Origin of the sequence: Pseudomonas sp. BF-B-15, from assembly GCF_019946675.1 — a bacterium.
GTDB lineage: Bacteria > Pseudomonadota > Gammaproteobacteria > Pseudomonadales > Pseudomonadaceae > Aquipseudomonas > Aquipseudomonas migulae.
In genome coordinates, this window is sequence record NZ_JAGYFZ010000016.1 from 1 (window position 1) to 57,671 (window position 57,671).

The 57,671-nt window shown below is 60.9% G+C and carries 41 protein-coding genes (1 of these 41 running past the window's edge); 20 read left to right on the top strand and 21 right to left on the bottom strand.

The window, feature by feature from the left end:
• Positions 1-331 precede the first annotated feature (331 nt).
• From moaA to KGA97_RS07595, 8 genes are all read right to left on the bottom strand, one after another.
• On the bottom strand, positions 332-1,324 hold the full coding sequence (moaA, locus tag KGA97_RS07560) for a GTP 3',8-cyclase MoaA (protein WP_008031001.1): 993 nt from the start codon (positions 1,322-1,324) through the stop codon (positions 332-334).
• Positions 1,325-1,349: 25 nt separating this feature from the next.
• Positions 1,350-2,300 (bottom strand): peptidylprolyl isomerase, encoded by a 951-nt coding sequence (locus tag KGA97_RS07565; protein WP_223480515.1) that lies wholly within the window; start codon positions 2,298-2,300, stop codon positions 1,350-1,352.
• A 10-nt stretch (positions 2,301-2,310) separates the two neighbouring features.
• Positions 2,311-2,991, bottom strand: a complete 681-nt coding sequence (narI, locus tag KGA97_RS07570) for a respiratory nitrate reductase subunit gamma (protein ID WP_008030998.1) — start codon at positions 2,989-2,991, stop codon at positions 2,311-2,313.
• Positions 2,984-3,739 carry a nitrate reductase molybdenum cofactor assembly chaperone gene (gene narJ / locus KGA97_RS07575; RefSeq protein WP_223480516.1) on the bottom strand — a complete coding sequence of 252 codons (756 nt, stop codon included), beginning with the start codon at positions 3,737-3,739 and terminating at the stop codon, positions 2,984-2,986. Before narJ ends, narI begins: the two co-directional genes overlap by 8 nt.
• A gap of 2 nt (positions 3,740-3,741) precedes the next feature.
• Entirely contained in the window at positions 3,742-5,280 is a 1,539-nt protein-coding gene (gene narH, locus KGA97_RS07580) for a nitrate reductase subunit beta (RefSeq protein ID WP_008030993.1), read from the bottom strand.
• Between the two features lies 1 nt (position 5,281).
• A complete protein-coding gene (locus KGA97_RS07585; protein ID WP_223480517.1) occupies positions 5,282-9,055 on the bottom strand; it encodes a nitrate reductase subunit alpha in 3,774 nt (1,257 codons plus the stop codon).
• Positions 9,056-9,124: 69 nt separating this feature from the next.
• Entirely contained in the window at positions 9,125-10,522 is a 1,398-nt protein-coding gene (locus KGA97_RS07590; RefSeq protein WP_008043731.1) for a NarK family nitrate/nitrite MFS transporter, read from the bottom strand.
• Positions 10,500-11,804: an MFS transporter gene (locus tag KGA97_RS07595; RefSeq protein ID WP_008030986.1), complete on the bottom strand. Its 1,305-nt coding sequence runs from the start codon at positions 11,802-11,804 to the stop codon at positions 10,500-10,502. Before KGA97_RS07595 ends, KGA97_RS07590 begins: the two co-directional genes overlap by 23 nt.
• A gap of 406 nt (positions 11,805-12,210) precedes the next feature.
• Between KGA97_RS07595 and KGA97_RS07600 the strand changes: the two genes are divergently transcribed.
• The 4 genes from KGA97_RS07600 (at position 12,211) to KGA97_RS07615 (ending at position 15,879) form a co-directional block, all read left to right on the top strand.
• A complete protein-coding gene (locus KGA97_RS07600; RefSeq protein WP_223480518.1) occupies positions 12,211-14,013 on the top strand; it encodes a HAMP domain-containing protein in 1,803 nt (600 codons plus the stop codon).
• Positions 14,010-14,657: a two-component system response regulator NarL gene (narL, locus tag KGA97_RS07605; protein ID WP_008030980.1), complete on the top strand. Its 648-nt coding sequence runs from the start codon at positions 14,010-14,012 to the stop codon at positions 14,655-14,657. Before KGA97_RS07600 ends, narL begins: the two co-directional genes overlap by 4 nt.
• A gap of 86 nt (positions 14,658-14,743) precedes the next feature.
• The gene (locus KGA97_RS07610) at positions 14,744-15,418 is read left to right on the top strand and encodes a Crp/Fnr family transcriptional regulator (RefSeq protein ID WP_008030978.1); all 675 of its coding nucleotides are present in this window, start codon (positions 14,744-14,746) and stop codon (positions 15,416-15,418) included.
• Between the two features lie 74 nt (positions 15,419-15,492).
• On the top strand, positions 15,493-15,879 hold the full coding sequence (locus KGA97_RS07615; RefSeq protein WP_207286272.1) for a putative zinc-binding protein: 387 nt from the start codon (positions 15,493-15,495) through the stop codon (positions 15,877-15,879).
• Positions 15,880-17,092: 1,213 nt separating this feature from the next.
• Here the strand turns inward: KGA97_RS07615 and KGA97_RS07620 are convergent.
• The 6 genes from KGA97_RS07620 to KGA97_RS07645 form a co-directional block, all read right to left on the bottom strand.
• Positions 17,093-17,320 (bottom strand): MbtH family protein, encoded by a 228-nt coding sequence (locus tag KGA97_RS07620; protein ID WP_008033724.1) that lies wholly within the window; start codon positions 17,318-17,320, stop codon positions 17,093-17,095.
• A gap of 82 nt (positions 17,321-17,402) precedes the next feature.
• Positions 17,403-18,815, bottom strand: a complete 1,413-nt coding sequence (locus KGA97_RS07625) for an aspartate aminotransferase family protein (RefSeq protein WP_223480519.1) — start codon at positions 18,813-18,815, stop codon at positions 17,403-17,405.
• Between the two features lie 77 nt (positions 18,816-18,892).
• Positions 18,893-19,378 (bottom strand): GNAT family N-acetyltransferase, encoded by a 486-nt coding sequence (locus KGA97_RS07630; protein WP_192227841.1) that lies wholly within the window; start codon positions 19,376-19,378, stop codon positions 18,893-18,895.
• A 216-nt stretch (positions 19,379-19,594) separates the two neighbouring features.
• Positions 19,595-20,920 (bottom strand): ATP-binding protein, encoded by a 1,326-nt coding sequence (locus KGA97_RS07635; protein WP_032832872.1) that lies wholly within the window; start codon positions 20,918-20,920, stop codon positions 19,595-19,597.
• On the bottom strand, positions 20,917-21,600 hold the full coding sequence (locus KGA97_RS07640) for a response regulator (RefSeq protein WP_008033711.1): 684 nt from the start codon (positions 21,598-21,600) through the stop codon (positions 20,917-20,919). Before KGA97_RS07640 ends, KGA97_RS07635 begins: the two co-directional genes overlap by 4 nt.
• A complete protein-coding gene (locus KGA97_RS07645; protein ID WP_223480520.1) occupies positions 21,572-21,868 on the bottom strand; it encodes a hypothetical protein in 297 nt (98 codons plus the stop codon). The genes KGA97_RS07640 and KGA97_RS07645 overlap by 29 nt, the downstream gene beginning before the upstream one ends.
• A 255-nt stretch (positions 21,869-22,123) precedes the next feature.
• On the opposite strand from KGA97_RS07645, the gene KGA97_RS07650 reads away from it, so the two are divergent.
• The 4 genes from KGA97_RS07650 (at position 22,124) to dsbG (ending at position 26,278) form a co-directional block, all read left to right on the top strand.
• Entirely contained in the window at positions 22,124-22,831 is a 708-nt protein-coding gene (locus KGA97_RS07650) for a hypothetical protein (protein ID WP_008044452.1), read from the top strand.
• 98 nt (positions 22,832-22,929) lie between these two features.
• Positions 22,930-24,666, top strand: coding sequence for a protein-disulfide reductase DsbD (dsbD, locus tag KGA97_RS07655; protein ID WP_223480521.1), 1,737 nt, complete (start codon positions 22,930-22,932; stop codon positions 24,664-24,666).
• Complete coding sequence (locus tag KGA97_RS07660) at positions 24,666-25,532, top strand: TlpA disulfide reductase family protein (RefSeq protein WP_223480522.1); 867 nt, start codon at positions 24,666-24,668, stop codon at positions 25,530-25,532. Before dsbD ends, KGA97_RS07660 begins: the two co-directional genes overlap by 1 nt.
• Positions 25,508-26,278, top strand: coding sequence for a thiol:disulfide interchange protein DsbG (gene dsbG, locus KGA97_RS07665; RefSeq protein ID WP_223480523.1), 771 nt, complete (start codon positions 25,508-25,510; stop codon positions 26,276-26,278). Before KGA97_RS07660 ends, dsbG begins: the two co-directional genes overlap by 25 nt.
• Before the next feature lie 115 nt (positions 26,279-26,393).
• Here the strand turns inward: dsbG and KGA97_RS07670 are convergent, their stop codons facing one another.
• On the bottom strand, positions 26,394-27,206 hold the full coding sequence (locus KGA97_RS07670) for an alpha/beta fold hydrolase (protein ID WP_223480524.1): 813 nt from the start codon (positions 27,204-27,206) through the stop codon (positions 26,394-26,396).
• Positions 27,207-27,388: 182 nt separating this feature from the next.
• Entirely contained in the window at positions 27,389-40,387 is a 12,999-nt protein-coding gene (locus KGA97_RS07675; RefSeq protein ID WP_223480525.1) for a non-ribosomal peptide synthetase, read from the bottom strand.
• Positions 40,388-40,759: 372 nt separating this feature from the next.
• On the opposite strand from KGA97_RS07675, the gene KGA97_RS07680 reads away from it, so the two are divergent.
• Positions 40,760-41,308 carry an RNA polymerase factor sigma-70 gene (locus KGA97_RS07680; RefSeq protein WP_008030278.1) on the top strand — a complete coding sequence of 183 codons (549 nt, stop codon included), beginning with the start codon at positions 40,760-40,762 and terminating at the stop codon, positions 41,306-41,308.
• Between the two features lie 109 nt (positions 41,309-41,417).
• On the opposite strand, the gene KGA97_RS07685 is transcribed toward KGA97_RS07680, so the two are convergent.
• The 3 genes from KGA97_RS07685 to KGA97_RS07695 form a co-directional block, all read right to left on the bottom strand.
• Positions 41,418-42,422, bottom strand: a complete 1,005-nt coding sequence (locus tag KGA97_RS07685) for a GNAT family N-acetyltransferase (RefSeq protein WP_008044443.1) — start codon at positions 42,420-42,422, stop codon at positions 41,418-41,420.
• Positions 42,423-42,523: 101 nt separating this feature from the next.
• Entirely contained in the window at positions 42,524-43,318 is a 795-nt protein-coding gene (locus tag KGA97_RS07690; protein WP_223480526.1) for a substrate-binding periplasmic protein, read from the bottom strand.
• 93 nt (positions 43,319-43,411) lie between these two features.
• The gene (locus tag KGA97_RS07695) at positions 43,412-44,038 is read right to left on the bottom strand and encodes a TetR/AcrR family transcriptional regulator (RefSeq protein ID WP_008030281.1); all 627 of its coding nucleotides are present in this window, start codon (positions 44,036-44,038) and stop codon (positions 43,412-43,414) included.
• A gap of 175 nt (positions 44,039-44,213) precedes the next feature.
• On the opposite strand from KGA97_RS07695, the gene KGA97_RS07700 reads away from it, so the two are divergent.
• The 8 genes from KGA97_RS07700 (at position 44,214) to KGA97_RS07735 (ending at position 53,524) form a co-directional block, all read left to right on the top strand.
• The gene (locus KGA97_RS07700; RefSeq protein ID WP_223480527.1) at positions 44,214-46,004 is read left to right on the top strand and encodes an acyclic terpene utilization AtuA family protein; all 1,791 of its coding nucleotides are present in this window, start codon (positions 44,214-44,216) and stop codon (positions 46,002-46,004) included.
• 12 nt (positions 46,005-46,016) lie between these two features.
• Entirely contained in the window at positions 46,017-46,886 is an 870-nt protein-coding gene (locus tag KGA97_RS07705) for an SDR family oxidoreductase (RefSeq protein WP_008030284.1), read from the top strand.
• Positions 46,887-46,889: 3 nt separating this feature from the next.
• Positions 46,890-48,506: a geranyl-CoA carboxylase subunit beta gene (atuC, locus tag KGA97_RS07710; protein WP_223480528.1), complete on the top strand. Its 1,617-nt coding sequence runs from the start codon at positions 46,890-46,892 to the stop codon at positions 48,504-48,506.
• 24 nt (positions 48,507-48,530) lie between these two features.
• Positions 48,531-49,688: a citronellyl-CoA dehydrogenase gene (atuD, locus tag KGA97_RS07715; RefSeq protein WP_008044426.1), complete on the top strand. Its 1,158-nt coding sequence runs from the start codon at positions 48,531-48,533 to the stop codon at positions 49,686-49,688.
• Positions 49,685-50,482 carry an enoyl-CoA hydratase/isomerase family protein gene (locus tag KGA97_RS07720; RefSeq protein ID WP_223480529.1) on the top strand — a complete coding sequence of 266 codons (798 nt, stop codon included), beginning with the start codon at positions 49,685-49,687 and terminating at the stop codon, positions 50,480-50,482. Before atuD ends, KGA97_RS07720 begins: the two co-directional genes overlap by 4 nt.
• A gap of 112 nt (positions 50,483-50,594) precedes the next feature.
• Complete coding sequence (locus KGA97_RS07725) at positions 50,595-52,556, top strand: acetyl/propionyl/methylcrotonyl-CoA carboxylase subunit alpha (protein WP_223480530.1); 1,962 nt, start codon at positions 50,595-50,597, stop codon at positions 52,554-52,556.
• A 71-nt stretch (positions 52,557-52,627) separates the two neighbouring features.
• Entirely contained in the window at positions 52,628-53,170 is a 543-nt protein-coding gene (locus KGA97_RS07730; RefSeq protein WP_223480531.1) for an exonuclease domain-containing protein, read from the top strand.
• A gap of 69 nt (positions 53,171-53,239) precedes the next feature.
• On the top strand, positions 53,240-53,524 hold the full coding sequence (locus KGA97_RS07735) for a pyrimidine/purine nucleoside phosphorylase (protein WP_054614024.1): 285 nt from the start codon (positions 53,240-53,242) through the stop codon (positions 53,522-53,524).
• Between the two features lie 71 nt (positions 53,525-53,595).
• Here the strand turns inward: KGA97_RS07735 and KGA97_RS07740 are convergent, their stop codons facing one another.
• Both KGA97_RS07740 and KGA97_RS07745 read right to left on the bottom strand, forming a co-directional pair.
• On the bottom strand, positions 53,596-54,402 hold the full coding sequence (locus tag KGA97_RS07740; protein ID WP_223480532.1) for an MOSC domain-containing protein: 807 nt from the start codon (positions 54,400-54,402) through the stop codon (positions 53,596-53,598).
• 126 nt (positions 54,403-54,528) lie between these two features.
• Positions 54,529-55,464, bottom strand: a complete 936-nt coding sequence (locus KGA97_RS07745; RefSeq protein ID WP_008044401.1) for a chemotaxis protein CheV — start codon at positions 55,462-55,464, stop codon at positions 54,529-54,531.
• Between the two features lie 463 nt (positions 55,465-55,927).
• On the opposite strand from KGA97_RS07745, the gene KGA97_RS07750 reads away from it, so the two are divergent.
• From KGA97_RS07750 to KGA97_RS07760, 3 genes are all read left to right on the top strand, one after another.
• Positions 55,928-56,398 carry a hypothetical protein gene (locus tag KGA97_RS07750; protein WP_008030299.1) on the top strand — a complete coding sequence of 157 codons (471 nt, stop codon included), beginning with the start codon at positions 55,928-55,930 and terminating at the stop codon, positions 56,396-56,398.
• A 345-nt stretch (positions 56,399-56,743) separates the two neighbouring features.
• The gene (locus KGA97_RS07755) at positions 56,744-57,637 is read left to right on the top strand and encodes a sensor histidine kinase (protein ID WP_008030303.1); all 894 of its coding nucleotides are present in this window, start codon (positions 56,744-56,746) and stop codon (positions 57,635-57,637) included.
• On the top strand, positions 57,634-57,671 hold the 5' end (the start) of the coding sequence (locus tag KGA97_RS07760; protein ID WP_032828800.1) for a response regulator transcription factor. It continues 622 nt past the right edge of the window; 38 of the gene's 660 nt are visible here — the first part of the coding sequence; its start codon is at positions 57,634-57,636; the stop codon falls past the right edge of the window. Before KGA97_RS07755 ends, KGA97_RS07760 begins: the two co-directional genes overlap by 4 nt.

Consider the following 57,671-nt stretch of genomic DNA (forward strand, 5'->3'; position numbering starts at 1 on the left):
GAGCCAGGTCGGCTTTCAGGCCGCCTCGGCGGCTGTGGCGGTAGTCGCCCCCTCGAGAGGCCGAGTGGAGGTTCTGCGCAGTGGGCAACCCGGCATGGATGCCGGGTTAGCCGCGCACGGCCAAGGATGGCCGATCGCGGCGGGCCCACGGAGCAGGACCGGAGCGAGGGCATGCCGAGCATTAGCGAGGCACCGAACGACAGGGGCAAAAGCGCTTGGTTACTTGGCGCTTCTCCAAGTGACTCGCTGTAAAAGCGAAACCATTAGCGGCCGTTACCGCAGGAATGGATATGTACACCATCAGAAACTCGGCGCTTGGATTTGCGGCAAATCAACCACCACTCATATTCATGAACCGAACAATCTGCACATCCCCCTCCGGAGTGAAATCATGGCGCAGCGGTTTACCGCGCAAAGCCTTTTGCACCGCATTGATCACCGGCTGGTCATCCAGCGGATAACGCCGCAACAACCCTCTCAAATCCAGCGCATCGTCCTGCCCCAGACACAACAGCAGCTTGCCTTCCACGGTCATCCGCACCCGGTTGCAAGTACCGCAGAAGTTGTGACTGTTGGGCGAAATGAAACCGATCCGGGTCTCGGGATGGCGTTCCAGGCGCACATAACGCGCCGGCCCGCCGCTGTTTTCCGTGCTGTCGAGCAAGCGATGACGCTGAGCAATCAACGTGCGCACATCATCACTGGAACAAAACGATTCGCCCCGTGATCGCCCGACATCGCCCAGCGGCATTTCTTCGATAAAACTGATATCGATGCGCTGGTCGATGGCGTATTGCACCAACGCCGGGACCTCATCGAAGTTGCGCCCCTTCATCACCACGCAGTTGAGCTTGATACGCTCAAACCCCGCATCCCGCGCCGCTTCGATGCCGCCCAGCACCTGATCGAGATCGCCGTTGCGGGTGATCGCGCGAAATTTCTGCGCGTCCAGGCTGTCGAGGCTGATGTTCATCCGTTTAACACCCGCCTCCACCAACGGCCGCGCCAGGCGGCCCAGCTGCGAGCCGTTGCTGGTCATCACCAGTTCGCGCAAACCGGGCAACGCGGCGATGTTGCGACACAGATCGACAATGCCGGGACGGATCAACGGCTCGCCGCCGGTGAGGCGAATCTTGCGCACGCCCAATCCGACGAACAACGTTGCCAGGCGCTGCAATTCCTCCAGCGTGAGCACCTGCTGACGCGGCAGGAAGGTCATGTTTTTCGCCATGCAATACACACAACGAAAATCACACCGGTCCGTCACCGACATCCGCAGATAATCGATCTGCCGCCCAAAACCATCCTGCATCACAGCGTTCATCACATCTCCCGGTTAGCCTTGAGGCTCACTGCACCAGCGGTGAGTCAGCGCCCTGCAAATGAATACCGCGAACATCCGCCGCGCCAATCAGGGTTTGCAGGTATTGCACCAGGGCCTTTTGCCAGACGCCCTGCTGCAACTGCGTGCGGATTGCCGTCGACACCGCTTCATAGGGCAACGGCATGCCTTCGATCCGCTGATCGACACTGACCACATGCCAGCCATAACGACTTTCCAACGGTTTGCTGGCCAGCCCCGGTGCCAGCGTGAACAGCTGCCGCTCCAGTTCCGGCACGGTCTGGCCTTTGCTGATCTGCCCCAGAGAACCGCCTTGCGCCTTCGAAGGGCAGGCCGAATATTTCACCGCCAGCTCGGCGAAGCTGCCGGGGAAGTCTTCCAGCCGTTGCAGCAGGATTTCTGCCTGGGCATGCGCCAGCTCGCGAGCCTCGGCATCGTCCGGCGCGCATTCCAGCAGGATGTGCCGCACCGCCAGCAACGGCGCGCTGTGAAAGCGCCCGCGATTGTTTTCGTAGTAACGAAGGCTGGTTTGCTCGTCGCATTGCGGCACGATCACCTCGCGTTCGAGCAACAAGCGCGTGGCGGCTTCCTCTTCGTTCTCACCGGCACCGACCTCCAGCGACACGCCCAGTTCGGCAATGCGCTGCTGCAACAACTCGCGGATCACCAGCGCCTTGGCGGCCAGATACACCGCCTCTTCGCGGCTTTCGGCCGGGTGATATTGCAGCTCCTGGGCCATCGCTTCCGGGGTGATCACCACCTCGTTGACGCTGATGATCGGCCACTCCTGCTCGCTGCTGGCGATCAACTGCGCCGGCGCGTCATCGGCCGCCGCAGGTTCAACCGCGAGCTCTTCAAACGGCGCGGCATCGTCCGGCACCACAGCCTCTACTTGTTTGGAAGATCCGCAGCCACCGCTGCCGCCGTTACCACCGCCACATCCACATCCACCTGACATGATTGTCTCCTCAGAATTTCTGCCGAACGATTTGATAACGGCGTCCCAGGTACCAGACCGGTGCACTGATCACGTGTACGAGACGGGTGAAGGGGAACAGCACAAACAGGGTCAGGCCGAGAAACACGTGCAGCTTGTACGTCAGCCCGACCGGCGCGATCGAGGCCGCCGCTTCTGTCGGCCGCAACAGCACGGTGTTCTGCGCCCAGTCGGCGAGCATCACCATCACCGAACCGTCCATGTGCGCGGTGGACGCAACGATGGTCAGCAAGCCGAGCAGCAACTGCGCCAATAGCACCAACAGAATCAGGATGTCCGACGTACTGGACGTGGCGCGGACCCGAGGGTCGCTCAGGCGCCGGTTGACCAGCATCAGCAGGCCGATCAGGCACAACAGGCCGAAGAAGCCGCCGGACACCATCGCCAGCAACTGCTTGTTCTCAGTGCTGATGACATGGTGATAAACCGACGCGGGCGTCAGCAGGCCGACGAAATGCCCGGCCAGCACGAACAACACACCGATGTGGAAGAAGTTGCTCGCCACGCGCATGCCGCGCTGGTTGAGCATTTGGCTGGAGCCCGCCTTCCAGGTGTACTGCGACAGGTCGAAGCGGGCCCAACTGCCGATCAGGCAAATGGCCAAAGCGATATAGGGATAAATCCCGAACAACAACAGGTTCCATTTAGACATTGCCTACCTCCTGGACTGGCGCGGAGGCCAGTCCTTCATGCTGAAAATCCACCCAGTGCAACGGCACCGCGCTTTCTTCCCGGGCCTTGCCCGGCGCGCTTGGCAGCGAACCGCAACGGTCCTGCTGTTCGGCCTGGAGAAAGTCCACGGCCTCCTCTTCCCAGATTTTGTCGAGGGCTTCGAGCGAGTCGTCGCGCACTTCCGCCGCGACCTGCTCACGCAGGTCGGCCACGGCCTGATGCGGCTCGGCCCCGGCAATCTGCAGCAGCGCCCGGAAGCAACTGGCGTAGGCGCTTTCACGCTCCTCCAGACGCGCCGCGAGCAAGGCCAGCAGGTGCGAGACATCCGCCAGGCCCTCGCGGGCCTCGATGTCTTCGCGAGTGGACAGAAACTCCAGGTACAGCGGGATGTAGTCCGGCAGCTCTTTGACGCCGATGGCAAAACCGGCGTCCTCGTACTGCGCCATCATGTCGACCATGGCCTGGCCACGGTCGCGGGACTCACCGTGCACGTGCTCGAACAACAGCAACGAGAGCGCGCGCCCCCGACCGAACAGCGCACCGTAGTGCTCCTGCCCGTCCATCAGGTCATTGGCGCAGATCAGCTCCAGCAACTCGAACAACGCACCGCGCTGCTTCGGGCTGATTTCCCGCGATTGAATGATCGCCTGCTCCAGTTCGTCGCGGCTGCTGATCAGCGTTTCAGTCGGGTAATCGAGCAGCAGCGAAATCACTTTGAGAATTTGCATGCTCATTCCTCCCACAACTGCACGGTTTTCAGGACGTCGCGACGGTTGGCCTTTTTCGCGCCGAACATGTTGGTGTCGGAACTGCCGCTGCAACCGCTGCCGAAACTGAAACCGCAACCGGAGCGTTCGGCAAAGGCGTCGCTCATGGCGTCTTCGCGGTGGGCGGTCGGTACCACAAAGCGGTCCTCATAGTTGGCGATGGCCAGGTAGCGGTACATTTCCTCGACCTGGTCCACGCTCAAACCGACGTCCGCCAGCACTTGCAGGTCTTGCACGCCATCGACTTGCTCGGAACGCTTGTAGGCACGCATCGCCAGCAAGCGTTTCAACGCACGCTTGACCGGTTTTTCATCGCCGGCAGTCAGCAGGTTGGCCAGGTACTTCAGTGGAATACGCAGGCTGTCGACGTCCGGAATCACCCCGTTCATGCCGACGGTGCCAGCAGTTGCGGCGTTTTGAATCGGCGACAGTGGCGGTACGTACCAGACCATCGGCAAGGTGCGGTATTCCGGGTGCAGTGGCAGCGCGAGCTTCCAGTCCACGGCCATTTTGTAGACCGGCGAACGCTGGGCGGAATCGATCACCGACTGCGGCACACCGTCTGCCAGGGCCTGACGGATCACCGCCGGGTCATTCGGGTCGAGGAAGATCTCCAGTTGTTTCTCGTACAGATCCTGCTCATTGGCGGTGCTCGCCACTTCGCTGATGCGGTCGGCGTCGTACAGCAACACGCCGAGGTAACGGATACGACCGACGCACGTTTCGGCGCACACGGTCGGCATCCCGGCTTCGATACGCGGGTAGCAGAAAATGCACTTCTCGGACTTGCCGCTTTTCCAGTTGAAGTAGATTTTCTTGTACGGGCAGCCGCTGATGCACATGCGCCAGCCACGGCATTTTTCCTGGTCGATCAGGACGATGCCGTCTTCTTCACGCTTGTAGATCGCCCCGCTCGGGCACGATGCCGCACACGCCGGGTTGAGGCAGTGCTCGCACAGGCGCGGCAAATACATCATGAAGGTGTTTTCGTACTCGCCGTAAATGTCCGCCTGGATCTTGTCGAAGTTCTTGTCCTTGCGACGCTTGGCGAATTCAGTGCCAAGGATTTCTTCCCAGTTCGGGCCCCACTCGATTTTCTCCATGCGCTTGCCGGAGACCAGCGAGCGTGGGCGCGCCGTAGGCTGATGCTCGCCCAGCGGTGCGGTGTGCAGGTGCTGGTAATCGAAGTCGAACGGCTCGTAGTAGTCGTCGAGGCTCGGCAGGTCCGGGTTGGCAAAGATGTTGGCCAACACGCGGAACTTGCCGCCGATGCGTGGGTTGATCGAGCCGTTGGCATTGCGGATCCAGCCGCCCTTCCACTTGTCCTGGTTTTCCCATTCTTTCGGGTAGCCGATCCCGGGTTTGCTTTCGACGTTGTTGAACCAGGCGTATTCCATGCCTTCACGGCTGGTCCAGACGTTTTTGCAGGTGATCGAGCAAGTGTGGCAACCGATGCACTTGTCCAGGTTCAGCACCATGCCGATTTGTGAGCGAATCTTCATCTCAGTTCTCCTCGATATCGGTCGGCAGAGGACGCGGCAGGTCATCACCGGACGAACCATCGAGCCAGTCGACTTTGGACATTTTGCGCACCACGACGAACTCGTCGCGGTTGCAACCGACCGTGCCGTAATAGTTGAAACCGTAGGCCTGCTGGGCATAGCCACCGATCATGTGGGTCGGTTTGAGCACGACGCGGGTCACCGAGTTGTGGTGGCCGCCACGGGTCTTGGTGGTTTCCGATCCGGGCACGTTCACGATCCGTTCCTGGGCGTGGTACATCATCACCATGCCGTCCTTGACCCGCTGACTGACCACCGCACGGGCGGTCAGCGCACCGTTGGCGTTGAAGCACTCGATCCAGTCGTTGTCCTCGATGCCGGCGCTTTTCGCGTCGTTCTCCGACAGCCAGACAATCGGGCCGCCACGGCTTAAGGTCAGCATCAACAGGTTGTCGCTGTAGGTGCTGTGGATGCCCCACTTCTGGTGCGGCGTGATCCAGTTCAGGACGATTTCCTTGTGGCCGTTGCTGCGCTTGCCTTTCACCCCGGCGATGGTCCGGGTGTTGACCGGCGGCCGGTAACTCATCAGTTGCTCGCCGAACGCCTGCATCCACGGGTGATCCTGGTAGAACTGCTGGCGACCGGTGATGGTGCGCCATGGAATGGCTTCATGAACGTTGGTGTAACCGGCGTTGTAGCTGACGTGATCGTCTTCGAGCCCCGACCAGGTCGGGCTGGAAATGATCTTGCGTGGCTGCGCCTGGATGTCGCGGAAGCGAATCGCCTCATGCTCCTTGCCCACCGCCAGATGGCTGTGGTCGATACCGGTGAATTCCGACAGCGCGGCCCAGGCCTTGACCGCTACGTGACCGTTGGTTTCCGGTGCCAGCGACAGGATCACTTCCGCTGCATCGATGGCCGAGTCGATTTTCGGACGGCCGTGGCTGATACCGGCGTCCCGTTCGTGGTGGTTGAGCTCACCGAGGAACTTCACTTCGGCCTCGGTGTTCCAGTTGATGCCCTTGCCGCCGTTGCCGTGTTTCTCCAGCAATGGCCCGAGGGACGAGAACTGCTTGTAGATGTTCGGGTAGTCGCGCTCGACCACGTGCAGGTTCGGTGCGTTTTTACCCGGCACCGGTGCCACGCCTTCGCTTTTCCAGTCGGTGCCGCCAAATGGCTGGGCCAGTTCGCCGACGCTGTCGTGCATCAGCGGAATGGTCACCAGATCCTTTTCGACGCCCAGGTGCCCTTCGGCCATGCTGGAAAACGCCTTGGCGATGCCTTTGTAGATTTCCCAGTCGGAACGCGATTCCCACGCCGGGTCGATCGCGGCCGACAACGGGTGAATGAACGGGTGCATGTCCGAGGTGTTCATGTCGTCTTTTTCGTACCAGGTCGCGGTCGGCAAGACGATGTCGGAATAGACACAGGTCGAAGACATGCGGAAGTCCAGCGTAGTCACCAGATCGAGCTTGCCGATGGCGCCCTCGTCCACCCATTCGGCTTCTTCCGGTTTGCAGTCGCCGACCTGGCCGATGTCTTCGTTCATCACCCCGTTCTTGGTGCCGAGCAGGTACTTGAGCATGTACTCGTGGCCCTTGCCCGAGGAGCCCAGCAGGTTGGAGCGCCAGATGAACATGTTGCGCGGGAAGTTCACCGGGCTGTCCGGTTGCTCGCAAGAGAAGCGCAGCGAACCGTCCTGCAGCGACTTGACCACGTAGTCTTTCGGCTCCATGCCGGCAGCAGCGGCATCACGGCAAATGTGCAGCGGGTTGGTGTTGAGTTGCGGTGCGCTAGGCAACCAGCCCGCGCGTTCGGCGCGGATGTTGTAGTCCAGCGCATGCTCGGGGAATTGCGACTTGTCGGCCAATGGCGAGAGCACGTCGTGCATGCTCATCTTCTCGTGGCGCCACTGCGAGCTGTGGGCGTAGAAGAAGCTGGTGCCGTTCATTTGCCGTGGCGGACGGTTCCAGTCCAGGCCGAACGCCAGGGGCAGCCAGCCGCATTGCGGACGGAGTTTTTCCTGGCCGACGTAGTGCGCCCAACCGCCACCGGTCTGACCGACACACCCGCAGAGCATGAGCATGTTGATCAGCCCGCGGTAGTTCATGTCCATGTGGTACCAGTGATTCATCGCCGCGCCGACGATGATCATCGAGCGGCCCTTGGTCTTGTCGGCGTTATCGGCGAACTCACGGGCAATCTGAATCGCTTTCTCGCGGCTGACGCCGGTGATCTGCTCCTGCCAGGCCGGGGTGCCGGGCACCGAGGCGTCGTTGTAATCCTTGGCGACGTTTTCGCCACCCAGGCCACGGTCGATCGCCAGGTTAGCGGCCGACAGGTCGAACACGGTGGCGACTTTGGCCACGCTGCCGTCAGCCAGAACGATGCTGTGCACCGGCACACGACGGTATTGCACGGCATCGCCGGCCACGTGCTGGAAGTGCTCGTGGGACTCGCCGGCAAAATACGGGAACGCCACTTCGGCCACGTCATCGCCAATCAGGCTCAGTTTCAGATCGATCTCGCGACCTTCGCCACCCTCACGCGGGAGGATGTTCCACTTGCCCTTCTCGCCCCAGCGATAACCGATGGAGCCCTGAGGGGACACCAGTTCGCCGCTGGTATCCAGGGCGATGGTTTTCCATTCCGGGTTGTTTTCCTGGCCGAGGTTGTCGGTCAAGTCGCTGGCGCGCAGGAAACGGTCCGGCTGGTAACCGGCGCCCGGCGCCTTGTCGGCCATTTGCTTGAGCAGCACCAGCACCGGCAGATCGGTGAAGCGCTTGGCGTAGTCAGTGAAATAGGCGCTCGGTTTGTCCAGGTGGAATTCTTTGAAGATCACATGGTTGAAGGCCTGCGCCAGCGCCGCGTCGGTGCCCTGCTTGGGGTTCAGCCACAGGTCGGTGAGCTTGGCGACTTCCGAATAGTCCGGAGTGATCGCCACGGTCTTGGTGCCCTTGTAACGGACTTCGGTGAAGAAGTGCGCGTCGGGGGTACGGGTCTGCGGAACGTTGGAACCCCAGGCAATGATGTAGTTGGAGTTGTACCAGTCGGCCGATTCCGGCACGTCGGTCTGCTCACCCCAAACCATTGGCGAGGCCGGTGGCAAGTCGCAGTACCAGTCGTAGAAGCTCAGGCAGGCGCCGCCGATCAGCGACAGGTAACGCGAGCCTGCGGCGTAGCTGACCATCGACATGGCCGGGATCGGCGAGAACCCGACGATCCGGTCGGGGCCGTACTGTTTGATGGTGTAGACGTTGGACGCCGCGATGATCTCGTTGACTTCGTCCCAGCTGGAACGAATGAAGCCGCCCATGCCGCGCTTGCTTTTATAGGAGTCGGCCTTGGCCTTGTCCTCGACAATGCTGGCCCAGGCTTCGACCGGCGCCATGGTCTGGCGCGCATCGCGCCAGAGCTTGAGCAACGGCTTGCGGATTTTCGGGTACTTGAGCCGGTTGGCGCTGTAGATATACCAGCTGTAACTGGCGCCGCGCGGGCAGCCACGCGGCTCATGGTTGGGCAGGTCGTTGCGGGTACGCGGGTAGTCGGTCTGCTGGGTTTCCCAGGTGATCAGGCCGTTCTTCACGTAGATCTTCCACGAGCAAGACCCGGTGCAGTTCACCCCATGGGTGGAACGCACGATCTTGTCGTACTGCCAGCGCGAACGGTAGACGTTCTCCCAGTCGCGCGACTCTTTGCGGGTCTCTCCATGACCCTCGGAAAACTCGTTTTGCTTGCGATTGAAAAACCGCAATTGATCCAGTAAATGACTCACGGTGTAGTCCTCTCAGGCTTGCTGCGGGGTTCTGTGCCCCGCCCACGCAATGGTTGGATTCGGGTCGTCTCAGCAGGGTGTCGCGGCGCCTTTGCGCGCGTACCACCACCAGGTCACGACGATGCAGCTCAGGTAAAAACCGACGAACATGTAGAAGGCCATCTCCGGTCCGCCGGTCTGGGCCATCGAAGTGCCGAAGGATTTGGGAATGAAGAACGCACCGAAGGCGCCCATGGCCGAACTGAAGCCCAGGACGGCGGCGGACTCTTTGCCGGCATTCTTGAGTGCTTGTTCGCGTACGGCCGGGGATTTTCCGGCAGCGGCTTTTTCATGCTGGGTGCGGAAGATCACCGGGATCATGCGGAAGGTGGAGCCGTTGCCCACGCCGGTGGTGATGAACAGCAGCATGAACATGCCGAGGAAGCCGTAGAAGTTGCCGCCCGTACCGTTCTGCGGCAGGAAGTGCATGACACCGAAGACCATCACGATCATCGCGACGAAGTTCCACAAGGTCACTTTTGCGCCGCCGAGCTTGTCCGCCAGCCAGCCGCCCAATGGACGCACGAGCGCACCCACCAACGGGCCGAGGAAGGCGAATTTCAGTGCGATCACATCAGGGAACGAGGTTTTGATCAGCAATGGAAACGCAGCGGAAAAACCGATGAACGAACCGAAGGTCGCCAGGTACAACCAGCACATCAGCCAGTTGTGCTTGCGTTTGAAGATCACCGCTTGCTCGCTGAACGAGGCCCGCGCACTGGACAAATCGTTCATGCCGAACCAGGCCAGCACCGTCACCAGGACAATGAACGGCACCCAGATGAACCCGGCGTTCTGCAGCCACAATTGGCCACCGTCCGGCAGGGTTTGCGGATTGCCACCCATGACCCCGAACACGCCGAAGGTGATCACCAGCGGCACGCAGAACTGCATCACCGAGACGCCCAGGTTACCCAACCCGGCGTTGAGGCCCAGGGCCGTGCCTTGCTGGGACTTCGGGTAGAAGAAGCTGATGTTGGACATGCTCGAGGCGAAGTTGCCGCCGCCAAAACCGCAGAGCAAGGCAATCCATACGAACACGCTGTACGGGGTGCCCGGGTCCTGCACCGCGAAGCCCATCCAGATCGATGGCACCAGCAACGATGCGGTGCTCAGGGCGGTCCAGCGCCGGCCACCGAAGATCGGCACCATAAAGGAATAGAAGACGCGCAAGGTCGCGCCGGACAGCCCCGGCAACGCCGCCAGCCAGAACAACTGGTCGGTGGTGAAGGTGAAGCCGATGGCGTTCAGGCGCACGATCACCGTGCTCCAGACCATCCACACCGCGAAGGCCAACAGCAGCGCGGGAATGGAGATCCACAGGTTGCGCGTGGCGGTCTGTTTGCCGCTGCTTCCCCAGAACGCAGGGTCCTCGGGGCGCCAGTCATGAATGACCGGCCCTTTTTCAGGCTTTTGCAGAACGGACATGTTGTTCTCCTTGGGCAATGCTGGAAATCGGGGACGGGGTCAGCGTCGGCGCTTTACCAAGCACCGGGCTTTTGCGCATTTCGCTGAAGTACATCCAGGTGAGGGAGACCCAGACCACGCCGTACATCAACATGAAGCAGGACGAGCGCACGCCGGTGAGGTCCACCAGGGCGCCAAACATGATCGGCAACACGAAACCGCCCAGGCCACCGGCCAGACCGACGATGCCGGACACCGCGCCCATGTTTTTCGGGTAGTCATTGGCGATGTATTTGAAGACCGAGGCCTTGCCGAACGCGAAGGCAATGCCCATGACGAACAGCAGCACGGTGAACAGCGCGGGATTGAGGCCGATGTGGAAATCCACGGTGCCGTTGATGGTCTGCACTTGCAGTTGGGTCTGTGGGTACGAGAGCAGGAACAGGCAGATCCAGCTGACCCACAACACCCACCAGGTCACGCTTTGCGCGCCCCAGCGATCCGACATCCAGCCACCGACGGCACGCAGCACGCCACCGGGCAGGGAAAAACACGCCGCCAGCAGCGCCGCGCTTTGCAGGCTGAAACCGTATTCCTGCACGTAGTACTTGGTCATCCACAGCGCGAGGGCCACATAACCGCCGAAGACGATCGAGTAGTACTGGCAGTAGCGCCACACCGCAGGATCTTTCAGCGAACGCAGTTGCTCACGCAGCGTGGCGCCCGAGGCACTGCGGTGGTCCTTGTTTTCGGCACTGAGGAACCAGAACGACAGCGCAGTGATAAAGAGGATGGCGCTGAAGACTTTCGGCACCAGCTGCCAACTGCCGGCGGCGATCAGGGCCGGGGCGAGAAACTTGGTGACCGCAGCCCCGGCGTTACCGGCGCCGAAGATGCCCATGGCGAAGCCCTGGTTCTCTTTGTCGAACCACTTGGCGACGTAGGCAATCCCGACCGAGAACGAGCCGCCGGCCAAACCGACGAACAGGCCCAGCAGCAAAAACTGCCAATAGGCGGTGGCGTGGCTGATCAGGTACAGCGGTGCGACGCAGGACAGCATCAGCAGAAAGAACACGCTGCGCCCGCCAAAGCGGTCGGTCAGCAACCCCAGCGGCAAACGCACCAGCGAGCCGGTCAAGACCGGGGTCGCGGCCAGCAGGCCGAACTGGGTTTCGTTGAGCTGGAGCAGTTCCTTGATCGGCACACCGAGCACGGCAAACATCATCCAGACCATGAAACATACAGTGAAGGCCAGCGTGCTCATGCCCAGCACCAAGCCTTGTCGTACACGGGGTTGGGTCACAATGCTCTCCAGTCAGTTAGCCATGGCGGCAGACTAGAGAGAGCAACCCCGTAAAAACTTGATCCACGTCAACGAAGCCCAAGCGGGCCCAAGCCTATGCTTGCACTGCCTACCTCCAAGGAGGTAGACCGGAGAATGCTTAAAACCCCTTGTTTATCAGCGTTTTAACTTTTTCCACCCAGTGTTCTGTCGACAGGGAGCCGTCGACAACTCTTTAGAGGTAGCGCACCTCTGGATCGCCTTCGCGGGCAAGCCTCGCTCCTACAGGATTGAAGTCGTTCCCATTTTCGGCAGCCGGACCCAATCCTGTAGGAGCGAGGCTTGCCCGCGAAGAGGCCATAACAAACAACCTCACTCTGGAGCTGTACATGCTCTGCTTTCTGCTTTACCCCCGGGACCTGCGCCGATGATTCGCTGGTTGCGCAGCTCCCTGCCCGCCCGCGCCGGGCTCGCGGTGATCCTGATCGCCGTGCTCGCGCTCGCCAGCTCGTTGAGCGCCGGGTTGATCGCCTGGTTCAGCCAGGGTGATGCCGCCGCCATCAACACCGCGGGTTCGGTGCGCATGGAAACCTACCACCTGAGCTGGAAACTCGCCGCCGGTGCCACCGATGAAGAAATCATCGGCATCACCGACAGCCTGCAACGTCGCCTCAACAGCCAGTCACTCAAGGCCGTGCTGGAAGATGGCCCGACCACCGCGTTGCAAACCAGCTATAGGCAACTCCAGCAACAATGGAACGAAGCGTTGCGCCCGGCGCTGGAACGCGGCGATGCCGTGGCATTTCAAGCCCAGGCGCGGCCGTTCGTTGAGCAACTGAACCAGTTCGTCAGCCTGCTCCAGCGCCAGAGCGAGCAAAAGCAGGGCTGGCAACAAGTGATCCAGGGCATGGCGCTGTTCACCACCATGATTGTCCTGCTGATAGGTTTGTACGAGTTGCAGTACGGCGTCGTCACGCCCCTCAAGGAATTGGTGGACGCAACCCAGCGCTTTCGACGCGGTGATTTCAAGGTGCGGGTCAACCATCAGTCCCAGGACGAACTGGGCCAGTTGGCCACAAGCTTCAACGCCATGGCCGAAACGATAGAAGAGTCGCACCGCACGCTGGAAAGTCAGGTCCGGCAAAAAACCCTGAACCTGCAACAGGCCAACGCTGCGCTGGAGCTGCTGTATCAAAGCAGCCGCAGCCTGGCCACGCGCCTGGCCAATGCCGAAGGGCTGGACGAGTTGATCCGGCGCTTCCAGCAACGCCTGCCGGGCCTGCGCCTGTCGCTGTGCTTGCAAGGCCAGGCGCAGGCGCCTGCCCAGCAACTGATCGCCCTGCATGGCGCCAACATCCGCGACGTCTGCGCCAGCAGCGATTGCGCCACGTGCCAGAAACACCACGACGCGAGACCGCAATCCTTCAGCATCAGCAACCAGGGCAGCGAACTGGGTGAACTCAAGGCCTACTTTGTCGACGGCCACCCCACGCAAGCCTGGGAAACCCAACTGATCCAGGCCCTGGCCAACCTGATCGGCACTTCGCTCTCACTCAAACGCCAACGGGAACAGGATCATCGGCTGCTGTTGCTGGAAGAGCGCACGATCATCGCCCGCGAACTGCACGACTCACTGGCCCAGGCCCTGTCCTACATGAAGCTGCAAGTCAGCCGCATGCAGACCCTGATGCGCCGGGGCGAACCGGTGCAGACCCTGGAAAACGTCACCGCCGAACTGCGCGAAGGACTGAACAATGCCTACCGCCAATTGCGCGAACTGCTGACCACTTTCCGCCTGCAGATTCACGATGCCGGGCTGGTGCAGGAGCTCAAGGACACTGCCGCAGAATTCTCCCGTCGTGGCGAATTCCAGGTGCACCTGCACGTCGATGCGCTGGCCTTTCAGCTCTCGGCCAGCGAGCAGATCCACATTTTGCAGATCACCCGCGAGGCGCTCTCCAATTGCCTGCGCCACGCTCACGCGCAAAACGCCTGGCTGGAACTGCGTCAGGACGGCGAAACCGTGAGGCTGTCGGTCGAGGATGACGGGCGCGGCTTCAGCGGCGACGTCGACCAGCGCGAACATCACGGCCTGAACATCATGGATGAGCGGGCGCGGAGCTTGCGCGGCCACTTGCACATATTTTCCAGGGAGCCTCAAGGCACCCTCGTCCAGCTGGAATTCCACCCGGAATTTCTCGGACAGCACACAGAAGGTAGCGTCACATGAACCCGTCCCCACACCATAGAATCCTGCTGGTAGACGACCATCCCATGATGCGTCGCGGCATCCGCCAAATGCTCGAACTCGAAGATGACTTCCTGATCGTCGGCGAAGCCAACCATGGCGAGGAAGCGCTCAGCCTGATCGAACCGCTGCAACCGGACCTGGTGTTGCTCGACAACAACATGCCGCAAATGAACGGCATTGAAACCCTGCGTCGACTGCGCGCGATGCACTACACCGGCAAGGTGTTGCTGTTCACCGTGTCGGACGCCGAGGACGATATTCGCGACGCGTTGCGCCTGGATGCCGACGGTTATCTGCTCAAGGACATGGAGCCCGAACTGTTGATCCAGTACATCCGCGAAGCGTTGGACGGTGCATTGGTCATCAGCCCCGGCCTGACCCAGGTCATGGCCCAGGCATTGCGCTCGCCGCCACGCCAGGCGGTGGTCGAACTGACCGAGCGCGAACGCCAGGTGTTGAAAACCATCGCCAGCGGCTTCAGCAACAAGGTCATCGGGCACAAGCTGGGCATCACCGAAGGGACGGTCAAGGTTCACGTCAAGAACCTGCTGCACAAACTCGGTTTGCGCTCGCGGGTCGAGGCGGCGGTGTGGGCCATGGAGCATCTGCGCAGTGCGGGCTGACGGCCATGCCTCCTTGGAGGTAGGCCTGCAGAGGCATAGGTCAACCGGCCTGCGCTCTCTACTATGACCGTCAGCGGAGGTACGCCATGCTGACCCACCCTTCCATCGTTTTAACGTTGCGCCGTCATCATCTGTTCAGCCAATTGCCGGAGAAAGTCTTCGAGGAAGTCTGTGCCCTGGCCATGCTCAAGCGCCTGCCTTGTCACAGCACGCTCATGCATCAGGGCGATCCGGCCAAACGATTTTTTCTGCTGGTCAGCGGCCAGGTCAAGTTGTACCGGCTCACTGGCGAAGGCCAGGAAAACCTGGTGGAGATCATCCAGCCCGGGCAAACCTTTGCCGAAGCGCTGCTGTTCAGCCAGGCCCGTCTCTACCCGGTGAGCGCCACCGCGTTGAAGGACAGCGTGCTGGTCAGCATCGAGGGCACCCACTATCGCAATGCGCTGGAGGACCAGCCGAAAGTCTGCCTGGCGATTCTGGCGAGTATGAGTGTTCACCTGCACTTGCGGCTGCGGGACATCGACACCTTGACCATGGCGAGCGCGAGCCGTCGGGTGATCAATTTCCTGTTTCAGGAACGCAACCCGGTCACCGGCCAGATTGTCTTGCAGATGTCCAAACGCCTGGTGGCGTCGAAGCTGGGGATTCAGCCGGAAACCTTTTCGCGGATTTTGCATCGCCTGGTGGACAGCGGCCTGATCGCCATGGAGCGACGCCACATCAGCATCCTCGCGGAAGAGGACCTGGCGGCGTTCCAGTAACCGGAATTGACTGCCATCAATGCGCAATGCCCTGTGCCTTGCACACTCGAACACCCCATCAACGGAGAGCGTCAATGCCCCCTTCGACTTTGCCTCTGGTCTATGCCTGTTCCGGCTGTTCCAATGTTGCGCAACTGGCCAACACATTGGCTGTGCGCCTGGATCGCAGTGGCGTTGCTGAAATGTCCTGCATCGCCGGTGTCGGCGGGCATGTGGCCGCGCTGGTCAACAAGGCGCGGTCGGGGCGGCGGATTTTTGCGCTGGATGGTTGCCCGCTGCAATGTGTCGAGAACTGTCTGAAGCAGCATGGATTGCATGCGGATGTGCATTTGATTCTGAGTCATTACGGGGTGCGTAAGCGTTATGGCGAGGATTGCACCGAGGCGCAGAGTGATGAGTTGTTTGAGGGGATCAGGGGGTTGATTGTCAGTGATACCCGGCAGCATGAAAGCCGGGTTTGAGGGTAGCGAACATTCCCTGTAGGGGGCGGCTTGCTGGCGATGGCTGTGTTTCGGCTGACGAGTTTTTTGATGGGGTACATATCCATTGCTGCGGTAACGGTGGCTATTGGTTTCGCCCTTACGGCGAGTCACTTTGGAAAAGCCCCAAAGTAACCAAAAGGCTCTTGCCCCTTTCGTTCGGTGCCTCGCCTAGGCTCGGCATACCCTCGCTCCGGTCCTGCTCCGTGGGCCCGCCGCCATCGGCCATCCATGGCCGGGGGCGGCTAACCCGGCATCCATGCCGGGTTGCCCACTGCGCAGAACCTCCACTCGGCCTCTCGAGGGGGCGCTCAGATCAAAAGCTGAAGGCGAGCTAACGCTCGGCCTGATGAGTGGTGAAAATCAAAAGCGTATGGGATTCCCTGTAGGAGCCGGCTTGCCGGCGAAAAACGTCCGAACAACGCGTTTATTCAGACACCCCGCGTTATCGTTGACGTCCATCGCCAGCAAGCTGGCTCCTACAGGGAATGTGTACGCCTGACATCTCAGATCAACCACAAAGCCCCAGCAGCATCGTCATACGAATCCGATACGCGGGCATGACACCGATCAACTGTAGGAGCCGGCTTGCTGGCGATGGCGGTGGGTCAGTCGAGAAATAAGTTGACTGACCCACCGCCATCGCCAGCAAGCCGGCTCCTACAGGGGAATGCGTACGATCATAGAGACAGGTCGGCTGGCAGGCCGCCTCGTTTTTGCTTTGCCTTGGTTTTTGCTTTGCCTTGGTTTTTGCTTTGCCTTGGTTTTTGCTTTGCTTTGGCTTTTGATTTTGATCTGCCCCGTCGGGAGGCCGAGTGGAGGTTCTGCGCAGTGGGCACCGCGGCAAGGATGCCGCGGTAGCCGCCCCCGGCCAGGGATGGCCGATGGCGGCGGGCCCACGGAGCAGGACCGGAGCGAGGGTACCCTGAGCCTAGGCGAAGGGCCGTACGTCAGGGGCAAAGCCTTTTGGTTCCTTTTTGGCGTTTGAAAAAGGGACTCGCCGTAAGGGCGAAACCATTAGCGGCCGTTACCGCAGCAACGGATATGTACTCGAACCAAAAATACAGGTCGGCTACTAGGCCGCCATCGCCAGCAAGCTGGCTCCTACAGGTTCCGCGCTCGACGCCACAACATGCAGACGCAAAAAAGCCCGCTGACCTTCTCGGTCCAGCGGGCTTCTCTTTGCACGAAGACTTCAGTGAGCCACAGCCGCCTGCTCTTCCATCTTCTTGCGCAAACTCAGCGGACGCATATCGGTCCAGGTTTCTTCGATGTAAGCCAGGCATTCCTTTTTCAAGCCACTCTTGCCCACGGTGCGCCAGCCCTCCGGCACGGCCTTGTAGTCGGGCCAGATCGAGTACTGCTCTTCGTGGTTGACCACGACCTGAAAGAGGATGTCCTCGCGGTCGAATACTGACGTCATGGTGTCTCTCCATCGCTGTAAGGGTGGGCTGCACTGCGTGCGCAGCCGTTATGTAGAAAGAACGTTGCGGGGCCCGGAAAATTTAGAGGCTGGCAGTGGCCGCAGCCATCGCCCGACCAAAAATCTCCGCCACCCGATCGATTTCCGCAGCGCTAATCACCAGCGGCGGCAGGAAGCGCACCACGCCGCCATGCCGACCGCCCAGCTCAAGAATCAACCCACGCTTGAGGCATTCACGCTGCACCAGCGGCGCCAGCCGCGCGAAGATCGGTGGATGTCCCTGCACATCCGGCACGCCGGTCGGGTCAACCAGCTCGACGCCAAGCATCAAGCCACGACCGCGAATATCGCCTAGTTGCGGGAAGTCCCGCTGAAGAATGCGCAAGTGTTCGCTCAAGCGCTCGCCCATGGCCGCAGCGTGTTCGCAAACCTTGTGTTCAGCCAGATAACGCATCACCGCAGAGCCCGCCGCCATGGCCATTTGGTTACCACGGAAGGTCCCGGCATGCGCGCCCGGCAACCAGGTGTCGAGCCAGTCGCGATACACCACCACCGCCAGCGGCAAGCTGCCGCCGATGGCCTTGGACATCACCACCACGTCCGGAATGATCCCGGCGTGCTCGAAGGCAAACATCTTGCCGGTGCGGGCGAAACCGCTCTGGATTTCATCGACGATCAACGCCACACCCGCCTTTTCGGTGATGCGACGCAGACCGCGCAACCAATCGAGATCAGCCGGGATCACCCCGCCCTCGCCCTGAACAGCCTCGACAATCACAGCGGCCGGCAATTGCACACCCGCCTCGGGATCGTTCAGCAGGTTTTCCAGGTAGTTCAGGTTGACCTGCACGCCTTGCGCGCCGCCGAGGCCGAACGGGCAACGGTAATCGTAGGGATACGGCATGAACTGCACGCCACTGCTGAGCAATGCGCCCAACGGTTTTTTCGGCCCCAGGCTGCCCATCAGGCTCAGCGCGCCCTGGCTCATGCCGTGATAACCGCCCTGGAACGACAGCACGGTGCTGCGGCCGGTGGCGGTGCGCACCAGTTTCAGCGCGGCTTCCACGGCATCGGTGCCGGTCGGGCCGCAGAACTGGATTTTCGCTTGCGCAGCCAGGGCTGGCGGCAGCAGGCCGAACAGGTCCTGGACGAATTGATCCTTGACCGGGGTGGTCAGGTCGAGGGTGTGCAACGGCAGTTCATCGGTCAGCACTTGCTGGATCGCTTCGATCACCACCGGATGGTTATGCCCCAGGGCCAGCGTTCCGGCACCGGCAAGGCAGTCGATGAAGCTGCGGCCTTCGACGTCTTCGACATAAATGCCCTTTGCGCGCTTGAGTGCCAGGGGAATGCGTCGCGGGTAGCTGCGGGCATTCGACTCCTGCTGGCTCTGGCGCGCCAGCAATGGCGATTCGTTGAACTGATAAAGCGTTTCGGCCGGCGCCGGAGCGATCCGGGCCGACTGATCTTCCATAAGGCTGGTAGCGACTGACATCTCTCGACCCCTCAATAAGGTTTTCCTGTTCTGGAAACGCATCAGGGCGCCAAGGATTTAGACCCTTGCCCGGCTTTCTATGAAGGCGGGGTCAGGCCCTTGTGCATGGGGATGGCACGAAGCCCGGCTACGGTGAAGGTTTCAGCACAGGGCTGATAACCCAGATGCCGGTAAAAGGCTTCGCTGGTCCGGGTGCTGTTGAGTCGTACCTGAGCCAGCCCGTTATCGATCAGCCAGCCTTCAAGGTCGCGCACCAGCGCTTGCCCGACGCCACGACGAAACCATTCCGGCTGCACGTAACAGAAAGCAAGCTTGCCGCTGATCGCCGCCATCGCGACGCCGACCGGTTTGTCCTGCAACAGGGCGATGTTCAGGTACAACCGTTGGTCGGTCAGCCACGGTTGAATGTGTTCGACGGTTTTGTTGTGGGTCCAGGTGGCGACGGTTTGCGGGTCGTTGCGATGGTCGAGCGCGCAGCCGACGCGGATGGAACGCTCGACGATCCGGCTGATGATCCCGGCGTCGGCGGGGGTTGCCTTGCAGATGTGTAGGGGGTTTTCCATGGCGCTGTAACCTCAATCCATTGAGAAAAAGCTGCCGGGGACGATAGCGCTGGTGGCCGTCGGAACGCCAATGGCGAGACGTTACATTTGATGTGCAACACCCCCCCTGTAGGAGCAGAGCTTGCTCGCGAAGACGTCCGTACAGTTAACATCAACGTTGAATGTACGGATGCCTTCGCGAGCAAGCTCTGCTCCTACAAGGATGTATGTCGTTTGTTAGACCGTTTGCAACGGCATCGTCAGCTCGACCCGCAAGCCATCCGGCCGGCTGTCGAAATGCAGCGTGCAGCCACAACGCTGAACAATCGCCTGGACAATCGCCAACCCCAGACCGCAGCCGGTGCTCTGTCCGTTGCGCCAGAAGCGTTGGGTCAGGTGTTGCATATCGTCCTCGGCAATGCCCGGTCCATGGTCGCGCACGACGAACTGCACGCGGTTGCCGGTGGTTACCAGGCTCAGTTCTACCGCACCGTCGTTCGGGGTATGGCGCAGCGCGTTGTCCAGCAGGTTGCGCAACGCCGCGATCGACAGCACCGCCGGCATTTGCACCGGCGCGTGGGAGAGCTTCGGTGGCAGCTTGAATTTGATCCGCTGACGATCACCGCTGGCGGCATCCTGAATCGCCAGTTTCGCCACTTGCTCGGCGCTGCATTGCACACCGTCGTCGAACGACAGACTGCCCTCGACCCTTGCCAGCAACAACAATTGCTCAAGCGTGCGGTGCAGACGGTCGGCGCCCTCTTCGGCCCGCGCCAGGGACTGATCCCGTGCCGCGCCATCGGTCATGCGCGCCACTTGCAGGTGGGTTTTGATGGCCGTCAGCGGGCTGCGCAGTTCGTGGGCCGCGTCGCCGGTCAATCGGCGTTCGCGCTCGATGGTCTTGCCGATGCGCTGGAACAGCTGGTTCTGAGTGTCCAGCAACGGTTGCAACTCACTGGGCAGCGGCTGAATCTGCAAGGGTTCCAGCGAGTCGGCGCTGCGTCGCATCAAGGCATCGCGCATGCGGTTCAGCGGCGCCAGGCCCTGGCCGATCCCCAGCCACAGCAGGCACAGGCAACCGAGCAACGCCACACCCACCGGCACCGAAGCGGCCAGCAGGATCGACATGTTGAGCGCTTCACGTTCGATTTGCCGATCCGCCGTGGTGATGCGCAGATCGCCACGGGCCAGGGTGAAACTGCGCCACGGTGCGCCGTCGATCATCTGATCGTGGAAGCCCATTTTCTCGGCTTGCAGTGTTTGTTGTGGATCGGTGTGGCTGCGGGCGAGGATTTCGCCGCGCAGCGAGCTGACCTGACACGCCATCCCGCCCGGAATATTCAGTTGTTCCGCACTGAAATGGGTGCCCTCGCCCTTGGTCGGCAACGGCGGCAGTTGCTCCATCAGGCCCGCGACCATGCGCGCCGATGCCACCAGCCGCTGGTCGAGGGAAAACATCATCTGGTTGCGCAGGTCGCTGAGCATCCAGGCCGCTGCCAGGGCCCAGATCAGCGCAAATGCGGCGCCGAGCGTCAGGCTCAGGCGCAAACGCAGGCTCATCACTTTTTCACTTCCTCTCCATCATCGGCCGGCCCCAGGCGATAGCCCAGGCCACGCACGGTCTCGACAATGCCATTACCCAGTTTGCGCCGCAGGTGATGGATATGCACGTTGAGGGCGTTGCTTTCCAGTTCGTCGTTGAACCCATAGACGCTGTCTTTCAACTGCTCCGTGGACAGCACCCGGCCACGGTTGTGCAGCAAGGCTTGCAACAGTGACTGTTCGCGACGGGAAAGATCCACCGGCTGACCGCCAAGCATGGTTTCGCGGCTGCTCGGGTCGTACGTCAAGCGGCCGTGTTCGATCAGGTTGACGCTGCGCCCCGCCACCCGTCGCAACAACGTGTGCAGGCGTGCGGCGAGTTCGCGCAGGTCGAACGGCTTGAGCAGGTAATCGTCGGCCCCCGCTTGCAGGCCGTCGACGCGGTCGGTCACCGAATCCCGGGCGGTGAGGATCAGCACCGGAATCTCCAGGCCATGATGGCGCAACTGCTGCAATAGCTTGAGCCCGTCTTCATCCGGCAGACCGAGGTCGAGCACCATCACGTCGAACTCGGCGACCTTGAGCATGGCCCGGGCCTTCGAGGCAGTGTTGACGTGCTCCACCGTCAGGCCCTGGGCAGTGAGGCCGGCGACAATGCCGCTGGCGATCAGCTCATCGTCTTCGCAAACCAGTACGTGCATGGATAAGACCTTCGCAAAAATGGTCATTAAAAAGAGTATCGATTAACCCGGCATTATGCCGCTGCCGCTCATCATCATTGAGGGAAATCGCTGAATGACCTGCACCGCGAAAATTTCCCGTTCGGCCATCCACCAAAACGACCGGATCATTGAAACCTTTTGAACACAGACTTACAACTCTCAACAACAACAACAACAACAACAACAACAACAACAACAACAACAACAACAATACACATTCTTTAACGCCACAAGCATTGACCAACATACGAACACAGACAACACTTCGCACTATAACAACCTAAAGCAAACACTCTATTACAGAGCACAACCGCCACCATAAAAATAAAACTCCACAACCAACACCTGCGATACCACCTTATATTTCAGACATCACCAAAAGATTCAACCACAATTGTTACGCGCTTCAATCTTCACACTTATCACTACAGCACTACTTTTTATAACTTACCTTTATCGCGCTTCCGCGCCATTACAAACACTGATAAAAAGGATTTAAATCATGCCCGAACTAAAAAACTTCGTAGCCGTTGATTGGCGCTCAGGCAGAGATCGCTGCTATTTTTTCTTCAAAGATGACGATACCTATTCACGATACAACAACAGCGAAGGCAGTGTTGCTTCGAGCCACCCAACTGCGGTAACTCAAGATAACTGGGGAGAGTTTCATCCGCACGCACAAGATTTGTGCTTCGGATTCTCCACAGACCGGATAGTAGGCACCAACAGGCTCGAATTAGACGCTGATATTCTCTGGTTATTTTACTACGATGAAAAAACACCGATGGTGTGCGAATACGATCAAGATGCAGATACTCCTTTCAGTTTCACGCCAGTCAGCGAGTCGATATGGAGCATGCTACTGCCCTACTTCGACGATATTATTGCAGGTACCTTCTGGCAGCGACCGTTCAGATCCTCTGGCCAAACCATCTTCAAGTTTATTTTAAAAAACGGCAAATACCTGGAGCTTGACTGGCACAGTAAAAAGCTCGTCCTCGGCGATATAAAATACACAACCTGGCCAAGACTCGGCCCTTATGTCGATGACATTATCACTGCTGTGCAGATCCATGCCTCCGTTACTGACAGCTATCTGTACATCTTTTTGAGCGACAATAAATACTTGAAATACAATATCGATAAAAACATTCTGGAAGGGGAAGCAAGAGACGTAGACGAGGGCTGGCCAGGACTGACTCATAACTGAATTCATCACAGGTCATGGCAGAAGTGTGCGGCGGTTAATCATCGGTTAATCGCCGCCCGCCACTGTGCACCTCACCTGCACAGGGATAAGGCTTACCCATGCGTTCACTGCTTCTTTTTTTTGCTCTCTTGATCTCGGGTCTGGCCCAGGCAGGGACCAATCCGTTCGAAACCAAACCTGAATTCCTGCCAGTGGAAAAAGCGTTTGCCTTCACCTCCGAGCGTCTCGAATCAGGTGAAACACAGCTCTATTGGCAGATCACCGACGGTTACTACCTGTATCAGAAACGCATGAAGTTCGATGGGTTGCCCGCTGAGCAGCACCCTGCATTACCCGAAGGTGAGTCTCACAGTGATGAATTCTTCGGTGAACAGCCGGTTTATCGCCAGGGCCTGGAGCTGAAGATCCCGGCGGGCGCGACCGGCCAGATCAAGGTCGGCTTCCAGGGCTGCGCCGATGCCGGATTGTGTTATCCGCCGCAAACCCAGGTCATGGACCTGGGCGGCAGTGTTGTCGCTTCGGCGGCCGATGAAGCGCCGGATCAAGCCCTGGCCAGCAGTCTGCAACAACGGGCGTTGGGTTGGAGCTTGTTGGTGTTCTTCGGTTTGGGCCTGCTGCTGGCCTTCACCCCTTGCTCGTTGCCGATGCTGCCGATTCTGGCCGGAATGATCGTCGGCAGTGGCGCGACGCCCAAACGCGGATTTGCCTTGGCCACCAGTTATGTCGTGAGCATGGCGCTGGTGTATGCGGCGATGGGCGTTCTGGCGGCGTTGCTCGGTGCGAATTTGCAGGCACTGCTGCAAAACCCTTGGTTGCTGGGCAGTTTCGCCGCCGTGTTTGTGCTGCTCGCGTTGCCGATGTTTGGCTTCTTCGAGCTGCAACTACCGGTCGCCGTGCGCGATCGGCTGGAAAACGTCTCGCGCAATCAGCGCGGTGGCAGCCTGATCGGCGCGGGTGTGCTGGGCGCGCTGTCCGGTCTGCTGGTCGGTCCGTGCATGACCGCCCCGCTGGCCGGCGCACTGCTCTACATCGCGCAAAGCGGCAATGCGCTGCACGGCGGGTTGATTCTGTTTGCCATGGGCATCGGCATCGGTGTGCCGCTGTTGTTGCTGGTGACCGTCGGCAACCGCTTCCTGCCCAAACCCGGGGCCTGGATGAACCTGCTCAAAGGCGTGTTCGGCTTCCTGTTCCTCGCCACCGCGTTGTTGATGTTGCGCCCGGTACTGGATGAATCGCTGTGGATCGGTCTGTGCGGTGCGTTGTTGCTGATTGCCGCCTACAGCGCCTGGAAGCAGTCGCAAGGTTTCGGGCGCGTCGCGCATCTGTTCGGTGCCAGCTCATTGCTGCTCGGCCTGTGGGGCAGTCTGTTGATGATCGGTGCGGCGGGCGGCGGTGATGACCTGTTGAAACCGCTGCAAGTCTATAGCGCCGCCAATGCGGGCAATGTCGCCCGCCCGGTCGGCCACGAGGCGTTCACCACAATCAAGGACCCGGCCGCTCTGCAACGGGAACTCGATGCCGCACAAGCTCAGGGCCAATGGGTGCTGCTGGACTACTACGCCGACTGGTGTGTGTCGTGCAAGGTCATGGAAAAACAGGTGTTCGGCCAACCCCGCGTGCTCGACGCCTTGAGCGATGTGCGCTTGCTACGGCTGGACGTCACCGCCGACAATGCCGCCAGCCGCGAACTGCTTGGCCGTTATAAAGTGCCGGGGCCACCGAGTTTTCTGTGGATCGGCGCCGATGGCATCGAGCGTCGCAGCCAGCGCATCACCGGCGAGGTCGATGCCGACACCTTCCTGCAACGCTGGACCACCACCCGAGACGCCCGTTAATGCTGACTTTCACCCTCGGCACGTTTGCCATCGCGCTTAACCACCTGCTGCTGATCAGTGCCCTGGCGCTGGCGACGTTTGTCGGCTGGCGGGCGGCCAAGCGTGGCGGTGAAAATCCCGAGTCGGTGCTGTTCAGCCTGTTCCTGCTGGGCATGCTGGCGGCCCGAATCAGTTTCGTCGCGCTGTACTGGAAGCACTATCGCGACGATCCGTGGCAAGTCATCGACCTGCGCGACGGTGGTTTTCTCGCCTGGCCGGGTGTGATCGCGCTGCTGCTGGCCGCGATGTATCGAGGCTGGCGTCAACCGGGTTTACGTCGCCCACTGGGCTTTGGCGTGGCCAGTGGCCTGGCCTTCTGGCTGCTCGCGACATTCTCCCTGAGTATTTACGAACAAGGCACGCGCCTGCCGGACATCACCCTGCGCAATGCCGCCGGTGAAACGGTGCAACTGGCGGATTACAAGGGCGGGCCGCTGGTGATCAATCTCTGGGCCACCTGGTGCCCGCCGTGTCGCCGGGAAATGCCGGTGCTGGAAAACGCTCAGCAACACCGCCCGGACCTGACCTTCCTGTTCGTCAATCAGGCGGAAAGCATGCAAAGCGTCAGCACCTTTCTGGAAACCCAGGGCCTGAGCCTGTCCAACGTACTGTTCGACGGCAGCGGTCGATTGGGTCAGGCCGTCGGTTCGATGGCATTGCCGACTACGCTGTTCTATAGCCCTGACGGTCGCCTGCTGGGCAGTCACCTGGGCGAACTGTCGGACGCCAGCCTGGCCCGCGCCCTGGAAAACTTTGACACCCCGAATCCGGCCACACCGTCCACTTCTTCAAGGAAACTGCCATGCCCCGCCTCCGCCACCTGCTGACGCTGACCCTGGGCGCCGCCCTGCTGCACCTGCCGTCGGTACAGGCTGCCGAAGAGTTGCCCGAAGCAATCAAGAAGATCGAAGCCAAGGGCGCGAAAATCGTCGGCCAGTTCGATGCGCCCGATGGTTTGCGCGGTTATGCCGCGCAGTACCAGAACCGTGGCATGGCGCTGTACCTGACGCCGGATGGCAAACATGTGTTGCTGGGCAATTTGTACGACGCCGACGGCAAAGACCTGAGCAGCGCGCCGTTGCAGAAACTGGTGTACGCGCCGATGGCCAAGGAAATCTGGGGCAAGATGGAAGCGAGCAACTGGATCGGTGACGGCAACAAGGATGCGCCACGCGTGGTGTACCTGTTCAGCGATCCGAACTGCCCTTACTGCAACGTGTTCTGGGAACAGGCACGGCCGTGGGTGAAGGCCGGCAAGGTGCAGTTGCGGCACATCATGGTCGGGATCATTCGTGAAGACAGTCCGGGCAAATCCGCAGCATTGCTGGCCGCCAAGGATCCGCAAAAAGCCCTGCAAGACCACGAAGGGGCTGGCAAGGCCAGTACGCTCAAGGCGCTGAAAGAAGTACCGCCGGCGATTCAGGCGAAACTGGCGGCGAACATGCAGTTGATGGAAGACCTGGAATTGCAGGCCACTCCGGCGATTTTCTACATGGACGACAAGGGCGAGCTGCAACAGCAGCAAGGCGCGCCGTCGCCGGACAAGCTGGTAAAGATTCTCGGGCTGAAGTAGTTTTTTTCAGAGGTTTAGTGGCCTCACCGCCCCATCGCGAGCAGGCTCGCTCCCACAGGAGGATTGCATTCCAATGTGGGAGCGAGCCTGCTCGCGATGGGGGCGGTACAACCGACTAATTTCTCCGGGCTAGAAACTCCAGCAACACCTCAGTCACAATCCGCGGATTCTCCAGATTGGAGATATGCCCCGCCTCCGGCACCAGCACATACGGGCAACCGATCAACTCGGCCATTTCAATGGTTTCCGACGGTGGTCGCGGCTTGTCCTGATCACCACACATCACCAGCGTGGCCTCAGCCTCCAGCTCGCCCAGTCGCGGCAACACATCATCGCGCCCAAATGTGATCCGCCCCATCGGCACGATACTTTCGCGCAGACGCTCTGGCGGCAGCGCAGCCAGTTTTGCGCGGAAATCCTGATACAGCGCCGACTGCGGGTCGATGCCCGGACGGAAGAAAATCGGCACGACGATGTCGAGCAGTTGCGGTGCAATCACGCCGCTGTCTTCGATCTGTTTGAACAACGAAAAATAGTATTGGCGGGTGGGTTCAGGTTCGACACCGACGTAGGTGTCCATCAGCACCAGGCCGTTGATCCGCTGTGGAACCGACAGCGCCAGACGCACACCCCACATGCCACCGACGGAAAGACCGACCAGCGTGACACGGTCGATGTGCAGATGATCGAGCAAGGCCAGCGCCTGACGTGCAATGTCATCCAGCGATTGCGTGCCTTCGGGTAGCGAGCCTGACTCACCGTGGCCCCACAGGTCCAGGGCGATGACCCGGTATTGCTGCGACAGGGCGGCGATCTGCGGCGCCCACATGGTTTGGTCCCAGAGGTAGCTGCCGGCGAGCAATACGGCGGGGCCGGTGCCTTGATCGATGTAGTGAAGGGGTTGTCCGTCAATCGTAACGAAGGGCATTGACTGTTTCCTTTGTGAAAACCGGAGCAGGGAGACTGTGCTGCTGTGGTTCCACAGTCAACCTTGTGGTGCTTTAAGAGGCCCCATCGCCAGCAGGCTGGCTCCCACATTTTGTTCTGCGAACACAGTTCAAATGTGGGAGCCAGCCTGCTGGCGAAAAGGCCCTTACAGACGCTAGAGAATTACAGACCCTCCAACTCCGCCATCAAGTCATTCAACCGATCAACCTTGTCCTCGGTGATGTCACTCGCCGCCAACCCGTCGATGTACTCAGCCAATTCCTCCACCGTGCTGCACTCGAACATCGCCCGCAGCGGCACGTCCCGTTGCAGGGCTTTCTGCACCCGCGACGCAATCTGCGTCGCCAGCAGCGAATGCCCGCCCAACTCGAAGAAGTTGTCGCGCACACCGACCTTTTCGACCTTCAACACCTCGGCCCAGATACCCGCCAACGTCTGCTCCAGTTCATTGCGCGGCGCCTGATAATCCTGGCTCTGCAACTGACCGATCTCCAGCGCCGGCAGCGCCTTGCGGTCCAGTTTGCCGTTGGCATTGAGCGGCATCCGCTCCAGCCACAGCCAGTGCATCGGCACCATGTATTCCGGCAGCTCGGCGCGCAGGCGTTGCTTGATGCGCTCCAGGCGCTCAGTCGGATTAAGTGAAGAATCAGTCGCAACCAAATAACCGACCAGATGCTTGCCGTTCACGCCTTCCTGCACACCAACCGCCGCTTCGCGCACTTCCGGCTGCTCATGCAGACGCGCTTCGATTTCACCCAGCTCGATGCGGTAGCCGCGAATTTTCACCTGATGGTCGATGCGCCCAACGTACTCCAGCACACCGTCACTGCGACGACGGGCAAGGTCGCCGGTGCGATACAGACGATCGCCCGGCGCGCCAAACGGGTTCGGCACAAACACCTGCGCGGTACGCAACGGATCGCTGACATAACCGCGCCCGACACCAGTGCCGGCCACGCACAGTTCGCCCACCGCACCCAACGGCACCAGGTCCAGCGCGCCATCGAGCAGGTACAAACGGTTGTTGTCGGTCGGCGTGCCAATCGGCAAGTAACTGCCGCGAGTCGAGGCCATGTCGACACGGAAGAACGCCACGTCGTCCGAACATTCCGCCGGCCCGTAAGCATTCACCAGCCCGATGTCCGGGTAGCGCAGCAACCATTGGTGCGCGAGTTCCGGCGGCATCGCTTCACCGGTCGGCAGCATCCAGCGCAGGCCGTCGAGGCTCATGCGTTCCTGGGCGAGCATGCCCTGAATCAGCGACGGCACGCTTTCCAGCACGGTGATGCCCTGGGCCGATACATGCGCCAACAAGCCCTGCGGATCGTGGGCAATGGTGTTCGGCACGATGTCCACCCGCGCGCCGAACAACGGTGCGGCAAGGAACTGCCAGACCGATATGTCGAAGCTTTGCGAAGCGGTCTGCGCGATCACATCGGCAGCGCTGAGGTTCAGGTACGGCAGCTTGCTCAATTGGTTGTTGAGCATGCCGCGCTGCTCGACCATCACACCTTTGGGCAAGCCAGTCGAACCCGAGGTGTAGATCACGTAGGCAAGATTGTCCGGGCCGCTGTAGATGCCCGGATTCGCCACCGACACTTCGCTCGCCTGCACCTCTTCCCACACCAGCAACCGTGGCCGATTGGCGCAACCGAATTCCTCCAGCAACGCCACCGCCTGTTCGCGACAGGCCTGGGTGCAGACCAGTAACGGCGTGCGGCTCAGGTCGATGATCCGGCTCAGGCGCTGACTTGGCAGCCCCGGATCCAGCGGCAGATAACCCGCGCCGGCCTTGAAGCTGCCGATGATCATCCCGAGCAGATCAAGGTTGCGTTCGGCCAGCAACGCCACCGGCTGATCCAGCCCGACACCGGCCGCGATCAACGCATGGCCGAGACGGTTGCTGCGCTGGTTCAGTTCGGCGTAGCTGTGTTGCTGATCGAGGCAACTGGCGGCGATCCGTTGCGGATGCTGCGCAACCTGCGCTTCAAACAACGCAACGTAGCTCTGCTCCAACGGGTAATCGTGTTCGCTCTGGTTGCAGCCGTGGATCAGGAAATCCTGTTCCTCGGCACCCAGCAGCGGCAAGTCCGCCATGTCGCCATGGAAACCTTCGACCAGCGCCAGCAACAGGCGCTTGAACTCACCGAGCATCCGCTCAACGGTCGACTCATCGAAATAACGCTGGTCGTAAGACAGGTGCAAGCCCAGATCATCGCCCGGATAGCACACCGCCGTCAGCGGGAAGTTGGTGTGGGTGCGGCCCGAATCCGAGGTCGCGTTGAGGCTCTGTGCACGGTCCAGCACCGAGACTTCCACCGGTGCGTTTTCGAACACGAACAGGCTGTCGAACAGCGGTTGGCCCTTCGGCAATTCGCTGTTTTCCTGAATGCTCACCAGCGGCAGGTATTCGTACTCGCGCAGTTGCATGTTGCTGTCGAGCAAGCCGCTCAGCCACTGACGAACGCTGCAACGCTGGTCGTCTTCCGGCATCTTCACCCGCAGCGCGATGCTGTTGATGAACAGTCCGACGGTGCGTTGCATCTCCGGCATTTCCACCGGGCGCCCGGCCACAGTGACGCCGAACAGCACGTCGCGATCACCGCTCAAGCGCCGCAAGACCAGGGCCCACGCCGCTTGGGCGAAGGTGTTGATGGTCAGTTGATGGGCCTGCGCCAGTTCACGCAGTTGCGCACCGTCGCGGGCATCGAGTCGGGTGTAGCGGTCGCCGACGATCATGCCGCCGCTGTCGCCGGCATGTTCACGCAGGAACGGCCGGTCGCTCGGAATCGGCGTGGTCCGTTCGAAGCCTTGCAGGTTGGTTTTCCACCACTGCCGCGCCTCGGCCAGGCTCTGGCGTTGCAGCCAGCCGATGTAGTCGCGGTAGCGCGGCGGCACAGGCAGCTGAGCTTCGCGACCCTCACCCAACGCGGTGTAGATCTCAAAGAAATCGTTCATCAGCAACGAGCGGCACCAGGCATCGATGAGGATGTGGTGGTTGCTCATCATGAACCAGTAGCGCGCTTCGCCAACCTTGATCAAACGCAGGTGGAACGGTGCCTGATTCAGCAGATCGAACCCGGCTTCACGCTCGCTTTTCAGCAACGCCTGCAACTTGGGTTCTTGCTCGTCCTCGGCGATTGCCGTCCAGTCGAGGGACTCGATCGGCGTGCTGCCCGGCTTGTGGATAACCTGCAGCATGTCTTCGCCAACATTCCAGCAGAACGATGCACGCAAGGCTTCGTGACGGGCGATCACCGCTTGCCAGGCCTCGGCAAAACGTTGCGGATCGAGCGCGCTGTTGATGCGGTAGCGGTCCTGCATGTAGTAGAGGCCGGTGCCCGGTTCGAGCAAGGTGTGCAGCAGCATGCCTTCCTGCATCGGGGTCAGCGGGTAGACGTCTTCGATGGCGGCGGCCGGAATCGGCAGTGCATCGAGTTGCGGCTGGGTCAGCTTCGCCAGCGGGAAGTCCGACGGCGTCAGGCCGCCCGCCTCGTCATGCAGGCAATGCACGATCAGGCTCTGCAATTCGCCGAGGTAGGCGTCCGCCAGTTCACTGATGGTTTGCGGATCGTGGCGCTCGGCGCTGAAGGTCCAGCGCAGCACCAATTCGCCGCCGTAGACCTGACTGTCAACGCTCAGCTCGTTGGGCAGCGGCGCTTTCGGATCGTGGGCGGCACCGACCGGCTCATCCAGTGGACGGAACAACGCGTCCGCGCCAAAGCTCTGGTCGAACTGGCCGAGGTAGTTGAAGGTGATCGACGCCACCGGCAACGCGGCCATGGCTTCGCGGCACAGGTCGTCGGCGAGGTAACGCAACACGCCATAACCCAGGCCCTTGTGCGGCACGCCGCGCAGTTGTTCCTTGATCGCCTTGATCGAAGCGCCCTGGCCGGCGGCTTCTTCAATGTTCTGCGGGGTCAGGCGCAGCGGGTAGGCGCTGGTGAACCAGCCGACGGTGCGGGTCAGGTCGATCTCGTCGAACAGCGCCTCGCGACCGTGGCCTTCAAGTTGGATCAGCGCTGATTCATTCCCGCTCCAGCGGCACAGCACGCGGGCCAATGCCGTCAGCAACAGGTCGTTGACCTGGGTGCGATAGGCGCTCGGTGCCTGTTGCAGCAACTGGCGAGTGAACTCGCCGTCGAGGCGTACGCTGACGGTTTGCGCATGACGATTCTGCCGGCCGCCCTCAGGGCGATCACACGGCAATTCGACGCTCGGGCCGGCCAGCTGCGACTGCCACCAGCTCAGTTCTTCACGCAGGGATTCGCTGCCGGCATACGCCTGCAAGCGGGCCGCCCAGTCCTTGAAGGCGCTGGTTTTCGCCGGCAGTTTCACCGACTGCCCAGCCGCCAGTTGGCGATACACCGTTTGCAGATCGTCCAGCAATACACGCCAGGAAACGCCGTCCACCACCAAGTGATGGATCGCGAAGAACAGCCGTTGCTGGCCCTCGGGACCATCGATCAGCAGCACCCGCATCAACGGCCCCTGTTCGAGGTCGAGGTTACGCTGGGCATCGGCAAACAATGCCGCGCATTTATCCATCGCCGGCACATGCACTTGCCACAACACGGGGGCGCCTCCCACCTTCTGGTGCGCCGCCGTCCATGCGCCGCACGCCTCGGTGAAGCGCAAGCGCAAGGCGTCGTGCTGCTCGATCACCGCCAGCAGCGCTTGCTCCAGGCGATGAGGTTCCAGCGCAACGGTCGGTTCCAGCAACAACGCCTGGTTCCAGTGCTGACGCTCGGGCAAGTCGGTGTCGAAGAACCAGTGCTGGATCGGGGTCAGACGCGATTCGCCGGTGAGCAAACCCTGCTCGGCTGTAACCTGCTCGGTGCGGCTGGCCACGGCGGCGAGTGTTTGAACAGTCTGGTGCTGGAACAGGTCACGCGGGCTGAAGTGAATGCCCTGCTGCCGCGCGCGGCTGACCACCTGGATCGACAGAATCGAGTCGCCACCCAGTTCGAAGAAGTTGTCGTTGAGGCCGACCTGCGCGACGTTCAGCACTTCGCACCAGATCTGCGCCAACGTCAGCTCCAGTTCGTTGCTTGGCGCCACATAGTCCTGACGATTCAGCTCGGGGTCCGGTGCCGGCAGTGCGCGACGGTCGAGTTTGCCGTTGGCAGTCAGCGGCATGCTCGCCAGCAGGATCAGATGCGTCGGCACCATGTATTCCGGCAGTTGCGATTTCAGGTGAGCCTTGAGGGCTTCGCGCAGCTCGGCTTGTTGCGCTTCGTCCTGCTCAGCCACTTCGGTGACCAGATAGCCAACCAGTTGTTTGCCGCTCGGGGCGTCCAGCGCCAGCACCACCGCTTCACGGATCGAATCATGGTCCAGCAGTCGGGTTTCGATCTCGCCCAGTTCGATGCGGAAACCGCGGATTTTCACTTGATGGTCGATGCGGCCGAGGTATTCCACCAGACCGTCGACGCGCTGCCGCACCAGGTCGCCGGTGCGATAAATTCGCCCGCCATCCGCTGCAAACGGGTTGGCCACGAAGCGTTCCGCCGTGATGCCCGGACGGTCGTGATAACCCTGGGCCAGACCAGCACCGCCAACGTACAACTCACCAGTCGCGCCTTGCGGCACCAGCGCCAGATCGGCGTCGAGAATGTAGGCCACGCGAGCACCGATCACGCTGCCGATCGGCACACTGCCCAACCCTTCTTCAAGCTGCTGCGGTGCAAGACTGGCCAACGGCATGACCACCGTTTCCGTCGGGCCGTAGGCGTTGAAGAACAGGCTCGGTTTGAACGCCGCACGAATGCGCTGCAAGTGCTCGCCGGTCAACGCTTCGCCGCCGGTGATGCACATGCGCACCGGCAAGGTTTCGCCCTGAGTCGCCAGCCACTGCGCCAGTTGGCTGCCGTAACTTGGGGTGAAGCCGAGGATGTTGATGTTGTGGCGACGGATCAATCCGCAGATTTCTTCTGCGTCCCACTGCCCTTGAGCGCGCAAGACCACTTGCGCACCGCTCAACAACGGCACCAGCAGACGCTCGGTCGCGGCATCGAAGTTGATCGAATAGAAGTGCAGTTCGCAGTCGTCCGCACGCATGCCAAAGCGCTCGATTACCGCGCGGCAGTGCATGGCGATTTCACCGTGGGACACCACCACGCCTTTCGGCTTGCCGGTGGAGCCGGAGGTGTAAATCAGGTACGCCTGATGCTGCGGCAGGCTGATGAACGGCAGCTCGGTGGCCGGGTAGTTGGCCAATTCGGCAGCGTCATCTTCAAGGCACCAGCGACTGACGGTTGTCGGCAGATCACCCAGGGCCTTGAACATCGCCGCATCACTGAGCAGCAAACCGATGCCGCTGTCTTCGATCATGTAATGCAAGCGATCGAGCGGGTATTCCGGATCGAGCGGCACGTAGGCGCCACCCGCCTTGAGGATCGCCAGCAGGCCGATGACCATTTCCAGCGACCGTTCAAGTGCCAGACCGACGCGAACCTGCGGCCCGACACCCCGCTCGCGCAGCATCCAGGCCAGGCGATTGGCGCGGCTGTCGAGTTCGGCGTAGCTCAGGGTTTGCCCGGCGAACGTCAGCGCCGGCGCATCCTTGCGCACCAGCGCCTGTTCGCTGAACAGGTGATGAATGCACTGATCCAGTCGATGTTCACCCGGTTCGATGCCCAGGCTGTCGAGCAGCTTTTGCTGTTCTGTGGTTTCGAGCAACGGCAGTTCACTGAGGCGCTGATGCGGATCGGCCAACAGCGCTTCCAGTAGATTGCGCCAGTGCCCGGCCATGCGCGCAATGCGCGGTTCATCGAACAGGTCGGTGCTGTAAGTCAGGCAGCAACCCAACCGATGATCGAGGTCGGTCACTTCCAGGTTGAGGTCGAATTTGGTCGCTCGCGCATCGTTCGCCAGGTATTCGACCGTCATGCCGGCCAGCGTACGGCTCTGCTGGAACTCCCAGCGCTGCACGTTGCACATCACCTGGAACAGCGGGTTGTACGCAGCGCTGCGCGGTGGCTGCAACGCTTCAACCAGATGATCGAACGGCAGGTCCTGATGGGACTGGCCTTCGATCACGGTGTGGCGCACCTGCTCGAACAGTTCGCCAACGGACATCTGCCCGTCGAGCTGGCAACGCAGTACTTGGGTGTTGAGGAACGCACCGATCAGCCCTTCGCTTTCCGGGCGAATGCGGTTGGCCACCGGCGCGCCGATGCGCAGGTCGGTCTGGCCGCTGTAGCGGTAAAGCAGCACGGCCAGCGCGGCGGTCATGGTCATGAACAGGGTCAGGCCGTTTTGCGCGTTGAAGGCGCGGACCCGTGCCGCGAGATCATCGCTCAGGTCGAAACGGAACAGCTCGCCCTGATGGCTTTGCACCGCAGGACGCGGACGGTCAGCGGGCAACTCCAGCAGCGGATGTTCGCGGCCCAGTTGCGCGGTCCAGTAGTCGAGCTGGCGCTGACGCTCGCCGGATTCCAGCCACTGACGCTGCCAGACGCTGTAATCGAGGTATTGCACCGGCAGCGGCGCCAGTGGCGATTCGCGGTCATCGACGAACGCTTCGTAAAGCGCACTGAGTTCCCGGGCGAAAATGTCCATCGCCCAGCCTTCGGTGACGATGTGGTGCAGGGTCAGCACCAGGTAATGTTCCTGCTCGGCGGTCTTGACCAGGCAGGCGCGCAGCAGCGGCCCGGTTTCCAGATTGAAGGGTTGATGCGCTTCGCTGTCGGCCAATGCCTGCACCCGCTGTTCGCGCAAGTCGGCGTCCAGCGCGGAAAAATCCTTCCAGTCCATGCGCATCCCGGTTTCCGGGTGCACGCGCTGTTGCGCCACGCCGTCGATGCTCGGGAACGTGGTGCGCAAGGTTTCGTGACGCATGATCAGCGCTTGCAACGCCGTCTCGAAGCGCCCGATGTCCAGCACCCCGCGCAACCGCGCCATGCCGCCGACGTTGTAGGCCGGGCTGTCCGGCTCCATCTGCCAGAGGAACCACATGCGCTGCTGGGAATAGGACAGCGGCACCGGTTGGCTGCGGTCGACCTTTTCAATCGGCGGTTGTTTGTTGGTGTTGCCGCTGGCCTGATTCTGTTGAACCTGCCGGGAGAATGCCCCCAGCTCACTGTTTTCGAACAACGCGCGCAGCGGCAATTCGACGTCGCAGGCCTGACGGGTGCGGGAGATGATTTGCGTGGCCAGCAGCGAATGGCCGCCGAGGGCGAAGAAATCGTCGCGCAGACCGATCTGCTTCAAGCCCAGCACTTCACGCCAGATCGCGGCGATCTGCTGTTCAAGTTCAGTCACCGGCTCGACGTGTTCGCGCACCTGCCATTGCGGCTCCGGCAAGGCACGGCGGTCGAGTTTGCCGCTTGGGCTGAGGGGCATTTCGTCAAGGCGCATCAGCTGCGCCGGGACCATGTACTCCGGCAGCTCGGACGCCAGCGCGGCTTTCAGGCGAGCGGTTTGAGTGTCTTCGGATTCACTGGTTTCGATTGCGGTGTAATAGCCGATCAACTGCCCGCCAGCGGCGGTTTCGCGCACCAGCACCACAGCTTGCGCAACATCGTTTTGAGCCAGCAGACGTGCTTCGATTTCTTCCGGTTCGACGCGAAAGCCCCGCAGCTTGACCTGCTGATCGAGACGGCCGAGGTATTCGATCACGCCATCGGCGGTCCAACGCGCGCGGTCGCCGGTGCGATACAGACGTGCGCCCTGCTCGCCCAACGGGTCGACGACAAAACGTTCGGCGGTCAGAGCCGGACGCCCCAGATACCCCCGGGCCAGGCCGATACCGCTGATACACAACTCACCGGGCACACCAGCCGGCAAAGGATTGAGCTCGCTGTCGAGCACGCGGCAGATCACGTTGCCCAACGGACGGCCAATCGGCGAGCGCTCGCCATCGGCCGTGCGGCAATGCCAATGCGTGACGTTGATCGCGGTTTCAGTCGGGCCATAACGGTTGTGCAGTTGCACGGCCGGCAGTTGCTCCAGCACGCGGTTGCGCAGTTCCGCCGGCAACGCTTCGCCGCCCGAGAACACACGACGCAGGCTGGTGCATTCGGCGGTGAGCGGCTCGTCGATGAACAACGAAAGCAGCGGCGGCACAAAGTGCAGCGTGGTCACCCCGTATTGCTGAACCAGTTGGGCAATGCGGTGCGGATCGCGGTGTTCGCCGGGCCCGGCAATCAGCAAACGCGCCCCGGTGATCAGCGGCCAGAAGCATTCCCACACCGACACGTCAAAACTGATCGGCGCCTTTTGCATCAGCACGTCGGTGTCGTTCAGGCGATAAGTGTTCTGCATCCATTGCAGACGCTCGGCGAGCGCCGCGTGGGTGTTGCCGACGCCCTTCGGCTGGCCGGTGGAGCCAGAGGTGTAAATCACGTAAGCGAGGTTTTCGCCGTGCAGATGCAGGCCCGGCGCCTGGCTTGGCCAGTTCTCCAGGTGCAGTGCATCCATGGCGATCACGCTGACGCCATCGGTGGCCGGCAGCCGGTCGAGCAATTCGGTTTGGGTCAGGAGCAATTCGACGCCGCTGTCGCCGAGCATGTACGCCAGGCGCTCGGTCGGGTAATCCGGGTCCAGCGGCACGTAGGCACCACCGGCCTTGATGATCGCCAACAGGCCGATCAACAGTTGCGGCGAACGCTCGGCGGCGATGGCCACGCAAACGTCCGGGCCGACGCCTTTGTCGCGCAGGTAATGCGCGAGGCGGTTGGCCTTGGCGTGCAGTTCGGCGAAGTCCAGGCTGCCGCCGTCCCACAGCAGCGCGGTGCGCTCCGGGTTCAGGCGTGTCTGTTCGTTCAGCAGTTCCGGCAGCCATTGGCTGGCCGGTGTGCACGGTGCGACGCTCCACGAGGTTTGCTGATCGTGCTCGCTCGCGGTCAACAGTTTCAGGTCGCCGACGGTGGTGACCGGCTGCTCGCAAATGGCCCGCAGCAGGTTGCAGAAATGCTCGGCCAGACGCTCGATGGTAGTGGCGTCAAACAGCTCGCTGGCATAGTCGAACGACAGGCTCAGGCGACCGTTACGGTCTTCCTCGCTGTGCAATTGCAAATCGAACTTGGCTTCGCGGCTGTGCCACGGCAGTTCTTCGGCGAGCAACCCGGGCAAGCGACGCAGTGCGCTCAGGTCCCGTTGTTGATGGTTGAACATGACCTGGAACAAGCCTTGTTCGCGGGCCTGCGGGAACGCTTCCAGCAGTTGTTCGAACGGCAGGTCCTGATGCGCCTGGGCGCCCAAGGCCGCCTGGCGGGTTTGCGCCAACAGTTCAACAAATGGCAACCGCGAATCTACCTCGGCACGCAGTACCTGGGTGTTGATGAAGAAGCCGATCAGGCCCTGGGTTTCCAGGCGCGGACGGTTGGCGTTCGGCACGCCGATGCGGATGTCGGTTTGGCCACTGTAGCGGTGCAGCAGGCTCTGGAACGCCGCGAGCAACAGCATGAATGAGGTGGAATCGTGGGCCTGGGCAGTCTGGCGAATCGCTTCGCTGAGGGGCGCAGCCAAACGCACGGTGTGGCGCGCGGCGCTGTGACGGTGTTGCGCCGAACGCGGGTGATCGGTGGCCAGGTTCAGGGTCGGATGCTCCTCGCCCAACTGCGTTTTCCAGTAGGCCAGTTGCCGCTCGCCCTCACCTTGGGCCAGCCATTGACGCTGCCAGCTGCCGTAGTCGGCGTACTGGGTCGGCAATGGCGCGAGCGATGCCGTTTGCCCTTGGGATGCAGCGGCATACAGGCGCGAAAACTCGTCGATCAGCACGTTCAGCGACCAACCATCGGCGATGATGTGGTGCAGCGTCACCAGCAACTGGTGATCCTCGTCATCGAGGCGCACCAGCGTCACCCACAGCAGCGGACCTTTCTCCAGGTCGAACTGGGTGTGCGCTTCGTCCTCGCGGATTTGCTGCGCGCGGGCTTCACGCTCGGCGACGGGCAAATCGCTGATGTCGATCCGTTGCAGGTTGAATTCGCCAGCGGCAATGACCTGTTGCAGCGCCACGCCGTCACGTTCGAAGAAGCGCGTGCGCAGGGATTCGTGGCGTTCGATCAGGTGCTGGAAACTGGCGCGCAGGGCGTCTTCATCCAGTTCGCCACGCAAACGCAAGGCGCCGGGAATGTTGTAGGCGCTGCTTTGCGGGTCGAGCTGCCAGGTAATCCACAAACGGTTTTGCGCGAGGGATTGCGGCATCGCTTCGCTGCGCGACAGCGTGCTGATCGCGCCTTGGGCCAGGCCGCCGTCCTGTTGTTGCTGCGCGACCACGGCGGTAAATGCACCGAGGGTCGGCGCTTCAAACAGCAGGCGCAGGTTCAGCTCCAGACCCAACTCTTCGCGCAAACGCGCAACCACCTGAGTGGCGGCGATGGAGTTGCCACCGAGCAGGAAGAAGTGTTCATCGGCACCGATCTGTTTCACCTGCAATTGCTCGGCCCAGATCTGGCCGATCAAGCTTTGCAGCTCGGAACCCGACTCGGTTTTGGCCTGGTTTTCAGGGGTCGCCGATGGGAACAGTGCGTAGCTGTCGAGGCTGCCATCCGCCAGCCGATTGCGGCACGCCGAACGTTGCAGTTTACCGCTGGAGGTTTTTGGCAATGCGCCCGGATTGAGCAACACCACCACGCTCGGTGCTTCCTGATACGCCTCGGCCACCGCCTGGCGGATGGCTTTGATCAGTGCCTCGGGCGGCAGGATTTTCTGCACGCTGCGACTGATTTCCGCGGCGATGCCGATGCCTTCCTGACCGTCGATGTTCACGGCGAACGCGGCGACGCGACCTTTGCGCACCACTTCCACTTCACGCTCGATGGTCTGCTCGATGTCCTGCGGGTACAGGTTGTGACCGCGAACGATCAGCATGTCTTTCAGGCGACCGGTGATGAACAGCTCGCCGTTGCGCATGAAACCCAGGTCGCCGGTGCGCAGCCAGGTTTTGCCGTCGTGTTGAACAAAGGTCTTGGCGCTGGCCTCGGGGTTGCGCCAGTAGCCATGGGCGATGCTCGGCCCGGTGGCCCAGACTTCGCCGACCGCGTTGTCGGCCAGTTCGGTCAGCGCCAATGGGTCGATAATCAGCACCGCGTGATCCGGCTGGCTGATGCCGCAACTCATGATCGCGCTGCCTTCACCCGCTTCGGCACGGTTTTGCGCCAACGCCTGATCATCCACGCGCAGGTTGCCGATGCCTTGACCACGGGGTGTACCGGCGACGAACAACGTGGCCTCGGCCAAGCCGTAAGACGCCATGAAACTGTCCGGGGTGAAACCGCAAGTCGCGAACTTCTCGGCGAAACGATCGAGAGTGTCGAGGCGAATCGGTTCGGAACCGGAATACGCCACGCGCCAGCCGCTGAGGTCGAGGCGTTCCAGCGCCGATTCACTGACACGTTCGCTGCACAGACGGTAGGCAAAATCCGGCCCACCGCTGATGGTGCCACCGTACTCGCTGATCGCTTCGAGCCAGCGCAGCGGCCGACCGAGGAAGTACGCCGGCGACATCAACACGCACGGCACGCCGCTGAAAATCGGCTGCAACAGACCGCCGATCAAACCCATGTCGTGGTACAGCGGCAGCCAGCTGACGATCACGTCGTCAGGGTTCAGGTCGATGCCGAAACCGTGGCGAATGAGCAACTCATTGGCGACCAGGTTGCCATGGCTGACTTGCACGCCTTTTGGCAGCGCGGTGGAGCCCGAGGTGTATTGCAGGAAGGCAATGTGGTCGCCTTCGAGATTCGGTTCGACCCACTTTGCGGCCAGTGCACCGTCGAGGGTGTCGACGCACAGCAGCGGCGGCGCGCCTTCGATTTGCAGCAACGCATCGCGCAGGCCGGCGCTGGTCAGCAGCAGGCGCGGTTCGGCGTCGCTGATGATCGACAACAGGCGTTCCTGATGATGACGCTTGGCCGACTCCGGCGGATAAGCCGGCACCGCGATCACGCCCGCATACAGGCAACCAAAAAACGCCGCGACGTAGTCCGGACCGCTGGGAAACAGCAGCACCGCGCGATCACCAAAGTCAGTTTCGGCCTGCAACGCGCCGGCAATGGTGCGCGCCCGCTGATCCAGTTCGCGATAACTGAGCACCACCGTCTGATCCGGGGTTTCGGCGAGAAAACGCAAGGCCACCCGATCCGGCGTCAGGGCCGCGCGGCGCTGAAGGGCTTGGACCAGTGTGCCAGGTATTTTGAACGCGTCGGTCATGAGGTTTCCTGCCTGAATTCGGCTTGCAAGTGGAATCGGTTTTCTGCTTTCACGCCCCATCAGGGGCATGCAGGACGCGGTCTTCGCCGACCGCGCGAGGCATTGGGAATGCTGTTTTGGCCGGGGCTTGCGCCCGGAGCCATTCACCAATGAGAACGGATGACGTCTTGAAATAATTAGTCGGCAGGCTTGATCGCCAACGGGGGCTGGGTGCGGCGGCGTGTCGCAGTTCTCACTGCTCACTTAAGAGAAGGATTAGTTCTCTTTCTCAATTGACAATCATTATCATTCAGAATAATTTGTCGCTCGATGTGTAGGACGGCTCCGATATACCCGTCGTCCCACGACCCCATTTGCAGCAAGGTGATTTCCATGACGGAACAAGTATCCACAAGCAGGTGCGATTCACCGCTACTTCAGGCATTCGTGGACAATCGACTGATTCTGGTCAAGATTGCCGCCCGTATTACCGGCTGCCGATCCCGTGCCGAAGATGTGGTTCAGGATGCGTTCTTCCGCCTGCAATCGGCGCCGCAGATCACCTCCTCGATCAAGGCTCAGCTCAGTTACCTGTTCCAGATCGTGCGTAACCTGGCGATCGACCACTACCGCAAACAGGCGCTGGAGCAGAAGTATTCGGGGCCTGAAGAAGAAGGGCTGAACGTGGTGATTCAAGGCGCTTCGCCGGAAACCTCGCACATCAATTTTTCGACCCTGGAAAACATCGCCGACGCGCTGACGGAGCTGCCGAGCCGCACCCGCTACGCCTTCGAGATGTACCGCCTGCACGGCGTGCCGCAAAAGGACATCGCCAAGGAACTGGGTGTTTCGCCGACCCTGGTGAACTTCATGATTCGCGACGCGCTGGTGCATTGCCGCAAGGTGTCGGGCAGTCGCGCAGATACTTTCTCCCGCCGCTAAAAGCTTCGCGGGCAAGCCTCGCTCCTACAGTTCCAGCGTGAACCTTGTAGGAGCGAGGCTTGCCCGCGAAGACGGACTCAAGACCGCTACGAATCCTGAGCCCTATCCATCACGCCAACCCACACCGCTCAAAAAACCGCTCCCGCCCCAACACCATCAACGCCGCGCGCTTGTGCGGGAAGTCGAACTCTTTCTCGCAATGAAACCGCTGACCCTGCATGTACCCGATCATCTTCGCGTTGTCGGCTCGCGGCTCTGCAACCACCCGCCGGGTACGCGGATCGTCGAGAAACAGGTAATGCGTCAACGCCGATAACCAGCTCGCCACCTTGTGCGGACCGCGATGGTTTTCTTCGCCGACCAGCATGTGAATGCCACGGTCGTAATCATCGACATCGTAGAACGGCGCTATGCGGTCTTCCTTGGCCCAGTAGGCTTCGAAATAAGCAAACGGCTGGTCATCGAAACAGCCGATCAACGTCACGGTGTGGGGATCGGCGTCGAGTTTGCCCAGGTATTCGCGATGCTGTTCAAGGCTGCCCTCTTCCTGCCAGAAACTCGCCACCCGCGCACTGTTCTGCCAGCGATTGAACCGCGCCAGATCCAGGTCGATGTCCAGCGTACGCAGGGAAATCCACGCCCCCAGCCGCGCATCGAAACGTCGATAGACTTCACCGCGCGGTTTCACCGGACGCAATGGATGACGCTTGCCAGCGCTGATCACCATTTGCTGCGGGTAGCTGCTGGTCAGCGACGTCCCCAGCCAAGGCTGCGGCAACTGCCAGAACAGCGTGCGCTCGCAGCGATACTGGCCGGCGAGTTCGGTCGACACCAGCAACCCGCTGAGCAAGGCTTCGGCGGGAGCTTCATCGAGGTGCCAGGTCAGGCGCTGGCAAGCCGGGTCACGGGCAAACAGCCAATAACCGGCGGCCCACACGGCCTGAGTGTCGACGCGAGCCTCGACATGCACGTGCAACTCGGGCTCACGCGTCAGCCGCAAGGTAATCAGCGGTTGCGCGTCCAGGCTCAGGCTCAGGCGGTTTTCGGTTTCATCCGCGACAAGGCGGTTGCCTGTCGGCAAAGCCAGGGCAGTCAGGTCATTCAGATTGGGCATGGGTCGGGCTCACGATAATCGTCGACAGTTCAACGAAGTGACGTGAGCCAGTGGGGGAAATTTAAGGAAGGTCGGCAAAAACACCGCCCGGCGACGCGATCTCAGCTGCCGGGAACTGGCACGATGGCGATCTTGTAAGGATCGAAAATCCTCAGCATCTGGCCGTTGTCCCGCAACCCTTGCAGCAACTTGCCGAAGGCAACGCCACTGATGGGCGCCGTCGGACGGAGAATGGCGTAATGGTGATAGACCTGATCGATGCGCTCGGACACCAGCAACTGATCGGCGACCTTCTCGTTACGCAGCAGGTAATCGCTCAGGTAGGAGCGCGTCACCAGGGCAATGTCGGCGCGCCCGCGCAGCACCATCAGCAGGTTGCTGTCATGGGAATAGGTCAGCGTGGCGTTGTAGTTTTGCGCGAGAACCTTGGGGTCGGCATTGAAGTTGGCGAATTCGTAGTGATAGCCGCTGAACAGCGCCAGACGCTTGCCGGCAAGATCGGCGAAATAGTTCTGCTGACGATTGGGTATCCGTTGCGCGACAAAATTCTCGGCATCTTCCAGGCCCATGTCGACGCTGACGTGGGGAATGTCCTTCCAGCCCCAGTTCGGGTTCTCGAAGATGGCCATGTCCACCCGGCTCTGCTTGAAGTCACCGAAGCGTCGCGGAATGGATGTCGGCACGAGCACAAACTGGTAGTCGGTTTGCAGGGCATTAAGCGCCTCGACCAACTGCGGCAGCAGGCCAGTGTCGGCACCGGATTCAGGGCGTACGGTGTAGGGCGGAAAATGCGCGGCACCGACCCGCACCAGTTGCGCCGCCGGAGACGGTAATACCCAAAGCGCTGCAAGCGCCGCCAGAAAAAGCCGCGAGGCCGTCCGAATTGGCGAAGACATCAAAACAACCCACTCCCCAAAAAAGTACGCATCAATTCATTCAAGCTAGGCGGTTTCGGCCACTTAGCCAGTTTCCTGCGGTTCCGGGCAACACTATTGTTTTTCTTCGAGTACCAGAATCAACGCCTCATCGGCCAATTGATCGAGGTTCACGCTGCCATCCGGGCGATACCAGGTCGTGGTCCAGGACAGCGCACCGGTCAGAAAACGCCGGGTGATGAACACGTCCCCGCGGATGAATCCCGCGTCCTTGGCCTCCCCCAGCACCTGCAGCCAGAGGTCTTCATAGATGTCGCGCAACGCCAACACCTTCGCTTGTCCGTCTTCGGACAGCGAACGCCATTCGTACACCAACACCGCCATGGCCTCGCCGCTGCCGCCCATGATCGACTGCAACTCACAGCGAATCAGCGCCAGTACCCGTTCGCGCACGTTTTCGGCTTCGGCGATCGCCGCACGCATCAACGCGGTGTTGTAGCGAATGGTTTCCTCCATCACTGCCCGCAGGATCTCGTCCTTGCTTTTGAAGTGATGAAAAATGCTGCCCGACTGAATGCCCACCGCGCCGGCCAGATCACGCACGGTGGTGCGCTCATAGCCTTTGTTGCGGAACAGGTGAGCCGCCACTTGCAGCAGTTTGCCACGGGCGCTGTCCGGGTCGGTCAACTGGCCGTTGTCGACCAATTCGCGCATTACCCTCAGGGCTTTTTGCTCGTCCACCCGTTCTCTCCTACAGTCGTACTCACCGCTAAAACAGCGGGGTTGCGCGGGCAATTTAAGCTGACGAAGGCAACCAAGCAAGCGCTCGGGCAGAAGATATTTAAGTCGTTTACAAACCAAGCGCTTGCTTGGTAGTCTCGATACACGTCTGAGGGAGGTGGCTATGGAAAGGGCTGTGCCTGAAACTGTTCGCATCGGTTGCGCCAGCGCCTTCTGGGGCGACACCTCGACCGCCGCCGCGCAACTGGTGGAAGGCGGACGCCTGGATTACCTGGTGTTCGATTATCTGGCCGAGATCACGATGTCGATCATGGCCGGTGCGCGGATGAAAGATCCCCAGGCCGGCTACGCCAGCGACTTCATCGAAGTGCTCAGCCCGCTGCTCACGCAGCTCGCCGCACAGAACATCCGCGTCATCAGCAACGCCGGCGGCGTCAACCCGCAGGCCTGCGCCGCTGCCCTGCAAGCGGCCTGCGACAAGGCCGGCGTGGCGCTGAAAATCGCCGTGTTGCTGGGTGATGACCTGCAACCGCAGTTCAAACACCTGAGCACCCGCGGCCTTCACGAAATGTTCAGCGGCGCGCCCTTGCCGCCGATGTGCGTCTCCACCAACGCCTACCTCGGTGCGCCCGGCATCGTCGAAGCCTTGCGCCTGGGCGCGGACATCGTCATCACCGGGCGCGTGGTCGACAGCGCCGTGGTCAGCGCTGCACTGGTGCATGAATTCGGCTGGTCCTGGCACGACTACGACAAACTCGCGCAAGCCGCACTCGCCGGTCACATCATCGAATGCGGCGCCCAGTGCACCGGCGGCAACTTCACCGATTGGCGCGACGTGCCCGACTACGAACACATCGGTTTCCCCATCGTCGAAGTCAGCGCCGACAGCCAGTTCATCGTCAGCAAACCCGAAGGCTCCGGCGGTCTCGTCACGCCACTCACGGTCGGCGAGCAGATGCTCTATGAAATCGGCGACCCGCAGGCCTATCTGCTGCCCGATGTGATTTGCGATTTCACCCAGGTCAAACTTCAGCAACAAGGTAAGAACGCAGTTCAGGTACACGGCGCCAAAGGCTTGCCGCCCACCGATCAGTACAAGGTCAGCGCGACGTATCCGGACGGTTTCCGCTGCACCGCCAGTTGCCTGATCGCCGGGATCGATGCGGTGGACAAGGCGCGGCGTGTCAGCGAAGCGATCATCAGCAAGACCTCGGAAATCTTCAGTCAGCGCGGTTGGGCGCCCTACAGCGAAGTCAATATTGAACTGCTCGGCAGCGAGGCCACGTACGGTCCCCATGGCCAGCGTCAGGACAGCCGCGAAGTGGTGATCAAACTCGCCGTGCGCCACCCGGACAAACAGGCGCTGATCGTGTTCTCCCGGGAAATCGCCCAGGCCGCCACCGGCATGGCGCCGGGGTTGACCGGCATCGTCGGCGGACGGCCGACGGTGTATCCACTGATCCGGCTGTTCTCGTTCCTCATCGACAAATCCGCCTGCACGCTGGACATTGATCTCAATGGTCAACGTCATCCGTGCGCCCTGCCCGCCCTCGACGCGCTCACCACCGCGGACCTGCCGGTGCCGTACGACCCACCGAAACCCACCGGTCGCGCCGATGCCAGCGTGGCGCTGATCAAGCTCGCGGTCGCACGCTCGGGTGACAAGGGCAATCACAGCAACATCGGCGTCATGGCACGCGAGCGGGAGTACCTGCCGTGGATCGCCGAAGCCCTGACCCCGGAAGTGATGGTCGACTGGATGAGCCATGTGCTCGACCCGATTCACGGGCGCGTCGAGCGCTGGTACCTGCCCGCGACCCACAGCCTGAATTTCTTGCTGGAAAACGCCCTTGGCGGCGGTGGCGTGGCCAGTCTGCGGATCGATCCGCAAGGTAAAGCCTTCGCCCAACAACTGCTGGACATCCAGATTCCGGTGCCGCAGCGCATCGCCGACCAGGTCAACTAGAGGACTGCCGCCGTGGCCTACGATTCGATTTTCAAAGCTGATCTGTTTGCCGGCCAAAACATCATCGTCACCGGTGGCGGCAGCGGCATTGGTCGCTGCACCGCCCATGAACTGGCGGCCCTCGGCGCCCATGTGCTGTTGATCGGGCGCAATGCCGACAAACTGAAATCCGTGGTTGCCGAGATTACCGAGGATGGCGGCAAGGCCGATTGGCAGACCTGCGATATTCGCGACGAAGAAGCGGTCAAGCATCTGGTCAGCGAACTGATCCGCAAGCACGGTCCGATCCACGGACTGGTCAACAATGCCGGCGGCCAATTTCCCTCACCACTGGCCTCGATCAACCAGAAGGGTTTCGAAACCGTGATGCGCACCAACCTGGTGGGCGGTTTCCTGATGGCGCGCGAAGTCTTCAACCAGTCCATGAGCCAACACGGCGGCGCCATCGTCAACATGCTCGCCGACATGTGGAACGGCATGCCCGGCATGGGCCACTCGGGCGCGGCGCGCTCGGGCATGGATAACCTGACCAAGACCGCTGCGTTCGAATGGGGTTACGCCGGGGTGCGGGTCAATGCAGTGGCGCCGGGCTGGATCGCCTCCAGCGGCATGGACACTTACGAAGGTGCGTTCAAAGCGGTGATTCCGACCTTGCGCGAGCACGTGCCGCTGAAACGCATCGGCACCGAATCGGAAGTCAGCGCCGCGATCGTCTTCCTGCTCAGTCCGGCCGCAGCGTTTGTCAGTGGCAGCACCTTGCGTATCGACGGCGCCGCCAGCCTTGGCGGTCGGGCGTGGCCGATCCACAAGGCCAAGATCAGTGAGTCGTACAACGGTTTCCACCGCGCGTACTTGCCGGACGTGCTCAAGGACAAGGAATAAGTCATGCCGGTGATTCAGTCGCAAGTCGACCCGTTCAGCGACCAGTTTGCCCAGAACCGTGCAGCGATGCTGGCGGGGATCGAGCAAGTCCGTCAGCTCGAACAGAACCTGCTGAACAAAGCGGCCGAAGCCAAACCCAGGTTCGACAAGCGCGGGCAATTGCTGCCCCGCGAACGCCTCAATCTTCTGCTCGACCCGGGTGCGCCGTTCCTCGAACTGGCGAGCCTGGCCGGCTACAAATTGCATGACGACAAGGACGGCAGTTCGGCCGGCGGCGGTTTGATCGCCGGGATCGGTTACGTGTCCGGTGTGCGGGTTCTGGTCGTGGCGAACAACAGCGCGATCAAGGGCGGGACGATTTCCCCCAGCGGTTTGAAAAAGTCCCTGCGCCTGCAACAGATCGCCATGGAGAACAAACTGCCGGTGATCACCCTCGCCGAAAGCGGTGGCGCCAACCTCAATTACGCAGCGGAGATTTTCGTCGAAGGCGCGCGCAGTTTTGCCAATCAGGCGCGGATGTCGGCCATGGGGTTGCCGCAGATCACCGTGGTCCACGGCTCGGCCACGGCGGGCGGCGCTTATCAGCCAGGGCTCTCGGATTACACGGTAGTGGTGCGTGGCAAAGCCAAACTGTTTCTCGCCGGCCCACCGTTACTGAAAGCCGCGACCGGAGAAGTGGCGACCGACGAAGAACTGGGCGGTGCCGAGATGCACGCGCAAACCGCTGGCACCGCTGAATACCTGGCCGAGAACGATGCCGATGGCGTGCGCCTGGTGCGCGAGATTGTCAGCCTGTTGTCATGGAACGAGCAGCTGCAATGGTTGCCCGAACGGCAGTGGAAAGAACCCCTCTACCCTATCGACGAGCTGCTGGGACTGATCCCGGACGATCCGAAAAAGCCCTACGACGTGCGCGAAATCATTGCGCGGATTGCCGACGGTTCGAACTTCCTTGAGTTCAAGGGTGAATTCGATCAGCAAACCATTTGCGGCCATTTGCACATTCAGGGGCGCGCCTGCGGATTCATTGGCAACAACGGCCCGATCACCCCCAAAGGGGCGAGTAAAGCCGCGCAGTTCATCCAGCTCTGCGATCAGAGCCAGACGCCGCTGCTGTTCTTTCACAACACCACCGGGTTCATGGTCGGCACCGAGTCGGAACAGCAAGGCGTGATCAAGCACGGCGCGAAGATGATTCAGGCGGTGGCCAACGCCCGCATACCGAAACTGACCATCGTCGTCGGCGGTTCCTATGGCGCCGGCAACTACGCCATGTGCGGTCGCGGCCTCGACCCGCGCTTCATCTTCGCCTGGCCCAACAGCCGCACGGCGGTGATGGGCGGCGCGCAGGCCGGCAAGGTGCTGCGCATCGTCACCGAAGCCAAACAACTCAAGGACGGCCTGGTGCCCGACCCGAAAATGCTCGACATGCTGGAGCAGGTCACCGCACAGAAACTCGACAGCCAGTCCACCGCGCTTTATGGCAGCGCCAGTCTGTGGGACGACGGGCTCATCGATCCGCGGGACACCCGGACCCTGCTCGGTTACTTGCTGGACATCTGTCATGAGGCCGATGTGCGGCCGCTGCAAACCAACAGTTTTGGCGTAGCCCGGTTCTGAACCGGCCAGAGGAGAACAATAAAAATGATCTTCACCCAGGAACACGAAGCACTGCGCCGCACCGTACGTCAATTCGTCGAAAACGAAATCAACCCGCACGTCGAGGCATGGGAAAAGGCCGGGCGCTTTCCCATCCACGAAATCTTCCGCAAGGCCGGTGACCTGGGCCTGCTGGGAATTTCCAAACCGGAAAAATTCGGCGGCATGGGGCTCGACTACAGCTATTCGATTGTCGCCGCCGAGGAGTTCGGCACCATTCATTGCGGCGGCATTCCGATGTCCATCGGTGTGCAGACCGACATGTGCACTCCAGCGCTGGCGCGCTTCGGTTCCGATGAACTGCGTGAAGAGTTTCTGCGCCCTGCCATTACCGGCGAACAGGTCGGTTGCATCGGCGTTTCCGAAGTCGGCGCCGGTTCCGACGTGGCCGGGTTGAAAACCACCGCCCGCAAGGACGGCGACGACTACGTGATCAACGGCAGCAAGATGTGGATCACCAACTCGCCAAGCGCCGATTTCATTTGTCTGCTGGCCAACACCTCGGACGACAAACCGCACATCAACAAGTCGCTGATCATGGTGCCGATGAACACGCCGGGGATCAGCCTCAGTTCGCACCTGGACAAGCTCGGCATGCGCAGTTCGGAAACCGCCCAGGTGTTTTTCGACAACGTGCGCGTGCCGCAACGCAACCGCATCGGCCATGAAGGCGCGGGCTTCATGATGCAAATGCTGCAGTTTCAGGAAGAACGCCTGTTCGGCGCGGCGAACATGATCAAGGGCCTGGAATACTGCATCGACAGCACCATCGAGTATTGCAAGGAACGTAAAACCTTCGGCAATGCGCTGATCGACAATCAGGTCATCCACTTTCGCCTCGCCGAACTGCAAACCGAAATCGAATGCCTGCGGGCGCTGGTCTATCAGGCCACCGAGCAGTACATCAAAGGTCAGGACGTCACGCGTCTGGCGTCGATGGCCAAACTCAAGGCCGGGCGACTGGGCCGCGAAGTCAGCGACAGTTGCCTGCAATATTGGGGCGGCATGGGCTTCATGTGGGACAACCCCGTGGCCCGCGCTTACCGCGATGTTCGGCTGGTGTCGATTGGCGGCGGCGCCGACGAAATCATGCTGGGGATCATCTGCAAACTCATGGGCATCCTGCCGGGGAAAAAGAAATGAGCACCCTGCCGGATTGCCAGACGTTATTGCTCGAACCGCATAACGGCGTGCTGCACATCACCCTCAACCGCCCGGAAAGCCGCAACGCCATGAGCCTGCTGATGGTCGCCGAACTGCGCGCGGTGCTGTTGGCCGTGCGCGATGACCGTGCGATTCGGGCCCTGGTGATCGGCGGTGCCGGTGGGCATTTCTGTGCCGGTGGCGACATCAAGGACATGGCCAACGCCCGTGCTCAAGGCGCGAACGCCTACCGTGATCTGAACCGTGCGTTCGGCGCGCTGCTGCAAGAGGTGCAACACGCGCCGCAAGTGGTGATCACCGTGTTGCAAGGCGCAGTGCTTGGCGGCGGTTTGGGTCTGGCCTGCGTCAGCGATGTCGCCCTGGCGGATCATCAGGCGCAATTCGGGTTGCCGGAAACCAGCCTCGGCGTGCTGCCCGCGCAGATCGCGCCGTTTGTGGTCCAGCGCATCGGTTTGACTCAGGCCCGGCGCCTGGCGCTGACGGCGGCGCGGTTCGATGGCAACCAGGCGCGGCGCATGGGGCTGGTGCATTTTGTCGAACATGACGCGCAAGCCCTGGCCGAGCGTCTCGGTGAAGTTCTGGCCCACGTGCTGTGCTGCGCGCCGGGGGCCAATGCGACGACCAAAAAACTGTTGCTGGCGAGTGCCGGGCAACCGTCGGATGCGTTGCTGGATGAAGCGGCCGAGTGGTTCAGCGAAGCGGTGACCGGGGCTGAAGGCGTCGAGGGCACGATGGCCTTCGTGCAGAAGCGTAAACCGGGGTGGGCAATTTAAAAGCTTCGCGGGCAAGCCTCGCTCCTACAAGGTTTTTGGTGCCCCCTGTAGGAGCGAGGCTTGCCCGCGAAGAGGCCATCACTTCCACCGCAAATACGAAGGGAATATCCCAATGCCCGCCCTGAAAAAAATCCTGATCGCCAACCGCGGTGAAATCGCCTGCCGCATCCAGCGCACGGCCCAATCCTTGGGCTACCGCACCGTCGCCGTGTTCAGCGACGCAGATGCGGATGCCTTGCACGTACAAATCGCCGACGAAGCCGTCAACATCGGCCCGGCCCCGGTCCAGCAGTCGTACCTGAACATCCCGGCCATCCTCGACGCCGCCCGCCGCACCGGTGCCGATTCGATCCACCCCGGCTACGGCTTCCTCTCGGAAAATGCCGAATTCGCCCGCGCCTGCCAGCACGCCGGCCTCACTTTCATCGGCCCCAGCCCCGAAGCCATCGAACTGATGGGCAGCAAACGCCTGTCGAAACTCGCCATGCTCGACGCCGGCGTGCCCTGCATCAAAGGCTATCAAGGCACCGGGCAGGACGACGCGACCCTGAGCCGCGAAGCCGAACGCATCGGCTTTCCGCTGATGATCAAGGCCAGTGCCGGCGGTGGCGGGCGCGGCATGCGCCTGGTGCACGATGCAGGGGATTTGCTCGCACAGATTCGCACCGCGCGCTCCGAGGCATTGAACGGGTTTGGCAGCGACGAACTGATCCTCGAACAAGCGCTGATCGATCCGCGTCACGTTGAGGTTCAGCTGTTCGGCGACCAACACGGCAACCTGATCTACCTCGGCGAACGCGACTGTTCGATCCAGCGCCGCCATCAGAAAGTCATCGAAGAAGCACCCTGCCCGGTCATGACCGCCGAACTGCGCCAGGCCATGGGGGAAGCGGCGCTCAAGGCCGGTCGCGCAGTGAATTATGTGGGCGCTGGCACTGTGGAGTTTCTGCTGGACGCGCACGGGCAGTTCTACTTTCTGGAAATGAACACGCGGTTGCAGGTGGAACACCCGGTGACTGAATTGATCACCGGCCTCGATCTGGTGGCCTGGCAGTTGCACGTCGCCGAAGGACTACCGCTGCCATTGCGCCAGGAACAGGTGCAACTCAACGGCCACGCCATGGAAGTGCGGCTGTATGCCGAAGACCCGACCCAAGGGTTCCTCCCGCAGACCGGGCGCATCACCACCTGGGAACCGGCCTTGCAGAGTGGAGCGCGGATCGACCATGGGTTGATCGAAGGTCAACACGTCAGCCCGTTCTATGACCCGATGCTGGGCAAGATCATCGCCCACGGCGCTACCCGTGAAGAAGCCCGGCGCAAGTTGCTGCGCGCGGTGCAAGACAGTGTGCTGCTGGGCTTGCCGAGCAATCAGCGCTTGCTTGCCAGCCTGCTGGAACATCCACGCTTCATCAGTGGCGAGTTCAGCACCGGGTTCATCCCGACGCATTTCGCCGACCATCCTTGTTTGCATCCGCATAACCCGAGTGCTGAAGAACTGGCGATTGCGGCGGCGCTGTTTTATCAGGCTTCGGCGCAGGCTCATCCCGCCGCGCTGGCCGGCTGGCGCAACAACGCCAGTGTGCCGCTGCACTATCGCATCGGCCTGGAGGATCGAGACTGGCCGGTGCAGTTGAACGCGGTACCAGGTGAACCGTACCGGATTGAAGTCGCCGCACAGGCCTTCGAACTGAACGTCATCCAGTGCGACGGACGCTGGGCCACCCTGGACATCAACGGCATCCGCCAGCGTCATGCCTATCGTCTGGAGGCCGGACAACTCTGGCTGTTCACCCGCCCCGGCAGCCTGCGCCTGGAGGATCGCACGCAAGCGCTGGTCAGCGGCCAGGCCAGCGTCAGCTCCGGCACGCTCAAGGCGCCGATGGACGGCGCAATCGTCGACGTGCTGGTCGCACAAGGCAGCCCGGTCAGTAAAGGCCAACTGCTGGTGGTGCTGGAAGCGATGAAAATGGAGCATCCGCTCAAGTCCGGCATCGACGGCGTGCTCAAACGCTTGCAGGTCAAGGTCGGCGATCAGGTAAAAAATCGTCAGATTTTGTTGGAGGTCGAATAAGCCGCTAGGCGGATCCGTCGGGTTTGGCTACGCTCAAGCCCTATCAGGATGCGGATACCGGGAACCCTTCAATGCCTCACTGGCTGGTGATCGATCTGGAAGCCACCACCGATGAAGGTGGCTGGCCAGTTACGGAAATGGAAATCATCGAAATCGGCGCCACGCTGGTGGACCGCCAAGGGCGTGAGCAGGACCATTTCCAGCGCTTCGTGCGACCGCTGCGACGGCCCCTGCTCACGCCGTTTTGTCGCGAGCTGACTCGCATCACCCAGGCGAATATCGACAGCGCACAGGCGCTGACCGAGGTCTGGCCGGTCTTCGAGCGCTGGCTCGGCCAACATCATTCGCGGCTGGAAGGCTGGGCCAGTTGGGGCGATTACGATCGCAGGCAACTGCTTCAGGAGTGGGAGCGCTTGCAACTCGATAGCGAACTGAGTCGCGTGCCGCACATGAACCTCAAGCAGCGCTTTGCCAAGGCCCGACGGCTGGAACGCCCGCTGGGGCTCAACGGCGCCCTGCAACTGGCCGGCATGCAGTTCACCGGCCAGCAGCACCGGGCACTTGAAGATGCGCGCAATACAGCGCGTCTGTTACCGCTGATTCTCCCGCTCTAGAGAGGTGACGGCGCCAAGGGCCTTGTGCATACTGGCCGGCCCTTTTTAGCCCTTTTCGAGGAATCGCCCATGTTTAAAGTCAACGAGTACTTCGACGGCACCGTCAAGTCGATCGCCTTTGGCACCGCTGAAGGTCCGGCGACCATTGGCGTCATGGCTCCGGGCGAATACGAATTCGGCACCAGCCAGCGTGAAATCATGCACGTGGTGACCGGCGCCCTGACCGTCAAACTGCCAGACAGCAGCGACTGGGAAACCTTCGCCGCCGGCAGCCAGTTCAACGTGCCAGCCAACAGCAAATTCCAGCTGAAAGTGGCCGTCGACACCGCTTACCTGTGCGAATACCGCGGCTAAAACCCCGGGTTTTCACAGCGCAAAAAAAATGCCCGTGTCCTTGGACACGGGCATTTTTCATTCAGGGTCGCTTATTCCAGGATTGTGACCGGCATGCCGACTTCGAGCTGGCCGTTGCCGTCATTGACCAGATTCTGGCCAAACATCGCACCGTCTTCCTGGGCACGATATTTCTGCAAGGTCGCGAGCGGTTCACGGTCATCGCTGCGTTCGCCGGTCTGCGGATCGATGGTGGTCAGAATGCAGCGCGAACACGGCTTGACCACACGAAACTCGACATCGCCGATACGAATACGCTTCCAGCCGTCCTCGGCATACGCCTCGCTGCCCTCGATCACCAGATTCGGTCGAAAACGCAGCATCTCCAACGAACGCCCGACCTTTTGCGACAGATCCTCAAGGGACGCCTGCCCGATCAGCAGCAACGGGAAGCCATCGGCGAAGGCCACCTGATCGTCGTCCTTGCCATAACCGGCCTGAGTGGTCCGAGCGCGATCAACCGGCACCTGCACCAGGCGAGTCGGCTTGCCAATGAATCTGCTGACCCAGGCCCCCGCCTCGTCACCGGCATCAGGCACACGCAAGGTGTCGCGCCAGATGGTCACGCCACGCAACTCAGCGTCGCTGGCAGGCAAGGCAATATCAATTGGCGTGTGGCCGGGAGCGCTGAGGGTCAAACCGCCCTGGGCATTCCACAACGCCGACAGCTGACTCATCTGCGCCACCGCACGCTGGGTCAGGAAGCGCCCGCTGGCCTCGTCCACCAGCATCCAGCGTCGATCCCCGTCCAGCCCCAGTTTGTCGAGACTGACCTGTTGCAGGATCTCGCCCTTGCCGGATTTCAACGGATAACGATAAAGCGCGCTCAGACGCAGCATGACCAGCTCCCTGGAGGACAAAAATGCCACCCTATACGAGCTTGATCGCCGAATCAAAGACTGCGAACTGGATTACCAACCCTGTGGGAGCGAGCAGGCTCGTTCCCACAGGAAACTGTATCGTGATCAGGCAGGCACTTCGTCGAGCATCAGGCGCTGACGCACCACATCGACCAATTTGTCCGGCTGGAATTTGGAGAGGAAGTTGTCACAACCAACCTTCTTGACCATCGAGTCGTTGAAACTGCCGGACAACGAGGTGTGCAGAACCACGTAGAGGCCGCGCAGACGCGGATCGTTACGGATCTCGGTGGTCAGGCGATAGCCGTCCATTTCCGGCATCTCGGCGTCGGTGAAGATCATCAGCAATTTGTCGGTCATGTTAACGCCGGTATCCGCCCAGCCCTTGAGCATGTTCAGCGCTTTCAAGCCATCGCTGGCGATGTGCATCTTCACGCCCAACTGGCCGAGGGTGTCGCGCAACTGCGAGAGCGCCACGTTGGAGTCGTCCACCAGCAGCACTTCACGGCCACGGGCGCGCTCCAGTATTGGATCGTCGAGTTTGTCGCGGGACACCTTGGCGTTGTACGGAACGATTTCGGCGAGGACTTTCTCGACGTCGATAATCTCCACCAACTGATCATCGACCTTGCTGATGGCAGTCAGGTAATGCTGACGGCCGGCGCTGGTCGGCGGCGGCAGAATGGCTTCCCAGTTCATGTTGACGATGCGGTCCACACCGCCAACCAGGAAAGCCTGCACGGAGCGGTTATACTCGGTGACGATGATCGTGCTGGTAGGGCTCGGCACCAGCGGACGCATGCCGATGGCCTGGGACAGGTCGATCACCGGCAGCGTCTGGCCACGCAGGTTGACCACGCCGCAGACGAACGGATGGCGCTGGGGCATCAGGGTCAGTTTCGGCAGTTGCAGCACTTCCTGCACTTTGAAAACGTTGATCGCGAACAATTGCCGCCCAGCCAGGCGGAACATGAGAATTTCCAGGCGATTCTCACCCACCAGTTGCGTGCGTTGGTCTACCGTGTCGAGAATGCCGGCCATCAATGACTCCTGGTACTTGTTCTGATGAATTCACTAAAGAGGGTTATCGGCTGTTTTTTCAGGACCTTGACCCCGATGCAAAATGCCATGCTCAGGCATTGATGTCACATTAACATCATGCTTTACTGGCGCCATCACTTCATCTGCTTCACTCCCTGCGGCGCGACCCTGTTTCGTCCATTAGGTTCCCGTGCGTAAGGGATTCCCCTAGTAACAATCAGGCCCAACCTGATATTCGCAATATCCAATAGCCATTAATGTGACGCCATTCTCATTGCATGAACGGAGTCAGGCTTTTGTGTGCGATCGCAGGTCAGTGGCCATCCACCCTCTTGAACTCCTCCGCCTGCAGACAGCCCGGCTGGAGCGCGATCTCACGGCGGCACGGCAACGCCATGGCGCAGATCATTCTCGCTGACACACACGACATTCCCTCACTTGACATGACGTTGTGGAGATAAGCATGCCGAACGACCGTAACGAGTGGGCCAAGCGGTTCCCGGAGTTTCTCGCCGAAGCTGAAACACTCCTGGCCAAATCCGAGGAGTGCCTGAGTCATTTGCAACTGATCAGCAATGACAAGGACGCCATCGAATGCATGCTCAGCACCCTGCTCAAGCTGGCCAACAAGGCCGATGCCCTCGCCCTGGTCGCCGTTTCGGAGTTTTCGCTGCACATTCATGGCCTGCTGAACCATGCCCAAAACCACGTCGACCTGCATGCTCAGGCGCTGGATGCGTTGAAAGACTGCTTCACATTGATGGCCTGGCAACTCGAACTGATCGATCAGACCACCGGCCAACTCAGCCTCGACGACAGTGAACAAACCTCATTGATCGAAGCCTTTGCCTACCAGGTCGGGCAAAACCAGTTTCAGCCACCGGTTAATTCCAAACCGTTCCGGCTCGTTTCCTTTACGGAACGGCAGGCTTAATTTCACCCGATAATTACTCCGTGGTTTGTATTCATATTGCCAAGATGTCACTCTGTAACTTGATCACGCTCATGTCGCAATTGAATATTTCATGCCTGTCAACGACAGCCCGATACAAGTAACTATTCCCTTCCTGCCGATAAACTTTTCCATTGTGGAACTATCGTCCAAAACCTTTATTTCCTGACTCTATAGACATATATACCGAACGCGACCAACGGTATGTTAAGTGGTATTATGCCGACCATTAGTTGACGTCAATTAATGGCAGAGTGACTCAGACAGAGACCCGTCAGTCCATTAGACCGGTCTGCCCGCAGCGAACATCCATTGGCTCCATCCGTTATGTACGCCAGCCTCAAGTCAATCACCATGTGGCCCCCCTCCCGAGTAAACGCGCGTCGGTTCACGCTTTTGTTGTGTACCTGCTCGGCGCTCGGCAGCCTGCTGATCTATGGCCTGTCCACACGCTTGCCGTTAAGTCTGCTGCTGCTCAATATTGCAGCGCTGACGTGCGTCTGGGTGCAGCATCGCCTGTCGCGCAAGTCGATAAAGTTCGAGCCTCAAGAGCTCGCCGACCGTTTATTGAAGGTTCAGGAGAACGAACGCCACCGGCTCAGTCGTGAACTGCATGACGATATTGGCCAGTTATTGACCGCGGCAAAACTTCAAAGTGATTGGCTCAGACGCCGAATGCCCGAAGAACTGCAAGAGCAATGCGCGGCGCTCTGCGACACGCTGGAAGAAACCCTGACCAAAGTGCGTGACGTATCGGCCATCCTCAACCCCAGACAGTTGACCAGCCTGGGGCTGGAAGCCAGTCTGCGTGCACATTTGCTCAAGACACTGGGCAATACGACGGTGAACTGGAGCCTGGAATGCCATTCACGCTTGACCGGCATCCCCGAAGAAATGGCGGTGGCCGCCTTTCGAATCACCCAGGAAGCGGTGACCAACATACTGCGCCACGCCGAGGCGAAAAATCTGTTGGTCCGCCTGCAACGCCAGCCTCAAGGCTTGACGCTGTTGATCAGCGACGACGGCCTGGGTTTCGCGCCGGCGACGGATCCGGGTCGTGAGGGCCAGCGCGGAATGGCCGGAATGTCGGAACGTATCGATCAACTGGGCGGTACATTGACCGTCACCAGCGAACCGGGCAAAGGTACTCAAATCGAAGCTCTCTTCCCCTGGGCGCCACGTGCGCTCGAACGGGCCAGTACGAATAAGGTTATGCGTTGACTTGTAACTTACTTCTGGTGGATGACCACTCGCT

Excerpts from the sequence above, each read along its gene's own strand:
- KGA97_RS07675 (WP_223480525.1), bottom strand. The coding sequence starts at position 40,387 with ATGACCGACGCGTTCAAAATACCTGGCACACTGGTCCAAGCCCTTCAG.
- KGA97_RS07670 (WP_223480524.1), bottom strand. The coding sequence starts at position 27,206 with ATGCCCTTCGTTACGATTGACGGACAACCCCTTCACTACATCGATCAA.
- KGA97_RS07755 (WP_008030303.1), top strand. The coding sequence starts at position 56,744 with ATGTACGCCAGCCTCAAGTCAATCACCATGTGGCCCCCCTCCCGAGTA.
- KGA97_RS07600 (WP_223480518.1), top strand. The coding sequence starts at position 12,211 with ATGATTCGCTGGTTGCGCAGCTCCCTGCCCGCCCGCGCCGGGCTCGCG.
- KGA97_RS07630 (WP_192227841.1), bottom strand. The coding sequence starts at position 19,378 with ATGGAAAACCCCCTACACATCTGCAAGGCAACCCCCGCCGACGCCGGG.
- narL (WP_008030980.1), top strand. The coding sequence starts at position 14,010 with ATGAACCCGTCCCCACACCATAGAATCCTGCTGGTAGACGACCATCCC.
- KGA97_RS07615 (WP_207286272.1), top strand. The coding sequence starts at position 15,493 with ATGCCCCCTTCGACTTTGCCTCTGGTCTATGCCTGTTCCGGCTGTTCC.
- KGA97_RS07740 (WP_223480532.1), bottom strand. The coding sequence starts at position 54,402 with ATGCTGCGTCTGAGCGCGCTTTATCGTTATCCGTTGAAATCCGGCAAG.
- KGA97_RS07610 (WP_008030978.1), top strand. The coding sequence starts at position 14,744 with ATGCTGACCCACCCTTCCATCGTTTTAACGTTGCGCCGTCATCATCTG.
- KGA97_RS07565 (WP_223480515.1), bottom strand. The coding sequence starts at position 2,300 with ATGTCAGGTGGATGTGGATGTGGCGGTGGTAACGGCGGCAGCGGTGGC.
- KGA97_RS07625 (WP_223480519.1), bottom strand. The coding sequence starts at position 18,815 with ATGTCAGTCGCTACCAGCCTTATGGAAGATCAGTCGGCCCGGATCGCT.
- narI (WP_008030998.1), bottom strand. The coding sequence starts at position 2,991 with ATGTCTAAATGGAACCTGTTGTTGTTCGGGATTTATCCCTATATCGCT.
- atuC (WP_223480528.1), top strand. The coding sequence starts at position 46,890 with ATGCCGGTGATTCAGTCGCAAGTCGACCCGTTCAGCGACCAGTTTGCC.
- KGA97_RS07660 (WP_223480522.1), top strand. The coding sequence starts at position 24,666 with ATGCTGACTTTCACCCTCGGCACGTTTGCCATCGCGCTTAACCACCTG.
- KGA97_RS07750 (WP_008030299.1), top strand. The coding sequence starts at position 55,928 with ATGCCGAACGACCGTAACGAGTGGGCCAAGCGGTTCCCGGAGTTTCTC.
- KGA97_RS07590 (WP_008043731.1), bottom strand. The coding sequence starts at position 10,522 with ATGTCCGTTCTGCAAAAGCCTGAAAAAGGGCCGGTCATTCATGACTGG.
- KGA97_RS07730 (WP_223480531.1), top strand. The coding sequence starts at position 52,628 with ATGCCTCACTGGCTGGTGATCGATCTGGAAGCCACCACCGATGAAGGT.
- atuD (WP_008044426.1), top strand. The coding sequence starts at position 48,531 with ATGATCTTCACCCAGGAACACGAAGCACTGCGCCGCACCGTACGTCAA.
- KGA97_RS07640 (WP_008033711.1), bottom strand. The coding sequence starts at position 21,600 with ATGCACGTACTGGTTTGCGAAGACGATGAGCTGATCGCCAGCGGCATT.
- KGA97_RS07720 (WP_223480529.1), top strand. The coding sequence starts at position 49,685 with ATGAGCACCCTGCCGGATTGCCAGACGTTATTGCTCGAACCGCATAAC.
- KGA97_RS07745 (WP_008044401.1), bottom strand. The coding sequence starts at position 55,464 with ATGGCCGGCATTCTCGACACGGTAGACCAACGCACGCAACTGGTGGGT.
- KGA97_RS07725 (WP_223480530.1), top strand. The coding sequence starts at position 50,595 with ATGCCCGCCCTGAAAAAAATCCTGATCGCCAACCGCGGTGAAATCGCC.
- narH (WP_008030993.1), bottom strand. The coding sequence starts at position 5,280 with ATGAAGATTCGCTCACAAATCGGCATGGTGCTGAACCTGGACAAGTGC.
- narJ (WP_223480516.1), bottom strand. The coding sequence starts at position 3,739 with ATGCAAATTCTCAAAGTGATTTCGCTGCTGCTCGATTACCCGACTGAA.
- KGA97_RS07620 (WP_008033724.1), bottom strand. The coding sequence starts at position 17,320 with ATGACGTCAGTATTCGACCGCGAGGACATCCTCTTTCAGGTCGTGGTC.
- moaA (WP_008031001.1), bottom strand. The coding sequence starts at position 1,324 with ATGAACGCTGTGATGCAGGATGGTTTTGGGCGGCAGATCGATTATCTG.
- KGA97_RS07735 (WP_054614024.1), top strand. The coding sequence starts at position 53,240 with ATGTTTAAAGTCAACGAGTACTTCGACGGCACCGTCAAGTCGATCGCC.
- dsbG (WP_223480523.1), top strand. The coding sequence starts at position 25,508 with ATGCCCCGCCTCCGCCACCTGCTGACGCTGACCCTGGGCGCCGCCCTG.
- dsbD (WP_223480521.1), top strand. The coding sequence starts at position 22,930 with ATGCGTTCACTGCTTCTTTTTTTTGCTCTCTTGATCTCGGGTCTGGCC.
- KGA97_RS07645 (WP_223480520.1), bottom strand. The coding sequence starts at position 21,868 with ATGTTGGTCAATGCTTGTGGCGTTAAAGAATGTGTATTGTTGTTGTTG.
- KGA97_RS07685 (WP_008044443.1), bottom strand. The coding sequence starts at position 42,422 with ATGCCCAATCTGAATGACCTGACTGCCCTGGCTTTGCCGACAGGCAAC.
- KGA97_RS07680 (WP_008030278.1), top strand. The coding sequence starts at position 40,760 with ATGACGGAACAAGTATCCACAAGCAGGTGCGATTCACCGCTACTTCAG.
- KGA97_RS07650 (WP_008044452.1), top strand. The coding sequence starts at position 22,124 with ATGCCCGAACTAAAAAACTTCGTAGCCGTTGATTGGCGCTCAGGCAGA.
- KGA97_RS07690 (WP_223480526.1), bottom strand. The coding sequence starts at position 43,318 with ATGTCTTCGCCAATTCGGACGGCCTCGCGGCTTTTTCTGGCGGCGCTT.